A 56,504-nucleotide genomic window follows, 5' to 3' on the forward strand; every position below is an offset into this window, starting at 1 on the left:
CAAGGGGGTCCCTTTTGCGCGCCGATAGGGGGTCCCGATTGAACGCCGATTGACAGGTCTCCGGCGTCTTTGTCGCCAAGATCCGGATCAGGCGGCTTCATCGCCGCATCAATGGCCAACAGCACGGTCTTTATGGTCTTGGGCAGCTCGTCCGCGGTCTGACACTGCCGAATGAACAATGCGGTGTAGCCATAAGCGTCGCCCTTGCGGGCTTTGAGCACCGCGGTCGCAAGCGTGGTCGCGGCCGCGTCGTCGAGCGCCGGGTCATATGGGCCGCAATGCCCGGGATAGTCATCGCGCGCCATCGCGGCATCGAGGAAACGACGGTGCACGGCGGGCACAGTCTCCGACACGAGCAGGGTCTCGATCCCCTTTGTCGGCGATTGCCAGCGTGCGACATAGTCCGCCAGCTTAGCCTCCGCTGCCGCGTCAGGCACCTTGTTGGGTGTGTCGACGAACGCGAAAGCAGGCTTGTTCAGCGCTTTGAACACCGGGCCATATTTAGGGACCGAAGTCTCGCTATCGGCGTTGAATAAGCTGATACCGGCGAAGTCGAGATGCATGTAGGCGTCGGCGCCCATAGACTTTTCAAGCACGCCCGACGCCTCGGGAAACAATGCCGCCTCAGATGCGCCCTCGACGACGAGAACCCCGCGACCGAGGATCGCCTCGGCGAACTGGCGGCGTTCCGTCTTAAAGCTTTTGGTCTTGAAGTCGCCGAGATCGATCGGAGCCCCTTCGAGATTGCCTTCGGCGCCTCGGGACAGAATGACGATGTCCTGCGGCTCGAACTGCTCGATGATGTAGGGCGAATGCGATGTCACGATCGCTTGGCCCATTTCAGAGAGGACGAATTTCCCAACCCTCCGCTGGGTATGCGGCGGCAACGCGATCTCCGGCTCCTCCATCGCGAAGATGACCGATTGCTTCTCTTTCAGCTCGGCGATGACCGTAAGAAGCGCGAAGACGAGCAGATTGATCGAGCCTGTGCCGAGCCGCGGAAACGGCACGCCATGCCCGATTGGCTCGGCGGCGATGAACAGCCGAACAACCTCTCGCAGATTCTCCCGCGTGAGATCGGAGGCGAAGAACGCGGTCGCGTCGTCTCCCGCGGCTAAGGTGACGAATCGCGCCATTCGATCCCGAATATCGGCGCGAATCTTCTTGAGCTGCGGCACCTCGCCGATCGGCGGCGTCAACCCGTGCAGCCGATCAAGCGTATCCTGCCACATATCGGCAAGGCCGGTTCCGCCGAGGCGGAGGACCGTGTCGAGCAGCGATCCGCGTTGAAGACTGAGCGCGCGCGATCCGGTGCGAAGCGTGCGGAGGAAAACAAAGCCGCAGAGCCTCTTATGATCGCGGCCGAACAATCGCCGCCCGGCGCCCAGCGCCAGTTCCGCCGCCTCGTCGTCCTCGAGCGGCTCGACGGGATGGTCGAAGAACGTGTTGCCGATGAAATCGTCCTCGGCCTTGTCGTAGCGGCCGATGAAGACGACCGGCAGCGCCCAGCCCTTTTGCGAGCCGTCCCCATCCTGCGGGCCCGTTTCGCCCTGATCGGCAAAATCGCCTGTAGTGGTGTCCCAACGGCGCAAATGCCGATGGAACTTCAGCTCGGCCTCAGGCGCCAAGTCGGTGAGGACTGCCTCGATGCGAATCTCGATCGGGTTCTTCTCCGCATCGAGATACCGGCCACAATGGAAGTCGTGCTCGTCGACGACAGGTCGCCGGTATAGCCGCTCGGGCCCGAGCACGAGATCTAAGGCTTCGCATACTGTCGATTTGCCGATGTTGTTGCCACCGACAAGAAGCGTGTGCCCCGTAAGATGGATCGTGCCGTGGGCGACTCCTCGAAAGTTCGAGATCGTCAGTCGCCTAACTTTCATTTCCGCCATTCCCTGTTCGTTGCCGCATGGTGATTTAGCAGAACTCGACGTCTCCCGAGCAAGAAAAAGAACGGCACTGACGAGGCCCGATCGTCTAAACTGTTCGCCTAAGAAGGCACGACCAATTTGCGTCAGGGCGCTCTCCCTGCTTCGAGACCTGGGCGTGCGGCAGATTTTAAAGAGCCGATTTGGACCTTCGAAGGTCAGCTATGTTAGCGGCAGCCGTCGACGGGTTAAACTGGTTGGAATGGCTGGTATTATCCTAATCTGACGCAGCAGGTTGTGCGTCGGAACGTCTTAAGCTGGGTCGACATCCGTCGATGGTTTTGCGCTCGAATGACCGCTTCCAGTTATCGCAATTCGTGAGCTGCCGGCCCGGACCGAGCGCGAGAGCGGTCGCTTCGGGTCCATCGAAATATCAACCGTCCAACATACGCTTTTCATAAACGGTGCTGACGGTGCTGCCGTCCCAGACATAGGTGAGATGGCGTTCCTGACGGCAATTGGACAGGAGCCGGGGTCGAAATACAGCTGCACATTCGCCGCCTGCATCACGGACACTCGCATAGACGATACCGTTTGCGCCTTCGTCCCGAAGGCGGCGTGCCGTCTCCTGAGACACAGCATAACTATCGGGATGGTAGAGCGCGGGCAGAGCCTCACGGGCGCCGCGAATATCATGCAACGGCGCGTCAAGGTCGACGGCATAGACGCGCATGTCGAGTTCCTGCGCGGGTTCATCTGTCGCCGCGAGGAATTTGGCCCTGTGATGCCGCGTTTCCGCAATCGCGGTGGCGAGTGTGAGCCCGGCATAGAACACGCCGTAGCTCCCATCGGTGAACCTGTCGCCTTCAAGGTTCAGATGGGTAAAGGCCGCCATGATCGGGGACGTGCCCGGCCCGGATATGCGGTCTTCAGGCGGCACCAGTGCGAGGTCGCCCGCTTCCTCGCGAAGCCGGTCGTTGGTCATCGCTTCGATCTGGAAAACAGCCTCTAGATCGGCAGGATCGGCCACCGCTTCAAACAGCGCGATCGGGGGAAAACGGCTCGGGATGATCCGGTAGCACGGCTGCCACCGCACCTGAGTTACAGGAATGTTCACGGATCAGCCGCGCTGTCCATCGACATACTGCCGCACGACATAGAGGTCTGCGACATTGCCCGACATCATGCGATCGAGCGCCGAAGCGCCGCCAAATACCCGCGCCTTGTTGGGCTTGCGGACCCATTCGTCGGCAGTTTTGGGCAAAAGGATGTGAAGCCCTTTGTAGATCCCCATGACATAGGAAATCCGCTCGAGCGCATCCTTCGGGAGAGCGGCAATCGCGCCCCGCTTCCAGGATTGATAGGTCGAACGACTGTCCAGCCCGAGCAGACGCATCTGTTCCTGCTCCTTGAGGCCCCAGGCTTCAGCAATGCGGAAAAAGGTCCTGAGTGCCGGACCGGTCAGATCCTTGCGGTCGGTCGCCTTGGCTTCGCTGACGTTCATGGCTCGTCCTCTCACGGTGGTGATATGATTATAAATCTCCCGAAAGTCAATGATGCGTCAGAATCTGAACATGCCGTCGCTCTTGGAAGGTTTCGTCTGGCGTGCATCTCGGTCGATCCCATGGCTGACCGCGATGAGCAGGCTCGCGCCTTGGAGTGAAGGGAATGAGCCTGGTCCATGGGGCCACTGAAGCGCGTGCCGAAGTCGCTGGCCTCCGCTGGGAGCTTGCTGCCGACTCTGCTCCTGATCGTGCGTGAACCACCCCTTCCTTGGCGCCTGTCTGCGGGTCTCGTCAGCCTCATGCCGTCAACCCCGTGCGGGGTTCGCCCTCGCGCGCTGCGCTCGGTGACGCCAGCAGCCGGACCCTCTGGTGGGCGCCATCGGGGATGGTCCCCGACAATCGAAGGAGAATTTTCATGGCTACCATCGCTAACCTGACCGTGAAGGCCGACGACAGCTTCGAGGGCACGCTGGCGACGCTGACGGTCTCCGCGCCGATCGCGATCATCCCCAACAACCGCAAGGCGAAGGAATCCGAGCCCGATTATCGCATCGTCAGCCGCAAGAACGGCTTCGAGCTGGGCGCAGGCTGGAAGCGCTTCTCGCAGAACACCGGCGCCGAATATGTTTCGGTTTCGCTCTCCGCACCCGAGTTCGGCACGATCTACGGCAATATCGCCAACGCGCCGGGCGATGATCCCTCCAAGAAGGTCATCATCTGGAATCCGCCGGCCTGAACCGCCGCACCGGCTCCGCCCTCGGGCGGGGCCGGTGTTCTCCATCCCATGACGGGCGCGCATGCCCTGGCGCGCCCGTCACTCTCATAAATCGGTCGGTCCCTATGACGGCCGACCTGGTGGGCTTCCTGCGGGTTCGCCGCCATTCCCACCTCCATGCTCGATCCGCCCCTCAGTGCGGCGTCTCCCATGGTCCCCGCGCTTATCGGGTCCGGGTCCCCATCACATTACTCAGCGCTGGGCGCGGGTAAGCCGCCGAGACTGTCGATTTCCGCAATGCGCTGGAACTCGGTCAGATATTCTGGACGGTGCAGCGAGAGCCAACGCACTATGCGCGCATTGGCAAGGAGTTTGCCGAGATAGCCTCGCGCAAAGGTCAGGTGGAGGTTGTCGATCCCATAGCTTTCCTCGACCGATTTGACCTGCGTCTGCAAAGCGGCAAGTTCTCGCTCCATGCGAGTGATCTGCTGGCTGGTTGGTCCCGCCGCGTCGGCCTTGCCCGCCTTCTTGCTGACGGGAACAAGCTGCTCATCCGGTGTCGCCGCTAGTAGCGCACGAGCAAACATCACGGAGAAGTTGTTCTGACCGATCATCAGATCAGCAGCCTCAATCTGGCGGAACGCGGTCATGCGCCGCAGGAGATCGAATACCTTCATTGAGCAATTGGTGTCCTTCAGCGCATCAGCGGCCTCAGCGCAGATGCCGTCGAGGAGACGGAAGCGTGCGCGTATCGACTGCACTTCGAGACCGAGCGCATCAGCGATGACCGCTTCTGTGACACCGCGTTCAATCGCGCGCACAATCATCCGGTGCTCCTGCACGGGTGGCAGGCGATTGACGCGTTTGTTGTAGGTGTAGGTTTCATCGTCATTTGCGACGAGGCACTCGACTGTCGGAATCGCGAGCTGGCGCATAGCTTCAATCCGTAGATGGCCGTCGAGCAGGAAATACTTCCCCGGATGCTTTGGATCGGGAGCAACAGCAGGAGCCTCGACGATCCCAATCGCCTTGATCGAACTGACGATCTGAGTGAATTTCTTGCTCTCCCGCACGCCTTGCTGAAGTATCTTGAGCGGGACGAGCTGCTCGAGTGCGACAGTGACGGTTTCGCGTTCAAAACCAAGGCGAACGCGGTGCTCCGAACCTGGCTCCAAACCTGATGTCTCTGTTTCGGTCCAGTCAGTCATCGGTTTCGCCCGCAATTCTCATGGCCAGGGCGCGCGGCATCGTCTCCAGCCCCTCGGCACGGAGCAAGGTCAGAAACCCTTCGTCGCCAAGCAGATCCTTGATGGCCTCGACGATGAACAGCAGCCGGGTTTGCGTGAAATCGGACTTCTTAACGAGCAGACGCTGCTTCTCGGCCTCTCGCTGATAAACCTGCATGAGGTCGCTCGCGGTCAGTTTCCGATTGGCGGATCGTCTGCCCAGCTTGCCTGACGGCATCGACTTGTTCTGCCCGCGCATTCGCAGCTCGAGCAGCCTTCTCACAGAAGCCAGCTTTTTGCCGCGCAGCTTGCCCGTCTCATAAGCGTCGAGCAGCAGGTTCTGCGCTTCCTCGGACTCTGCCCGCGAGATTTCCATCGCCAGGCTGATCGGGATGAGGCCAGTTTCCACTGCGGCAACGAGCCGCTCCTCGCCGCGCTCCAGAAGTGAAACGATCATGCTGACCCACGAACTGCTGACCCCGATTTTCTGGCCGATTTCCGTCTCATTGTAGCCGCGCTCACGCAGCGCACCGATCTCGCGCATCACATCTATCGGGCGCGGGGTGCGGCGAGCGATGTTCTCGACCAGACTCATCACTAGGCAATCGCTCTCGCTCGCCTCGATGACGACCGCGGGGATTTCGGTCTGCCCTAGCATCAGGAATGCTTCGAGCCGGCCTTCCCCGCAGACGAGATCATAGCGAGGGCCACCCGGACCATGATGTCGACTGACCGTGATCGGTCGCTTCAATCCGATCGACTCAATGTTGTTCACGATCTCGCGGTGCTGACGCTTGTTTCGCGAGCGCGGGTTGAGAACCGTGATCTTGGCAACCGGGATCATCTCGATTTGCTGTGGGCGCACGACAGGCATTACGCAGCCTCCGGAATGGCGACGGGCGCCGAAATGTCGTAAAAGAAATCGAGCGTATCGAAGCGATAGGCATCGAGGTGCAGATCGTTGTCCTCGGCGAGACGCAGCCGTTCGCTGGTGACGTCGATCCTCGGGAACAGGTAGTAATCGAATGGCGCACGGTTGTGCATGTCCATCCGCACGACCACGGTGATGTCGGCAAGCTGGCTCGTGTCGAAACGTATCTTCCAGCGCAGCAAGCCGGTCGGCGTTGGCGTGCAGCGCACCAGAACGATTGCAAGGCTGAACTCGCCGTTCACCCGGATGCTGTCACTGGCAAGATCCTGAAACGCATCGCTCCCCTGCGCGTGGAGGCCAGCCAAGATTTCACGAACGATATCCGGATGGAGGCGGCGCAGGGCCTTGTTGATCGCGATATAGCGATAGTCCCGTTCAGGCGAGAAGCCGACCAGACTGTATGCGCGCAGCAGGCTGCCAAACCGGGAGCTATAGGCGCTGCTTGACGGCAATCCCTCGCATTCGTCGATAATAATGCCCGACAGCAGACCCTTGCTGGCGTAGAGGCCTCGCAGCGCTTGGAGCATTTCCTCGTCCGTCAGGCGGAACGAGCGTGCCGTGATGATCGAATGAGCTGCCTCGAACAGGTCGCGTTCAACGATTCCCTCGAATGCTCCCTCCGACCGGATCCACATGTCGGGAGCGTTGCGGACCCGCTTCTTCTTCAGTTTGAACGACCGCCGATTCCAGACATTGTCGCCGACGTATTTCTCGTTGATCAGCAGCTGATGGACGGTGCCGCGTGTCCAAGGGCGTTCGAGGTCGGATAGAACACCTCGAGCATTAAGGTCCTCGGCGATCTCGCGTTCGGAGCGTCCTTCATGAACGAAGCTCCGATAGACCTCGCGAACCACGTCAATCTCTTCGGGCGGGCCCGGTGTCAGGATGACCCGATCGGTCTGGAGGCTCTTTTGTTCGCCGCGGCAGAGGACCGCTTTGACGTTGCCGTGCTCATCGATCAGTGTCCGACGCAGGCCGAAGCCAGCGGGACCGCCTTGTCGATAACCCTTTTCGATGAGCCGCCCCTGGCCGGCGAAGACCTTTACCGAAAGCTCCCGGCTGTATTCGCCAGCCATGGCGCGCTTGAAGCCCTTGAACATGGTGCTCATGGGCGACCCGTCATTCTCGAACTGTTCGGCGCAATAGGCGATCTGAATTCCGGAGCGGCGGCAGATGTACTCGTAGTAGGCGCTCTCATCGGCGTCCTGGAAACGGCCCCAGCGGCTGACATCATAAACGAGGATCATCTGGAAATCGGCGACGCCGGATTCGACGTCGGCAATCAGGCGCTGCAGAGAAGCGCGACCGTCGATCGATAGACCGCTTTTGCCGTCGTCAGCATAGGTCCTGACAATCTCTATGCCGCGAGACGCGGCGTAGTGTCGGATCGCATCGGCCTGATTCTCGGTCGAGTATTTCTGGTGGTCCGTGGACATCCGAACATATTCCGCCGCGCGCACGGTTGGCCTCTGTTCTGCATCGCCCGGTGCCTCGTCTTTATCCCATCCCGGCAATGCTCGCCCCTTTCGAAACCCGAACTGCAGTGGCCAGGGCGGCCAACCGCTGCAGCGCGAACTACGGACCGCTCCGGCATTCCCGCACTCTCAACAGTATATGTGGGAAAGGACCGGAAGATGTTGCCGAAAAAGGGCAGGAAGTTGCCAGCTTGGGAGGGTGCGCTCGCCAGTCGCCAAGCCTTTGCCGAGACCATCGCCAATTTGCTGCGCAAGGAACATGGGGACACGCATCGTGCCGTGAAGCAATTGATGCGCCTGACCCATGCCAGTGAGCGGTCCGCAAAACATTGGATGGCCGGGCAACATGGCCCCGACACGCTATTCTTTCTGCGCTTGGTTGCGACGTCTCCCGTTATTCGAGCGTTCGTTCTCGGCATCATCGAAAGCCAGCAATCCAGACTCGCCGAGTCATCCGAATGGTTGCGCGGGGGAACATCGTGGGCATATGAACACGGCAATGAGCGGCCGTTGGGCAAGCATCGACCGAATTCTGACCCTATAAATGACCTTGGAAATGTCCCTGGAAATGACCCAATAAGTTTGGGCCTCAATGAGCGCCAACGCTGGGTGCTCGACCGAGTCGGCAAGGGTCATCCGGTCAAAGCCCGCGAGATCGCGGCACACTGGCAGGTGAGCATCAAGTCCGCGCGACGCGATCTTGCGGGTCTGTGCGGCTGCGGTCTTTTGCGCTTTGTCGGTGCCCGCAAGAATGGCCGCTATCAGCTCGCTCACAGCTGACCGCGCACAGTGCGGGCGATTATGGCGATCAGTCATTGCCGGTCGAACAGTTCGCTGTCCTTCCGCTGTGTTTGCAGTATGGTCCGGGCCATGAAGCGCAACATGGACCTCATCCGGGATCTGCTCTTGCAGATCGAAGACGGACGACGCTCGTTTGATCTTTTGACCCCGGAGATCGCTGAGGTTTTGGGCGAGAGCAGCGAAGGCAAGCTGCCGCGCGAGCAGGCAGAACTATTGGAGTATCACCTGGACCTGCTCGACAATGCTGGTCTCATTACCATAAAAGCGAAGCTATCAGGCGCGGCTTGGCAGATTGGCCAGATTACATGGGCCGGGCATGACTTCCTCGACACCATCCGTGATCCCTCCATCTGGCGTGAGACAAAGGCCGGCGCAAAGAAGGCTGGCGGCTTCAGTCTCGATCTCCTGAAGGCGCTCGCCAAGGGCTTGGTGAAGAAGAAGATCGAGCAGCACACAGGGGTTGAGCTCGATTTGTAGGGTCTGATATATAGTCGTCGCAAGAGCGCATTGGGTGAAGCTTGGCCTCAGGCTGGCGCCGTGCCGCAGGCCTTGATCTCAGCGCGCCACGGCGAGAATCGCTCCGATTCAGCTAGTGCCTGGGGCAGTGCCGTGAATGTCTCTCATTGACAAAAGCGTTCGTATGGATATATATGGTCACAATATGACCGGCACCTCTGCACAGCGATGTGTACGTGCCGGTTTTCTTTTGTGGGGATGGTCTAGGCCCAAAGCGGCCATCCCTCCCAGCCTGCAACCAACCCGAAATCGGCGGCCGTCACGGCCTTGTTTGCAGGTTCGGGGAACTCCGCCATCAAAGCCTTGAACCGCTCACCCCAGCTGGAATTCGGACTGATCCGCGCCAGCAGAAACCGCATGATGCAAAAGTACATGAAGGGGCGCGCATTGGCGAGCGACTGCCAGTTCTGGTCGAACTGTGGCACCGGCGACAGCTCCAACACGTTCACATTCCACATGCGACTATGGTGCGCTGCGACGTTGCGAAGATAGCTCAGACTTCGCAACCATTTCTCCAGTTCGCGTCCCGTCCCCAGACCGTAGCTGGCCGCAATGACATCCTGGTCCTTTACGTTCATGCCGGCAAAGAGCCGCGAAAGGGCGCCGAAATCCCAGATCTCGATCGCCACCCAGATCGGCAAGCGCCCGTGCTTGTTCATGTTGTGGGCAACGAAATGCTGCTTCCGGCTACGGTGAATCAGCTTGTCCTGGTGATCGAGCCAGAGCTGGTGTTCAGTCTTTCCCGCGTTGTAGCCCTTCGGAATTGCCCTGCGAGCAAAATTGCCGTGCAGTAGGGCGGGGTCGTACTGCGCGAAGCAGTCGAGCCTGCCCAGCAGGTGGGCTACGTCGACCCGGATGGCTCGTTCGATCCGTTCCAGCGCATCGAGCGCCAGAAGCCGCAGCTTGCGATCGAAGGCGTAGAGCGCAACAGCGTCCTCGAATGTTGAGCCAGGAAGGAAATGGTCTTCCCGGAACACCAGGCCGACGGGCTGTGCTTTTGGCGAGCGAAACGGATACCAATAGCCACTAAGGCAATAATAGCCGATCTTCTCGAGGTAACTGATCGCTCGGGTATCATCCCCCACCGTCAAGCCGCGATCCTTCAGAATCTGCAGCTGATCAGCGAAGCTTTTCCAGTCTGTCCCCGACACGCAATGCCCCCGATATGTCAACCATGAGTGTTGAGTGCCACACCCGAAGCAGATTTTATAGTAACCGGCGACATCGACACGGCGCCGGTCTTTGTATGGACTGGGCGCCGGGAGTCTCGATGCAGCTAGCCGGTGGCAGTCCCAACAAGGATCGGGACAAGGCGCTGGTTATGGATAGGACATCATTGCAAGACGTTTTGTCCCCAAGTCGAGTAGACGCGCAATTTCATCCGATGTCCTTTGAACAGCCAGCTTCAGCGCTTCGTCGATATGGATATAGTCTTGCGTCACGTTTTGCGAAGCGTGACCGAGCATAGCGCGGATTGTCAGTTCCGAAAAACCCAGTTCGCCTGCGATGCTTCCGAACGTATGCCGAAGGGTATGGGGCGTGACGCCCGAAATCCCGGCGAGCTTGCAAACACGGTCAAGACAGGAACTCACAGCAGTATATGGCCCGGCCCCGGTTTCTGATGCGAAGACATAAGGATTGCCGAGCATTTCTGGCTGGCTCAGGACGATCTTCAGGGCCGCAGGGCCAATGGCACGGACTTGCGCACCGCCTTTGGTGTCCGGGAAACTGATGAAGCCTCCCGCAGCGTTAACCCAGGACCTCTGCATGGCTTGGGCTTCTTCCCGGCGATAACCGGTTAGCAGAAGCGTCTTCAGAACGGCCAGCGCCACAGGATTTTCGTGGTTTCGCTCGGCAAACGCGATTGCCTTACCCAGCGTCTCAATCTCGGCGACGCTCAGCCGTCGGGTCCGCTTTGCGCTGGCCAGCTTTTTCGCACCTTGGGTTGGATGGGCCGCCAGCAACCCCTTGTGCTTGGCATGCCCTATGATCGCTTGAAGCGTGCCCAGGCATCGCGAGGCTACACCAGCTCCCCCGGTCGCCTGTCCGCCACGACCACCGGTCCGAGCTTTAGCGGTTTTCCCGTTCTTAACATCGGACTGCATTTGCTCGACATCGGCGACGCTCAGCTGCGCCACCACGCGCTTTCCGAGGAGTGGGATTATGTGCGTCTTGATACGGCTCTCGTCCATATCAAGGGACGATGCCTTTATCGGTCGGTTCAGTCGTCCCAAGATGTTCCCGGCCCGCGCTTCGGCCAGATACCATTCGCACATCTCCGCGACCGTCATGCCTTTGCGCGCACGACGTGTTTCATCAGCCGGATCTTCTCCCTTGATCACGGAGGCCAGGAACAGCTTGGCCTGATCGCGCGCCTGATCGACGGTAAGGACGCCGTATCGGCCAATATTGATGCGGCGCTGAATTCCCTCTGGGTTGCGATACTGGAGGATGAAGGTCTTTGTGCCCGACGGAAGGACACGTACGCCATAGCCGCGTACCTCGGTATCCCAGAGAACCGCTTGCCCCTTGGAGGGCGGAAGCAGGCTATCGACGCAGCGCTTGTTTAGCTTGACCGGAGTCATCCCCACTCCTCATTTGGTGACAAAATTCTCTGCCGAACCTTTTGTCACCAAATTGTCAGCAGATGCAAGTCCATTTCAGGCATCCTGATCGCATTAAGGAAAACTGGAATGCTAGATATATCGAGCTTCTATCGTGGTATAGCGATGTGGAGCGTACTGGAGAAAAGCCCGTCGGTCTTCTTGCCAAGGTTGGGGTCGAGGGTTCGAATCCCTTCGCCCGCTCCAGTTTTTTCGATATTTCGCAGCGACATCGCATCAGGCTTCGGCCTGATCGCTGCTGCGCGTGCGCGCAAAAAAAAAGAGGGGCGCGTGCGGCCCCTCTTTCCCCAGGCGCGAGGTCGGTCGCGCGGTGCGAAGCAGCGTCAGTAGCTGCCGGTGGTCGATCCCAGGCCCTGCATCGCGCTGCTGCCCGATGCGATCTGGCTGTGCGCCTGCTCGATCACGCGAAGCGTCTCGGGCGAGGCATTGCGGTCATTGAGCGCGGTCTCGAACTTTTCCATGAGATAGGTCTCGCCGCGCTGGACCTCCTCCAGCACCGCCTTGTCGTCACGCGCCACGATCATCGATTTCAGGTTCACGAACATGCGGTGCGCGCCGCCGAGCACGGTGCCGTCATCCTCGGGCGTGCCGCCCAATGTGCGCACCTGGTCGCGCAGCATCGCGACGACCTGGGTGCGCTCGGTCGCGCGCTCGGCGAAGTTCGACTTGAGCTGCGGGTCCTCGGCATCCTTGGCCGATTCGCGATAGCCCTCGACGCTGTCGAGCGTCGTCGCGATCAGCGAGTTGAGGAGCGAGATGTCATTGTCATAGCTGGCCATGATAAGCCTCCATTGGGGGAAATGCGCCTGCACCGGGGTCGGGCGAGGCGGTGCGCGCATTTCTGCTGCAGCGAGCGATGGGCGAAACCACATAGTTTAGCCCTGCGCCGAACTGCCCGCTGGCATCGGCAGGGCCTGTTCAGCCATGCGGCTCGGCATGGCCCGCATCGCGCAGATAGCGCGCGTCGATGCTGCGGATGATCGTTTCGGCCTGCTCACCCCCCTGCAGCCGCAGCAGCGCATCGATCTTGGCCTCCAGCCGGTCGTCATTCTCCTTGGAGCTGGGCGAGCTGACATAGAGGAAATAGGCGAGGCCCACGACCTGCCAGATCAGCTGGAGGAATTCGGACTGCCAGTTCTCGAACGTGTCGCGCGCCATCTCGTCGAGATAGCCGGGCAGGTCGGGCACCTGGCCGTGCTGCAACGCCTCGTTCGAAAACGCGCGCCAGCCGAAATACCAGTGCAGCGCCAGCGACACCGCAAAGAACAGCAGCGTCAGCCAGCCATAGGCATATTTGCGCCAGATGCTCCAGCGCGGCATGTCCCGCGTCACGGCGGACGCGGCATCGTGATGCTCACGGGTGATGTCGGCCTGCATGCCCGGCCGCTCAGGACTTGCGCTCGGGCAGTGTCTTGCGCCTGGTCGAGGCCATGTCCTCCAGCTCCTTTTCGGACATGGACTCTTCCATCTGCCTCGACGCGCCCTTGAGGCTCTTCTTGGGCGCATCCCCGCGCTTGGCCGCAAGCGCCGCCCCCGCCGCCTTCTGCTGTGCCTTGGATTTTGCGGGCATGGTTCGTTGCTCCTCAGTGGAGGAGGGAGGATGCGTCGGGATGGGGCGGGGGGCTTTAACTTATGAGGTGGGGTAGTGCCTGATGCTATAAGCCGTAGATGTGAGGCTAGAGCAGACTGGGGCAGAAGCGGCTGCGCTCAGTTTCACCGCAGTTCTCATGGATTTGCCGAGTCGCTGTGTAAAGGGTGACTCTGCCAGCCGAAAACCGCGAGATATGGTGCTCAACTTGAATACCGCTATTCGCACTTTTTCCATGGTTTACGCACAGATAATATTGCGAGTTATCCACCGCTATGCGCTTTTCGCTTGCGGGGTTACAATATTCTGATGCAGCCTGAGCGCGCGTCGAAAGGCGTGCATCGACGTGATGAGCACCCGATGCAAAGGTGACCGGCCCTCTCCTACAAGGTCCGGTCACCGCAACAGCCGTTGGTACGACGTGTCTTGCAGATAAACTATGCGTCGCACCAACGGCATTGGCAACAAAGGATTTGCCGATGACCGTTTATTACGTAACTCATATTCGTGTAGATGGACCTGACAACGATTGCCGCATCGATCGTCTGAAGGGCTATGACACAAATGGCCGGGAATGGGCGGACTCCCTCGATGGCATTATCAAGCTGGTCAAGGCCGAGTGGGACTTTCGCACAAACCACAATGGAGTGTCTGAACGCATTGGTGTTTGGGTGTCTTCCGCTGGACGGGAATACCTGAAGACTTATGCCAATGGCCGCTGGACTGACAATCTAGAGGCGTTGCCTCGGTTTTAACGCTTAGTAGAACCCGCATGGCGCATCGCGCCATGCGGGCCCCTTCGAATTCCAAGTGGCACAGGGCCGTAGCCTGATACCCTAATAAACCGCCATCCTACCCCTCACTCCCGCCGCAACACCCACCCCATGATCTCCGGCAAACGCGCGGCCCAGGCGTTTTCCTCGTGTTCGGCGCCTTCGTACACCCGGCTTTCCCAGTCCTTGCCCTTCTGCCAGCCCGAGGCGGCGATGCGGGCGTCGACGGCCTGCTGATAGGGCGCGTAGAAGGCGTCGAGCGTCGCGGTGCCGTGGTCGAGCCAGAGGCGGCGGCCATCGGGTGGGCCGAGCTTCTCGGCGAACCAGCGGTCCCATAGCCGGATCAGCTCGGGATCGCCGCCCTCCACCGCGCGCGGATCGATGGCGGGCCAGTGCGAGCTGATGCACGCGGCGCGGCCGAAAATGTCGGGGCGGTCGAGGAAGGCGTAGCAGCTCATCAGTCCGCCCATGCTCGATCCCATGATCGCGGTATCGTCGCGCCCGGTGCGGGTGCGGAAGCTTGCATCCACCCAGGTCTTGAGCGGCCCTGCGATCCAGGCGAGATAGGCTTGCGAAAGGATCGGACCACCGGCGGCCGCGTCCATCCGTGCGCGCAATCCGGGCGAGGCGGCGTCGTGAATGTCGCGCGGCAGATACTGGCGGAAGCGGTCCGCGCCGGGGGCCCAGATGCCGATGATGATATGCGGCTCGACCGCGCCGCTGGCCACTGCCTGCAGCATCGCCTTGTCCGCCGCCCAGATCTTGTCGAAATTGGACAAGCGCCGGTCGAACAGATTGTGCCCGTCGTGCATGTACAGCACCGGATAGCGCCGGGCCCCAGCGCCATAGCCCGGCGGCAGCCAGATGGTCAGCCGCTGGTCGGGCAGGCCGGCGGCGGCGACCCGCTCGTATTGCAGCAGCCGTCCCGCATCCTCGGCCCGGAGCGCAGGCGCGAGCGCCAGGGCCAGCAGCGCCAGCGCGAACCGGATCAGGCTCACCGGTCCAGCCGCTCGAGCCGGATGGCAAAGCCGCCGCCCGGTGCCATGCGGATATTCAGCGTGTCCCCGGCGGCGACGGCCTTCTGCTCGATCACGATCTGGTGCCGCGCCTCGGTGCGGTAATCGGCGTTGTCGCCATCGCGCCATACATAAGCGCGCCAGCGCGAGCCCCTGGGCAGGAAGGACAGGTCGATCGCGGCCTCGCGCGCGGTCTCGTCGGTGACGCCGCCGATATACCAGTCGGGCCCGTTGCGGTCCTTGCGCGCGATCACCGCGAGCTGGCCGACCTCGCCGAGCAATGTGCGGCTCTGCTCCCAGTCGGTCGGCACCTTCTCGATGAACGCCAGCTCGCGCGGGTGCGCTTCCAGATTCTCGATCAGGTCGGCGACCATCTGGATCGGCGAGTAGAGCACCACGTACAGCGCCAGCTCGCGCGCCAGCGTCGATTCGAGATCGCGCCCGCCGCGTCCCTTGAGCGAGAGGATGCCCGGCGTATAGTCCATCGGCCCTGCGAGCATGCGCGTGAACACCAGGGTGGGGGCGTGCTTGGGTCCGTTGCCGGGCGTGCCCCAGGCCTGATATTCACCCCCGCGCGCGCCCTCGCGGCTCACCCAGTTGGGATATGTGCGGCGGAGCCCCGTGTCCTTGATCGGCTCATGCGGGTTGACCGCGATGCGGCGCGCGGCGGCCTCCTGCACCACGCGCAGATGATGCTGCGCCATGCGCTGGCCGTCATGCCATTCCATCCGCTGCTCGCCGGGTTTGTCGCCCGGCGCGATGATGCCGCCCGCATCGGCGACATAGCCGGTCTTGACCGCATCGACGCCGTGCCGGGCATAAAGATCGAGCGCCGCGCCGAGCTGGCTTTCGTATTTCGCGATATTGCCGCCGGTCTCGTGATGGCCGATCAGCCGCACGGCATGCTGGCGCGCATAGGCGGCCAGGTCGGGCAGGTCGAAATCGGGGGTGCTCTCAATGAAATCGAAATCGCGGCCATTGCCGAACCAGTTGCCGTCCCAGCCCTTGTTCCAGCCTTCGACCAGCACGCCGCGAAAGCCATGGCGAGCGGCGAAATCGATATGGCGGCGGACATTGTCGTTGGTCGCGCCGTGCTTCGGCCCGCTCGCCCAGCTTTTCGTCTCGAGGTGCATTTCCCACCACACGCCGACATATTTGTGCGGGGTGAACCAGCTCGTATCGCCGAGCCGGTTGGGCTCGTTGAGGTTGAGCTCGAGATCATTGTCGTACAGCCCGCCCGCGCTGTCGGCGATGCGGATCGTGCGCCAGGGGGTGGTGAAGGCACCTGAACGCTCGACCCTCGCGCCGCGGCTCGAGGGCGAGAGCGTGGCGCGGAAACGCTGGCCGTCGACGCGCTTGAGCCACATTCCGGCATAATCGACCAGGGCGGCTTCGTGGAACGCCAGATGCGTGCCGCCCACCAGCTTCACCGTCATCGGCGTGTGCGCGGCGGAGACCTGATCGATGGCTGTTGCGTGATACAAATATTCGTAGCGGTTCCAGTCGCCCGCCGGGATCCACCAGGCCTGGCCGGGCGCGGCGATGACGAATTCGGTCAGCTCGTCGGCGATGCGCCAGGGCTTGCCATCGGCGCGCGCGGCGAACTCGTAGCGAAAGCCGATGCCATTGTCGAAGGCGCGGAAACGGATCGCGATCGGGCGGTCGGCGGGCGCGTCGTTCAGCGCATCGCTGGCGCCGGACGAGACGAGCCGGACCAGCAGCTCGTTATGCCGGTCGGTCACCGTTCTGCGCTCGCCCCAGGGCTGGTCCCAGCGTGTATCTGCGCTGGCGGTCTCGCTGGCGACGAAGCGGCTGTTGCGGCCGAAGCCGTCCTGATCGGTGAACTGGAACCCCAGGCGTGAGGGCGCGATCAGCGGCTTGCCGTCGCGGCTGACGGTGTAGTTCGCCCAGCCCTCGCCATCGATCGTCACGTCGATGCGCACCCGGCCATCGGGCGAGGCGATACTGGCCACCGGGGCGGATTGCGCAAGCGCGGGCGCGGCGAGCGCCGCGAGCCAGGTGAGAAGGGCTAACAGCAGCGATCGCATCGGGAATCTCCTGGGGAAGGGATCAGTCGGGGGTGTAGAGCAGCGCGCCATGGCCGGGCAGGCTGCCTGGCGTGGCGTCATTTACCGCCATCACCACCGCGCCCTTCTCAGGCAACGCGGCGGGCCAGGCGGCGGGCTCGGCGGACAGGTTGAACGCGGCGATGATGCGCTCACTTCCCTCGATCCGCTCGAAGGCCAGCACCTGCGCGTCGCAATGCAGGATCGCGATGCTGCCCACCGCCAGCGCCGGGTGCGTCTTGCGCAGAGCGAGCGCGGCGCGGGTGAGGTTGAGCAGCGAGGCCGGATCGGCGCTCTGCGCATCGACCGCGAGCGGGCCATGCTCGTCGCCGAAGGGCAGCCAGGGATCACCGCTGCCGAAACCCATGTCGTTGGCGTTCCTGCGCCACGGCATCGGCGTGCGCGCGCCGTCGCGGCTCAGCGTCAGCGGCCAGTTGGCGATCGCCTCGGGGTCCTGCAGCCGATCGAACGGGATTTCGACCTGCGGCAGGCCCAGCTCCTCGCCCTGGTAGAGGAAGATATTGCCGCGCAGTGCGACGAGCAGCAGGATCTTGAGCCGCGCGAAGGCTTCGCGATGCTCGGGCGCGGCCCAGCGCGAGAGCGCGCGCGGCGCGTCGTGGTTCTCGAACGCCCAGCTCGGCCAGCCGGTGCCGGGCGCATCGGGCCAGCCGGTGAGCGCCTGCGCGACGATCTGCGGCGTCAGGCGCTCGGCATAGAGGAAATCGAAACCATAGGCGCTGTCGAAGCGGGTGCCGCCAGCAGTGAACAGCTTCATCTCGCGCTCGGCATCGTCTCCGCCCACTTCGGCGACGGTGAACTTGTCGCCATAGGTGTCGATCAGCGCGCGCATCCGCTCGACAAAGCCGGGAATGTCGGCATGCGACTGGTTGTAGACCTTCAGCTGGAAATCGAACGGGCGGGTGCGCGGCTTGCCGGTATCGGGCGCGGGCGGATTGTCGCGCAATTGCGGATCGTGCATCGCGAAATTGACCGCATCCATGCGGAAGCCGTCGACGCCGCGATCGAGCCAGAAACGCAGCACATCGAGCAGCGCCGCCTGCACCGCCGGGTTGTGCACGTTGAGCTGCGGCTGCTCCTTCAAAAAATTGTGCATGTAATACTGTCCGCGCCGCGCATCCCAGGTCCAGGCCGGGCCGCCGAACACCGACTGCCAGTTGCTCGGCGGGCTGCCGTCCGCCTTGGCATCGGCCCAGACATACCAGTCGGCCTTGTCGGCGTGCGCGCTCGCTCGGCTGTCGACGAACCAGGGATGCTGGTCCGAGCTGTGCGAGAAGACCTGGTCGATCAGCACCTTGAGGCCGAGAGCGTGCGCGCGCGCGACCAGGGCGTCGAAATCCTTGAGCGTGCCGAAGATCGGATCGACCCCGCAATAATCGGCCACGTCATAGCCGAAATCCTTCATCGGCGATGGGAAGAAGGGCGAGAGCCAGATCGCATCGACGCCAAGCTCGGCAATATGGTCGAGCTTGGCGGTAATGCCTGCCAGGTCGCCGATGCCATCGCCATTCGCATCGGCAAAGCTGCGCGGATAGATCTGATAGATCACCGCGCCCTTCCACCAGGGGCGGCTGGCACCGGTATCACTGTCCATGGCGGGCCGGGCGTCGCAGATCGGCTTGGTCATTTTTCGGCTCTCAGTCGATCGGGGTGGCGCGGCAGACGGCGTAGCCGAACGCAGGCAGGCTGATCGCGACCGATCCCGGCGCGCTCGCGGTGGTCGGGCAGGTGCCGGCAAGGCCGATGAACGCGCGCGAGCGATAGCCGACCTCGACGTTCATGCTGACCGGCTGGTCCGAGGTGTTGACCGCGACGAGGATTTCCTCGCCATCGTCTTCGCCGCGCGTGAAGGCGAGCAGGCCGGGCTTCGGCCCATAATGGCGCAGCACGGTGCGCCCTTCGCGCAGCCGGGCGTGCGCCTTGCGGATCGCCGACAGCTCGGCGATCAGCGTATAGAGCGGGTGCGCGGGGTCGAAATTGTCGGTCGCCGTGGTCGCCGCAGAGCCGACCAGCCGGTTATCGTTATAGCTGGCGACCCGGCTGGCGAACATGTCCTCGCGCGCGTCCTGATCGTTGCCGTCGCCGGTAAAGCCCTGCTCGTCGCCATAATAGACGGTCGGCACGCCGCGCGCGGTCATCAGCAGCACATGCGCCAGCTTCATCCGCGCCAGCCGCTCTTTCTCGCTGGCGTCGGGATAGGCCTTGTCGAGCATGTGCCCCAGCCGGCCCATGTCGTGATTGCCGAGGAACGTGGGCAGTGTCAGTGCGGTCGCTTCGCCGCCTTCGTACAATACATCGCCTGCGATCAGCCCGGCGAACAGGTCGGTCCCCGCCTTGCCGGTGAGCATGTCGCGCACCGCGGCCTGGAAGGCGAAATCGAGCACGGCGGGCAGCTTGTCGCGCCGCGTGTGCTGCGCCAGGAAACCGGGGTCCATCGCGTCGTTGGCGACCTCGCCGAAGATGTGGAAGTTCGGGATGCCCTTGGCCCTGGCGCGTTCGAGCATCGCGGGGGCAAAGCGTGCCCAGAATTCGGGGTTCACGTGCCGCGCGGTATCGATGCGGAAGCCGTCGATGCTGAAACGGTCGATCCAGCTGGCATAAATGTCGATGAACCCGTCGACCACGCGCGGGCTTTCGGTCATCAGATCGTCTAGTCCGACGAAATCGCCATAGCGCGAATCCTCGCCATAGAAGCTGGTATTGCCGCGATTGTGGTAATGGATCGGATCGTTGAGCCAGGCGGGGACCTTGATCTGCTCCTCGCCTTTGGGCAGTTGCGGCGTATAGGCATAGGTCGGGTCGGTCAGCCGCGCGGAATTCTCCTGCGTGCGAACGCTATCGCCCTCGAACCCTGCATTGATCCGCGCGCCCTCGAGGCCGCCCTTGGTCCAATAGGGATAATCCGCCTTGGAGCGATAGGCGCAGACCGGTTTCCCGGCGCATTCCTTGAAATAGATGACATCGGCGGTGTGGTTGGTGATGATGTCCATATAGACCTTGATGCCGCGCGCGTGCGCCGCATCGACAAAGGCCCTGAACTCGTCATTGGTGCCGAAATGGCTGTCGACGCGCGTGAAATCGGTCACCCAATAGCCATGATAGCCCGCGCTTTCCTGGCCCGGTTCGCCCTGCACGGGCTTGTTCTGGAAGATCGGTGCGAACCAGATCGCGGTGACGCCAAGGCGCTGGATGTAATCGAGCTTCTGCGTGAGGCCCTTAAGATCGCCCCCATGGAAGAAGCCCTTGTGCGCGGGGTCGAACCCGGTCTTCAGCCGGTCGCCCTTCAGTCCGCCGCGATCGTTGGCGGGATCGCCATTGGCGAAGCGGTCGGGCAGCACGAAATAGATGATCTCGTCCTGCGGCGGACGGCTGCGCACGGTGGCGGCGCTGTAATCGGGGGCCTGCGCTGCGGCCGGGGCCGATGCGGCCAGGGCGACCAGTCCGGCCAGCGTCATCCAGTGTCGCACCATGCGGCAAACCTCGTAAAATAACGGGGAGCGGGTGGGGAAACCCGCCCCCCGACTGGTGACCGGATCAGAATTCGTAGGTTGCACCCAGGAAGAAGGTGCGGCCGAAATTCTGGATCGTACCCGTCTGGGCGACATTGCCCCAATAGGTCCGGGTCGGTTCATCGGTCAGGTTATTGACCTGCGCAAGCAGCTTGAGCCCGCGCAGCGCGCTGCCTTCCTGGAACTGGTAGGAAAGCTGCGCATCCATCACCGTTTCCTTGGCGCTGGTCAGGACCAGCTCGCTGATGCCGATCTGCGGGCTGACGAAGCTCGAGCGGTGGCGGGTGCTGAGGCGTGCCCCGAATCCGGCCTTTTCGTAGAACACGGTCGGGTTGAACACGTGCTCGGACAGGCCCGGCAGCGGCAGGTTGATCGACGCGCCGCTGGTCGCGCTGGGGAATTCCAGATCGCTCTTGCTGTACGCATAGTTCAGCTGAACCCCAAGACCATCGAACGGAGCGGGCAGTTCGACGAAGGTCTTGGAGAACTGGAATTCGAAGCCATAGACATAGCCGCCGTCGCCATTGATCGGCGAGGAGAAGCTGCCCACCGCGTTGCCGGGAATGTTGGTGCCCGGGATCGGCGGCGGGATGATGCCGTTTTCGACATAGTTGAACTGCGGAATCGTGCCGTTGATGATGTACGATTCGAGGTCCTTGTAATAGGCGCTGACCGCGAACACGCCCGAATTGCCGAAATAGTGCTCATAAGCGAGGTCGAACTGGTTGGCGCGATAGGGCGAAAGCTCGGGGTTGCCGCCGCCGCCGCTGGTGTTGCCGTCCGATCCGGTATTGACGCTGATCGAACCGCGCAGCTCGAAGAAGCGCGGGCGAGAGATCTGGCGGCTGTAGCTCATGCGCAGAATGTCGCGGTCCGACAGGTCCAGGATCAGGTTCACGGCCGGCAGGAAGTCGTTGAACGTGCGTCCGCGCGTTACCGGACGACGGTTCTCGCGTGCCGGCGGCGGGGTGGCGGGGTTGTCGACCAGGTTCGGGTCGGCAAAATTGACGGTCGAGCTCTGGTCGGTGCGAACATAGCGCGCGCCGATATTGCCGTGGAAGCGCAGGCCGCCGAGCTCGGTATCGAAATCGAGCTGGGCATAGCCCGCATAGGTCTCTTCATCGATCCGGAAGCTCTGGTCGATGGTGAAATCGAACGCGATCTGGTCGGTGGGCTGGCGCACGCCCAGCGTGTTGCCGAAGGCGAGATTGAACGCGCCATCGATATCGACCACCGCAAAGCCGGGCAGGCCCGCTGCCGCATAGCCGCCCGAGAAGCCGGCCTGCTTGACCAGATTTCCGGGCACTGCCAGCGGGCTGCCGGGAATGCCGAAGGTGTTGAACGAAGTCACCCGGCGGTCGCCGCGGCGGTCGGCATAGCGGAAGCCGAAGCGCAGTGCGTCGAGGAAATTGGCCTCGTCGAAGCGGATGACCAGGTCGGCTGCGGTCGCGAACAGCTCGTCGCTATCCGCCTGCGGCACCAGGAACTGGCCGTCGAGGAAGAAGCCGCCGCCCGCCGGATCGACATCGGTGAAGTTCGAGCTGATCGAGCGGATGGTCGGAAGACGCGTGCCGTTGAGCTGATAGTCGACCGAGATCAGCCCCGGGATCGAATCCGCGCGGCGAAGGCCGGTGGGCGTGTTCACATAGGGGCGCAGGTTGATGCCGGCGTTGTTGAAGAAGCTGGTGCCCTTCGAATAGCCGACATCGACGGCGAGCGTGACGCGGTCGCTGAAGTCATAGGCCAGGTTGCCGCCGATGGTGTACAGCTCGTCGCGGCGGCTTTCGTCCTGATTGACCAGCTCGGTGCCGAGACCAAAGCCGAAGCCGTTCGAGCCCACCTGGTTGACGATGCGCCCGCCAATCAGCGCATTGTTGGCGATCACCGGGTTGATGAACTGGTTATCGCCCGATTGCGGCGACACGACGCGCAGGCCGCGACGCTGCACGTCAGATTTGAAGCGCGAATAATAGCCGTCGATCAGCACGCGGAGGCGATCGCTCGGCTCCCACTGGATCACGCCGATTGCCGCATCGCGGGTCTCGCGTCCGCCGAACTGGATGCCCTCGAAGCCGAAATTGAGCGAGTCCGCAACGCCATCGCCATTGAGGTCGCGGGTGGGCGATCCGTTGGTGCCGGGGATCGGGAAGTCGAACTGCACGAAGCGCGTCGCGACGTTGGGCTGGTAGAGCCGTGCATAACCCAACGCGATGCCGAGCGTGTCGTCGAGCAGCTTGGCCTGGACCGATCCGGACACGCGATAGCCATAGGACGAGACGTCCGGGCTTTCGCTGGCGCGGTCATTGTACAGGCCGCGCAGGTTGACGGTCGCCTTGAAGGCGTCGGCATTGTCGAGCGGGCGCACGGTCTTGAGTTCGACCTTGCCCGCGATGCCGCCTTCGATATGGCTGGCGAGCGGCGTCTTGTAGACCGCGGCCTGGTTGATCAGTTCCGAGGGATACTGGTCGAATTCGATGACGCGGTTGCCGCTGGTGGCGACCTGTTCGCGGCCGTTGAGCGTCGCCGAGACGAGGTCCTGCGAAAGCCCGCGAATGTTGATCGCGCTCGCCTGGCCGCCGGTGCGCTGCGAGGTCACGCCGGGCAGGCGCGCCAGCGATTCCGCGATCGATACGTCGGGAAGACCGGCAATGTCATCGGCGGTGACGATGTCGACGATGAAGTTGCTCTCGCGCTTGGCGGCGATCGAGTTTTCGACACTGGCGCGGAAACCGGTGACGACGATGACGCCGCCTTCCTCGTCGATCTCGGCGGTGCCCTGCGGCTGGTCGGCATCGGCGCTCTGCGCGAGCCCGGGGCTGGCAGCACCGATCATCAGCGCGGTGGACAGGGCGGCAAGGCTGGTGCGGCCGGACGCAAGGCGCAGTCGACGGGCGCGAAAAATCGCTTTCATGATCACTCTCCCCAGGGGCCCCGCGCGGCAGTGGCGGGGATGATTTCTGGCGTCTGGAAAAAGTCCAGGGCCGCCGGTTTTCAGGTGAACCGGTCGGCAGTTTGAATAACCTTTGCACCACGATTGCAAAAGGCATACGCATACGTATTCAGGCTGAAAGGTCGCAAAGAGCCTTAAAAAATCGGGGTTTTGCAGGCCACTGGACGCTAAGGGGCAGGATGGGACGCAGGCCAACCTCATTCGACATCGCACAGCTGGCGGGCGTCTCGCAACCCACGGTTTCGCGCGCGCTCAGCGGCAATCCGGCGGTCAGTGAACAGACGCGTCGGCGCATCCAGGCGATCGCCGCGCAGCTCAATTATTCGGTCGACAAGAACGCCTCGTCGCTGCGCCGGCAACAGGCGAACACGCTCGCGTTGCTGTTCTTCGAGGACCCGACGCCCGACGATTCGATGATCAACCCGTTCTTCCTGGCGATGCTCGGATCGATCACGCGCACCGCCTCGCGCGCCGGGTTCGACCTTTTAATCTCGTTCCAGCAGCTCTCCAGCGACTGGCATGTTGATTATCAGGACAGCCACAAGGCCGATGGCATCATCCTCTTGGGCTATGGCGATTACGAGGACTATCGCGCGCGACTGACGCATCTGGTGCAGCAGGGCACGCATTTCGTGCGCTGGGGATCGCCGATGGCGAACGAGCCGGGCATCACCCTGGGGTCGGAGAACCGCAGCGGAGGCTATGCCGCGACCCGCCACCTGATCGCGCGCGGGCGACGGCGGATCGCGTTCATCGGTATCGCATCGAGCCATGCGCCCGAGTTCGAGGACCGCTGGCGCGGCTATCGCGATGCGCTGGCCGAGGCAGGGCTGGAGGCCGATCCGGCGCTGCAGCGCGATTCCGTCACCTCCGAAGAGGCGGGGCACGAGGCGGTGCAGGCGCTGCTCAGCTCTGGGACGGCATTTGATGCGATCTTCGCCGCGTCCGACCTGATCGCGATCGGCGCGATGCGCGCGCTCGCCGAGGCGGGCCTGTCCGTCCCCGGCGATGTCGCTCTGGTCGGGTTCGACGATATTCCCGCAGCGAGCTTCACCAACCCCCCGCTCACCACGGTCAGCCAGGATGTGAAGGCGGCGGGCGAGGCGCTGGTCGATACGCTGCTGCGCAAGATCCGCGGGCAGGCGGTCGAGCCCTATATGCTGCCAACCCAGCTGATCGTGCGCGGCTCCAGCGGCTGAACGCGCGCTGCCAAGTATACGTATGCGCTGCGGTTGTGCGCTGACGGGCGCTCTGCCACGGTTCGGGCCAGGAACCCCGCGAACAGCATAAGGCGGACATCCAGGGAGAGGCGCATGATCGCGGAAAAACCGCGCAAGAGCTTTTGGCAGCTGTTCAACCTGAGCTTCGGATTCTTCGGCATCCAGATCGGGTTCGCGCTGCAGAATGCGAACATGAGCCGCATCTTCCAGTCGCTGGGCGAAAGCCTCGACAACCTGCCCGCCTTGTGGATCGCTGCCCCGCTCACCGGCCTGCTCGTCCAGCCGATCGTCGGCCATTATTCGGACCGCACCTGGACCCGGCTCGGCCGCCGCCGCCCCTATTTTCTCGCCGGAGCCGTGCTCGCGGCGCTGTCGCTCGTGATCATGCCGCTGTCGCAATCGCTGCTGCTCGCCGCAATGATGCTGTGGATTCTCGATGCGTCGCTCAACATCTCGATGGAGCCGTTCCGCGCCTTTGTCGGCGACAATCTGCGCAAGGACCAGCATACCATGGGCTATGCGATCCAGACCGCGTTCATCGGTGCGGGCGCGGTGGCGGGATCGCTCTTCCCCTATCTGCTGACCGATCTCGGTATCGCCAACACCGCGCCTGCGGGCCAGGTGCCCGATACGGTGCGGATCAGCTTCTGGTTCGGCGCGGTCGCGCTGTTCGTCGCAGTGCTCTGGACGATCGTCACCACGCGCGAATACAGCCCTGAGGAAATGCGCGCCTTTGCGAAAGGCGCGCCCGATGCGCCCGATGCCCAGCCGATCCGTGCGCTCGCCACGCGGACGCTCACCAGCGCCATCGCCTGGATCGCCGCAGGGGCGGTCGTCATCGTTCTGGTGGGAAGCTTCGATCTCGAGAAGGAGCTGTACCTGCTCGGCGGGCTGCTCGCCGGCTATGGCCTGGCCAGCCTGATCGCGATCCGCATGGCGCGCGCAGGGCGCGACAACAGTCTGCTCGGCGCTATCGTCGGCGATTTTTCGGGCATGCCGCCGATGATGAAGCGGCTGTCGCTGGTGCAGTTCTTCAGCTGGTCGTCGCTGTTCATCATGTGGATATACACCACCCCGGTGGTCGCGCAGACCGTGTTCGGCGCGACCGATGCGGCGAGCCCGGCCTATAACGAGGCGGGCAACTGGGTAGGCGTGCTGTTCGCGATCTATAACGGCATCGCGGCAATCGCGGCGCTGACTCTGCTGCCCTGGCTCGCCGCGCGCATCGGCAAGGTGCGCACGCATGCCCTGTGCCTGCTCTGCGGGGCGGCCGGGTTCGCAAGCTTCCTGTTCATCCGTGATGCCAACCTTCTGATCGTCAGCGAGATCGGCATCGGCATTGCCTGGGCGTCGATCCTCGCCATGCCCTATGCCATCCTCGCCTCCAGCCTGCCGCAATCGAAGCTCGGCATCTTCATGGGGCTGTTCAACGTCTTCGTCGTGCTGCCACAGCTATTGGTGGCGACGGTGATGGGCAGCCTGCTCAAGGCGTTCTTCCCGACCGAGCCGGTCTGGACCATGGCCTTCGCGGCGGCCGTGCTAGCGCTCGCCGCGCTCGCGACGCTGCGCGTGCCCGAGCCGGACGCTCCATCCGTGTAACGATCGTCCCGCCCAAGCGAACCCGTTAGCGGGTGCACGCAATCGGGATGCGCGGGGATGGAGGCTGCCACAGTAAAGGGCAAGGCGAAGGGGGTGCAGCCGCGCCCGCTTCCGCCGGCGCTGCGCATAACCTTCCGCGTCTGGCTCAAGCTCTATGCCGCGCTGATCGCCTCGGCGCGCCCGCTGTTCGATCTGGCCGTGCGGCTGATCATCGCGCAAGGACTGCTCGCCTCGGGCCTGGTCAAGCTGATGGACTGGGAGCGCGCGCTCACCCTGGCGAGCCAGGAATATCCTGTGAGCTTCCTGTCGCCGCCTTATGCCGCCGCTCTGGGCCTCAGCATAGAACTCGGCGGTGCGGTGCTGCTCGCTTTGGGGCTGATGACGCGCGGCGCGGCGCTGGCGGTGGGCGCACTGATGCTGGTCGCGCAGCTCGGCTATCTGCCGACCGACACGCAACTGTTTACCATCGCGCTGATGGGCTGGTACGCGATGCGCGGCGCAGGGGCGCTGTCGCTCGACCGGCTGCTGGCGCGCGGGCTGAAAGGCAGCGCGGTTCCGCTCGCGCCTTTGCTGATCGCGGCGGGCGAGGCGCTGACCCGCCATGCCGCGCCCTGGTATCTCGCCGGTCTGCGGCTCTGGCTCGCGCTGGCGCTAGTGGTGCACGCGGGATGGCTCGCCTTGCCCGAGCCGCAGGTGCTGCTGCCGCTCGCCAGCTTCGCGGCGCTGCCGCCTGCCAGCGCCGCGCTCTACGCGCTGCTGATGCTCGCCGGGTTCGCCATGCCGCTGGTGTCGCTGCTCGCGATCCTGGGGCTGCAGGGGGCGATGCTGATGGGCTATGGCGCGGGCCTGCCACTGCTGGCGATGGCGACGCTCGGCCTTTTCATCGCCCATGGCAGTGGGCGCGCCTCGATCGATGCAGTCATCGCGGCCTGGCTGCAGGCGAACGTGCTGCGCGATGCAAAGCCCGGCATGGTGCCTGATGACTGGCCGCATGTCGTGATCGTCGGCGGCGGCTTTGGCGGGCTCGCCTGCGCGCTGGCTTTGCGCCGCCTGCCGGTGCGGATCACGCTGATCGACCGGCAGAATTATCACCTGTTCCAGCCCTTGCTTTACCAGATCGCGACCGCCGCGCTCTCGCCTGCCGATGTCGCCATCCCCATCCGCCAGCTGTTCCGCGCCGACGGCAATGTGCGCGTGCTGCTCGGCGAGGTCGACCGGGTCGACGCGGCCCAGCGCACCATCGGCTTTGGCGGCAACGCGCTCGCTTACGACTATCTCGTGCTCGCCACCGGCGCGACGCACAGCTATTTCGGTCGCGACGACTGGGCACCCTTCGCCCCCGGCCTCAAGCGCGTGGAAGACGCCATCGCGGTGCGCGCCGCGCTGCTCGGCGCGTTCGAAAAGGCCGAAAGCTGCGGCGATCCTGCGCGCGCGCGGCGGCTGCTCACTTTCGTCATCATCGGTGCGGGGCCGACCGGGGTCGAGCTGGCTGGCGCTATCGCCGAACTGGCGCGGCACGGGCTGGAGCATGAATATCGCAGCATAGATCCCGCCGATGCCCGGGTGATCCTGGTCCAGGCCGCCGACCGCATCCTGCCCGCCTTTCCGCCCGAATTGTCCGCTGAGGCTGCCCATTCGCTCGAACGGCTGGGCGTTGAGATCCGGCTCGACGCGCGCGTGACCGGCATCGAGGCCGAGCGCGTGCTGATCGGCGAGGAGGCGATCGAGAGCGAGACCGTGCTCTGGGCCGCCGGCGTCGCCGCCTCGCCCGCCGGACGCTGGCTGAATGCTGCCACCGATCCCTCGGGCCGGGTGACGGTCGATCCGTGCCTGCGCGTCGCGGGCCAGGGCAATGTGTTTGTGATCGGCGATGCCGCGGCGAGCCTCGGCTGGCAGGGCAAGCCCGTCCCCGGCCTCGCGCCCGCCGCCAAACAGGCGGGCCAGCATGTCGCCCGGCTGATCGGGCAGGAGCTGCGCGGCAAACCGGCGGACGCGCCCTTTATCTATCGCCATCAGGGCAGCCTCGCCACAATCGGCCGCAAAAGCGCGATCGCCGATTTCGGCTGGCTCCGCCTGCACGGCGCCCCGGCGTGGTGGCTATGGGGCGCGGTGCACATCGGCTTCCTGGCAGGCTTCCGCAACCGCGCCGCGGTGATCGTCAACTGGCTATGGAGCTACGCGACCCAGCGCGCGGGGATCAGGCTGATCACCATGGGAGAGCGGGGATAAGGTTAGCTCGTGTGGCAGGCGGGGCAGCAGTAATAGCAGCCATTGGATTGCGCATAGGTCTCCTTGGCCTTTTTCACAGCGCCATGGCAGTTATCGTGATATCCCAGATCGAGCCGATTGGAGACGTTTGGCATATAGGGGCAATCGTCTGAGGCATTATGCACCTCATGGTCGCCATTGGACTGGGCTTGCTTGTTGACGATATAGCTGGGCATGATCGAGGCTCCTTTCCTCGCATTAATCTAGCGAGGCGGCGAAGGAACCTGCAGGCGGGGTTGGTCCGAAATGCTCCGGATCACCGCAAAATGGGTCCGATTTGGTGCTAAGCTGCGCGCGGCTTCTTGAGCGGGATGACCAGCCGTGCGTTCTCGAACCAGTCGTCAGTGAGCTCCGGAGCCGTGTCAGCATCTGCAGCAATTTGCCGCGCGATGTCGTCGTCTGTCACCGCGTCGAGCCGCGCCATATTTTCCGGCGTCGCCCATTTCCTGGCAAAGGCCAAGGCCTCATCGCGGGAGACTTGCTCGGTATCTTTTGACTTCGCGGTCATTGGCTTTCCGGAAACTGACGATGCGACGGTTGGTGCCGCGCCATGTATAGACTACCACAAAGACGCGGTCGCCCAAAGCCGCGATAGGGCCTGTCGCAATGAAGCGTGGCTCGCCATAATCCTGCCGGCTGTCCTGCTCCTCGATGAAAGGGCCATCGAAAAGCAGGGCCGCGAGCTGGAAGGGCAGGCCACGCTCATGGATATTGATATTGTTCTTCACCGGATCGAACTCGATCACCGGTGTGATTACTCCGCCGCAATCCCCGCCTGCTTGAACATGTCCTCGCTGTCGTCGACCACGGCGACCTCGTTGGCGGCGCTCTTCTTCTGGCGTTTGTCGAAGGCGCTCCACACGTCGTTCCAGTTGCCGCGGGTTGCGCCCTTCGAATATTCCGTTGCGCGGGTTTCGAAGAAGTTGGCGTGCTCAACGCCGTTGAGCAGCGGGGCGAGCCAAGGGAGGGGGTGGTCCTCGATCATGTAGATCGCAGGCAGCCCAAGCTGGCTCAGGCGCCAGTCGGCGATATAGCGGATATAGCGCTTGATCTCCTTCGCCGTCATGCCGCTGACCGGGCCCTGTTCGAATGCCAGGTCGATGAACGCATCTTCCAGCCGCACGGTCTTCTGGCAGCAGTCGATAATGTCCTCTTTCACTGCCTTGGTCAGGCAGCCGCGCTCGGCGCAGAAGGCGTGGAACAGGCGGATGATGCCTTCGCAGTGCAGGCTCTCGTCGCGCACCGACCAGCTGACGATCTGGCCCATGCCCTTCATCTTGTTGAAGCGCGGGAAGTTCATCAGCATCGCGAAGCTGGCGAACAGCTGCAGCCCTTCGGTAAAGCCGCCGAACATGGCGAGCGTGCGCGCGATGTCCTGGTCGCTGTCGACGCCGAAGGTCGCGAGATAATCGTGCTTGGCCTTCATCTCCTCATATTCGAGGAACATGCCATATTCGCTTTCCGGCATGCCGATGGTGTCGAGCAGATGGCTGTAGGCGGCGATGTGCACGGTTTCCATGTTGCTGAACGCGGTCAGCATCATCTTGACCTCGGTCGGCTTGAACACGCGGCCATAATTTTCGTGATAGCAATTCTGCACCTCGACATCGGCCTGGGTGAAGAAGCGGAAGATCTGGGTCAGCAGGTTGCGCTCATGGTCGGACAGCTTCTGCGCCCAGTCGCGGCAATCCTCGCCGAGCGGCACCTCTTCGGGCATCCAGTGGATCTGCTGCTGGCGCTTCCAGAAATCATAGGCCCAGGGATATTCGAAGGGCTTGTACTGCGTGCGGGCTTCTAACAACGACATCGAGTTACTCCGAATTCCCCTCTCCCAGTGGGAGAGGGAGGGGCCCAGGCGCAGCCTGGGAGGGTGAGGGTGATGCGGTGGGGATCAGGCTGTCGCCCTCACCCTTCCGCGACTTCGTCGCTCCTTCCCTCTCCCTTGAGGGAGAGGGATATGGCGTTCACAACATATTCCGGGTCGGGCAGCACATCGCTGTTCCAGAACCGGATGACCCGGTAGCCCTGCGCTTCGATGAAGCGCGTCCGGGCCGCGTCATATTCTGCCCGCTGATCGTGCTGGCCGCCGTCCACTTCGATCACCAGCTTCTCCCGGAAGCTGAGGAAATCCGCGAAATACGGCCCGATCGGCACTTGTCTGCGAAACCGCGCAGCCGGGAAATTCTCGCGTAACGCCAGCCAAAAAGCGCGCTCTGCATCGGTGGCATCGTGGCGCAACTGGCGGGCGCGGGGGACAGTGCCGGAAGGCTGATTGCGATAGGTGCGCATGGCTGCCCGCCTTTCACCCTCACCCTTCCGCCGCTGCGCGGCTCCCTCCCTCTCCCGGTGGGAGAGGGAATTGCTCACTGGCAGGCCAGGCACTCGTCGTAATCCGTTGTTTCGCCGAGCTCGAACTTGGGTGCGTCGATGGTGTTGTCCGCCTCGACGCCGCCGGCAAAGCCTGCGCGCTGGACCGATTTGGAGCGCAGATAATAGAGCGACTTGATGCCCAGTTCCCACGCGCGGAAGTGCAGCATCAAGAGGTCCCATTTGTCCACGTCCGCCGGGATGAACAGGTTCAGCGACTGCGCCTGGTCAATGTACGGCGTGCGGTCGGCGGCCAGTTCGAGCAGCCAGCGCTGGTCGATCTCGAAGCTGGTCTTGAACGCGTCCTTTTCCTCCGCGCTCAGGAAGTCGAGATGCTGGACCGAGCCGCCCTTTTCGAGGATCGAGTTCCACACATTGGTCGAATCCTTCGACTTTTCGCGCAGCAGCTTTTCCAGATACGGGTTCTTGACCACGAAGCTGCCCGAGAGCGTCTTGTGGGTATAGATGTTCGCGGGGATCGGCTCGATGCACGCGCTGGTGCCGCCGCAGATGATCGAGATCGACGCGGTCGGCGCGATCGCCATCTTGCAGCTGAAGCGCTCCATCACGCCCTGGTCGGCGGCATCGGGGCAGGGGCCACGTTCCTTGGCGAGCAGCATCGAGGCCTCGGATGCCTTGGCCGCGATGTGCTTGAAGATCTTCATGTTCCACGACTTGGCGAGCGCCGATTCGAAGCCGAGGCCGCGTGCCTGGAGGAACGAGTGGAAGCCCATCACGCCCATGCCGACCGAACGCTCGCGCATCGCGCTGTAGCGGGCGCGCGCCATTTCGGGCGGGGCGCGGTCGATATAGTCCTGCAGCACATTGTCGAGGAAGCGCATCACGTCCTCGATGAAGCGCTTGTCGTCGTGCCACTGGTCCCAGGTCTCGATGTTGAGCGAGGACAGGCAGCACACGGCGGTGCGGTCGTTGCCCAGGTGATCGCGGCCCGTGGGCAGGGTGATCTCGCTGCACAGGTTCGAGGTCGAGACCTTGAGGCCGAGTTCGCGGTGATGCGCGGGCATCATGCGGTTCACGGTATCGTTGAACACGATATAGGGCTCGCCGGTGGCGAGGCGCGTTTCCACCAGCTTCTGGAACAGCGCGCGCGCATTCACCGTGCCGCGAACGCTGCCGTCCTTGGGGCTCTTCAGGTTGAAGTCCGCGCCGTCGCGCACCGCTTCCATGAACTCGTCGGTCAGCAGCACGCCATGGTGCAGGTTCAGCGCCTTGCGGTTGAAATCGCCCGAAGGCTTGCGGATTTCGAGGAACTCCTCGATCTCCGGATGCGAGACATCGAGATAACAGGCGGCCGAGCCACGGCGCAGCGAACCTTGCGAAATCGCGAGGGTCAGCGAATCCATCACGCGCACGAACGGAATGATGCCGCTGGTCTTGCCATTGAGGCCGACCGGCTCGCCGATGCCGCGCACATTGCCCCAATAGGTGCCGATGCCGCCGCCGCGCGAGGCGAGCCAGACATTCTCGTTCCAGGTGTTGACGATGCCCTCAAGGCTGTCATCGACGCTGTTGAGATAGCAGCTGATCGGCAGGCCCCGGCCCGTGCCGCCGTTCGACAGCACCGGTGTTGCGGGCATGAACCACAGCTTGGAGATATAATCATAGAGCCGCTGGGCGTGCTCCTGATCGTCGGCATAGGCATCCGCCACGCGCGCGAACAGGTCCTGATAAGATTCGCCGGGCAGCAGATAGCGGTCTTCCAGCGTCTCCTTGCCGAAATCGGTGAGCAGCACATCGCGGCTCTTGTCGGTCACGACATGGAACCGGCGCGCGGCGACGGCCTTGCTGTCCAGAGCCTCTGCGGGCTTGGCGGCGGCAGCAGCCTGGGTGGCGGCCATGGCGATCAGCGCCATTTCCGCAGAATTGGCCTCGCCCGACGCGATTTTTGCGCCCGAATCCGTCTTTGCGGCTGCGTCCAGTACATCTGCTTCACCCATATCGTCTGCGCTACCCTTGCCCGTATCTCTGAAATCCATGACGCCCCCGTAAGACCGTTGATGGGAAACTTTGTTCCGCAATTGTTCGACTCGGGGCGCAAGCGTCCCGTATAGCATCTTGTGGCCCGCGACGGGGGAAAACTTATCCCCAGTGATGCGTCGAAAAGGGGTAAAACGCCCTTGACGTGGAAGCCGATGTCTGCCCCCGCGCTTCGATTGAACCACTGGTATTGGTATGCCCCGTCCGCATGCCCCACTACCTATAGTGCCGTTTCCTGATTCCGGCGCAAGAGGGTAAATGGTTAATTAGGCCAACCGTTCGTCGCGCGTGGGATTCCACTCGTCGCTGATGCAACCGGACCGAGGCGGCGCGACGCGCGGAAAAAAGCCGGTCCGAAAAATCGCAAGAGGGCAAATGCGGCTTGCCCACAATTTCCTCTCCACAGGCTTGTGCACGGCAAATTTGGGGCTGTGCAAAAGACTGCGGAGCACATCTGGTGGCAAGGGGTGGATGCGTGGCGAGGCCTCCCGAGTTCCTCGCACGCGCTCCTGGCAAGGCCAGTGCTACGGCAGGGAGATCACCGTGTTTCACGCATCCGGGTGCAGATAATAAGCCGATCAGGGCATTCTGGCAAATGCGCTGAGAACATGACAGATTCCCTTGTGCCCCGGCTTGCGATAGCGTCGCGCCCACAATAGAGACGGTCGCAATTCATCCGCCAGCGCCTTGCAAGAGCGCGTCCAGCTTGGGGGAATGCCATGACCGTGACCATCAAAGCCGCCGACCTGATCGAGAGCGTCGCCGACGCGCTGCAGTTCATCAGCTATTACCACCCGATGGATTATATCCGCGCGCTCGGTAAGGCGTATGAGGCGGAGCAGTCGCCCGCGGCCAAGGACGCGATCGCGCAGATCCTCACCAACAGCCGCATGTGCGCCGAAGGGCATCGCCCGATCTGCCAGGATACCGGAATCGTCAACGTGTTCGTCAAATGGGGCATGGACTGCCGCCTCGACGATACGTCGCGCTCGCTGCAGGAGATTGTCGACGAGGGCGTGCGCCGCGCCTATCTGCACCCGGACAACAAGCTGCGCGCCTCGGTGCTCGCCGATCCTGCCTTCACCCGCCGCAACACCAAGGACAATACGCCCTGCGTGCTGCATGTCGAGATGGTGCCGGGCCATCACGTGCATGTCGACGTTGCGGCCAAGGGCGGCGGCAGCGAGAACAAGTCCAAGTTCAAGATGATGAACCCCAGCGACAATATCGTCGACTGGGTGCTCGAGATGATTCCGCAAATGGGTGCGGGCTGGTGTCCGCCGGGCATGCTCGGCATCGGCATCGGCGGAACGGCGGAACATGCGGTGCTGCTCGCCAAAAAGGCGCTCATGGAGCCGATCGACATGGGGCCGCTGAAGGAGCGCGGGGCGCAGAACGATCTGGAAGCGATGCGGATCGAGATTTTCGACAAGGTCAACGCGCTCGGCATCGGCGCGCAGGGGCTGGGGGGCTTGTCGACCATTCTCGACGTCAAGATCATGGACGCGCCCTGCCATGCCGCGGGCAAGCCGGTCGCGATGATCCCCAATTGCGCTGCGACGCGCCATGCGCATTTTTCGCTCGATGGTTCGGGCCCGGCCTATCTGGAAGCGCCCAAGCTCGACCAATGGCCCGATGTCAACTGGACGCCCGACAAGGCGGCGATCCGCGTCGATCTGGATTCGCTGACGCCGGAGGTCGTGCAGAGCTGGAAGCAGGGCGACCGGCTGCTACTCAATGGCAAGATGCTCACCGGGCGCGACGCGGCGCACAAGCGCATCCAGGACATGCTGGCCAAGGGTGAGCCGCTGCCGGTCGAATTCCGCGGCCGCGTGATCTATTATGTCGGCCCGGTCGATCCGGTGGGCGAAGAGATTGTCGGCCCCGCCGGCCCCACCACCGCGACCCGCATGGACAAGTTCACCCGCATGATGCTGGAACAGGGCCTGCTCGCGATGGTCGGCAAGGCCGAGCGTGGCCCGGCGGCGGTCGATGCGATCCGCGACCACAAGAGCGCCTATCTGATGGCAGTGGGCGGCGCGGCCTATCTCGTCGCGCGCGCGATCAAGGGCAGCACGGTGGTGGGCTTCCACGATCTGGGGATGGAAGCGATCTACGAGTTCGAGGTCAGCGATTTCCCGGTCACCGTCGCGGTGGACAGCGAAGGCAACAACGTCCACCAGCTCGCGCCGCTAGTGTGGCGCGAGAAGATCGCCAGGGAAGGGCTGTTGCAGGGGGCGTGAGCCCGGCGGATGTGCAGGCGTTGAACCGCCCAAATGTCCGCTCAGCCTGAGCCTGTCGAAGGCCCCGCGCCGAAGCCTGCGTCTTAACTCTCGTCATTCCCGCGAACGCGGGAATCCCGCTTTTGCGCTGAGCATTGGAAAAAGCGGGACCCCCGCGTGCGCGGGGGTGACGAATGAATTTTTCGGACGGTCTGTGTGGGGCCTTCGACAGGCTCAGGCTGAGCGGAGGTGTTTAGGCGACAAACACCTTGGCCTTAACCCACCGGCGCGCAGTTCAACCCCGGCGCCGCAGGCACCACCGGCACCACCATCGTCCGACCCGTGCCCGGATTGACGAACGGAAGATCGGCATCGGGATATTGCACCTTGCCCTTGAGCGCATCGATTTCGGCCTGGCGGCGCTTCAGGTAGAAATCGCGCGCGGCCATATAGGGGTCGCCGCTCTGGTTGCGCAGCGCATTCAGCTGCTCGTCGATCTGGATGCGCCCCTGCAGCGCGCTCAGCGTCGCGGCGGGCAGGGTGAAATAGGGGTCGTTGAACGGCGCACCGACCACGCTCGGGAGCAGCAGCCCGTCGATCGTGCCGCCCACCAGATCGCGCACCGTGGTTGGCCCGATCAGCGGCAGGAACAGATACGCGCCCGGCTCCACACCGTAATAGCCGAGCGTGTTGGCAAAGCCGTTGCGGCGATAGGGCAGCTTGAACGGATCGCGCTTGGCGATGTCGAACAGCCCGCCGATGCCGATGGTGCTGTTGATCGCGAACCGGCCCACGGTCTCCGCCGCCTTGCCCGGCTTCAACTGCAGCAGGAAGTTCAATGCCACGATCGGTTCAGTGAGGTTGCGCAGGAAATTGCGCAGGCCGTGCCGCACCGGCTTGGGCACCGCATCCTTATAGGCCATCGCCACCGGGCCGACGAGCGCTTCGTCGACGTCCTGCACCACCTCGAACGACTGGGCGTTCAGTTGCAGCATCGGATCGCCGGGCTGCGAATCGGGGCGCGCGGTGACGACGATGGCGCCATCCTGCACCGGGGCGGCAGCGGCGGCTGGTGTTTCGGCAGGAGCAGCAGCGAGCTGGTCGATGGCCGGGCAGGGCGGCAGCGCGGCCGCCGGTGTGACCGGTTTGACCGGTGCCTCGATCGGCGCTGCGATGGGTGCCGGTTCCGCACCTCCCGCCTGAAGCGATGCAAGTGCCAGCGCAAAGGGCAGCGCGGCCAGACTCATCGCGCGATGCTCGATGCGGAAATTTGTAGCAAAAGGGTCATCCCGGCGTCGTCATCCTTGCGCAGTATTGCCCCAGTTGCTCGGGCTATGGCCAGTGTCGGGACAAGTCAATGTCCCGCGTGCCGATATACGGCTGCCCGCGCCCTGCCGTTGCGCCCGCCCGACCAAAAAGCCTGTTTCCAGATGTTCCTGCTATGGTCTAAAGCACGGACATGCTGCTGTCGCTCGCCATTCGTGACCTGGTGCTGATCGAGGCGCTCGATCTGGACTTCCATGCGGGCCTTGGCGTGCTGACCGGGGAGACCGGGGCGGGCAAGTCGATCCTGCTCGATGCGCTCGGCCTTGCCATGGGCGCGCGCGCCGATAGCGGCCTGGTGCGCCAGGGGGCGGAGCGCGCGCTGGTGATCGCGGGTTTCGACGTGGGCGATCATGCTGGCGTGGCCGCGCTGCTTGCCGACAACGACATCGCGCAGGAACCCGGCGAGCCGCTGCTGATCCGGCGGCAGGTGCGCGCCGATGGCGGCAGCCGCGCGTTCGTGAACGACCAGCCGGTGTCCGCCGCGCTGCTGCGCGATCTGGGCGCGATGCTGGTCGAGATTCACGGCCAGCATGACGATCGCGGCCTCATCAACCCCAGGGGGCATCGCGACCTGCTCGACAGTTTCGGGCGCTGCGATGTCGCGGGCGTCGCGGCGGCGTGGCGCGAATGGCAGGCGGCGGAGCGGGCGTTCGTTGCGGCGAGCGAGGCGATCGAGACCGCGATGCGCGACCGCGAACTGCTCGAGCATAATCTGGAAGAGCTCGCCGCGTTCGGCCCGCAGCCGGGCGAGGAGGAGGAATTGGCAGGCGAGCGCGCCGCGATGCAGAAGGGCGAACGGCTCTCGGGCGATCTCGCCGAGCTGTTCGAGACCTTCGAAGGATCGAAGGGCGCGCTGGCGCAGCTGCGCGGCGCGGCGCGCAAGCTCGGCCGGATTGCCGAGGAGCACCCGCTGCTCGACGAGGCGATGGAGGCGCTCGACCGCGCGATGATCGAGGCCGACGATGCCGAAGCCAAGCTGCGCGCGGCATCCGAGGCGCTGACCTATGACGCGGTCCGGCTCGACGAGCTCGAACGACGGCTGTTCGATCTGCGCGCGCTCGCCCGCAAGCACAATGTCGCGGGCGACCTGCTGCCCGATCTGCTCAAGAAGATGCAGGCGGATTGGGCCGCGCTCGAATCGGGCGGGGCGAATGTCGCCGAATTGGACCGGGCTCGGCACAAGGCACGCGCGGCCTATGTCGCCGCGGCCGAGGCTTTGTCCGCTGCACGCGCAAAGGCAGGCGCGGCGCTCGATGCGGCGGTGATGGCGGAATTGAAACCCCTGAAGCTCGACGCCGCGCGCTTCCGCACCCTGGTCCAGCCGCTCGACGAGGCGCGCTGGGGGGCGAGCGGCATGGACCATGTCGAATTCCTCATCTCGACCAATCCAGGCAGCGATTTCGCGCCGCTGATGAAGATTGCGTCCGGAGGCGAGCTCTCGCGCTTCATCCTGGCATTGAAGGTCGCGCTGGCCGAACAGGGCGGGGCGGCGACGATGATCTTCGACGAGATCGATCGCGGCGTCGGCGGCGCGGTCGCCTCGGCGATCGGCGAGCGGCTGGCGCGGCTGGCCAGGGGTACGCAGCTGCTGGTCGTCACCCATTCGCCCCAGGTCGCCGCGCGCGGCAGCCAGCACCTGCTGATCGCCAAGACCAGCGACGGCACCGTCGCGCGCACCGGCGTGCGCACATTGGACGATGCTGGCCGCAAGGAGGAAATCGCGCGGATGCTGTCGGGCGCGGAAATCACCCCCGAAGCGCGCGCGCAGGCCGATCGGTTGCTGGAGGGGGTGTGATGCGCGGTGACGGGCAGTGTCGGCAATGGGCTTGATCGCCGACCCGCAAGAGATCACCCCCGGCTTCTGGCTGCTCGTCAGTCTGCTGTTGATCGCGCCGCTGGCGCTGATGCTGCTGGTGCCGCGCCGCTGGCTGTGGCGCGCAGGGCTGGGCTGGCTGCTGCTGCCCATCATCGCCATGGCCGCAGGTTTCGTTCTGCTGCTGGCCGTCGGCGCAGGCGACCCCTCGGCGACGCCGGGCAATGCGCTGCTTGCGGTCGGCTATATCGGCATCTTCACGATCATCCCCTGGGCGCTGGTTGCCTCGGTCGGGCTGGGACTTGGCCTGCTGGCGCGGCGGATTTTTCGAAGGGGCGACCCCCAAATAGCAGAAGCGGAACCGCGCACGGAGCCTGTTGAATCCCCGGGCCCGATGGCGGAGACAAACGTGGACGCCGCCAAGGCACCAAGCCATATGCCGCCTTATACCGGGATGACCACCGAGCAGTTGCATGACCATATCCGCGCCAAGGCGCGCGAACTTGGGCTTGGGGATCGGCTGCTGCCGCTGATCGGCTATCCCGACAATGGCGCGCCTTTTGCCTATGTCGATCATCGCGGTCTGCAACTGGGCTATTTCGAGCGCGGGCAGATGTTTGACAGCCGCATGACCCGTGATCTGGACGAGATGCTCTACTGGGTGTTCGACCATGTCACGTTCGATATGGCTTGCGAAACGGCACGCGAAGGGATGACGTATGCCAGCCAGATGGGCCCTCGCGTGCTCGAAGCGCAGGACGCGCTGTTGGCGCGGCTCCACCCGCAATGGCATGCACGATGGCGCACTGATCCCTATTGCCAGGCCAGCTATTACCGACGAGAGGCTCAGCCGTGACCGACCCCAAACCTACCGAGAGCCTCACCGAAGCCGAAGTCGCGATCGAACTGCAGCGGCTCGCCAAAAGAATCGCGCATCACAACCGGCTCTATCATGCCGAGGATTCGCCCGAGATTTCGGACGCGGACTATGACGCGCTGGTGCGGCGAAACAATGAGCTGGAAGCGGCATTTCCGCATCTGATCCGCGCCGACAGTCCCAACCGGCAGGTGGGGGCGGCTGTCGAATCCTCGCCGCTCGCCAAGGTGCGGCACGAGCAGCGGATGATGAGCCTGGATAACGGCTTTTCGGACGAGGACATTGCCGAGTTCGTGGGCCGGGTGCGGCGCTATCTCGCGCTGCCCGAAGGCGAGGTGCTGGCCTTTACCGCCGAGGACAAGATCGACGGGCTGTCGCTCTCGCTGCGTTACGAGAATGGTGAGCTCGTGCGCGCGGCGACACGCGGCGATGGCGAGGTGGGCGAGGATGTCACCGCCAATGTGCGGACAATTGCGGATATTCCCGAACGACTTGCTGGCGATGCGGTCCCCGACATCCTCGAAATCCGCGGCGAAGTTTACATGTCCAAGGCGGACTTTGCCGCGCTCAATGCCGCGCAGGAGGCACGGGGCGAGAAGCTGTTTGCCAATCCGCGCAACGCCGCCGCCGGATCGCTCAGGCAGAAGGACGCGAAGGTCACCGCTGCCCGCCCCTTGCGCTTTCTGGCGCATGGCTGGGGCGTGGCGAGCGCGGTGCCCGGCGCGACGCAGCATGAGGGGATGCAGGCGATTGCCGCGATGGGCGTGCCGGTCTCGCCACTGCTGGTGCGGGTCGAGACATTGGAAGACCTGCTCGCCCATTATCGCGAGATCGAGCGGCGGCGTGCCGACCTGCCCTATGATATCGATGGCGTCGTCTACAAGGTCGACCGGCTCGACTGGCAGGCGCGGCTGGGTTTCGTCGCCAAGGCCCCGCGCTGGGCGCTGGCGCACAAGTTCCCGGCGGAACGCGCCGAGACGACGCTGCAGGCGATCGACATCCAGGTCGGACGGACCGGCAAGCTGACCCCGGTGGGCAGGCTGGTGCCGGTCACCGTCGGCGGCGTGGTCGTCTCCAACGTCACGCTGCACAATCGCGACGAGATCGCGCGGTTGGGCGTGCGTCCCGGCGACCGGGTGAAGGTGCAGCGCGCGGGCGATGTCATCCCGCAGGTGGTCGAAAACCTGACCCGCGACGAACTGCGCGAGCCCTATCATTTCCCCGATCACTGCCCCGAATGCGGCAGCGAGGCGGTGGCCGAAGAGGGCGAGGTCGATGTCCGCTGCACCGGCGGGCTGATCTGCCCCGCGCAGCAGCGCGAGCGGTTGAAGCACTTCGTCAGCCGCGCCGCGCTCGACATCGACGGACTGGGCGAAAAGACGATTGCCGAGTTTCTCGACGCGGGCTTCATCAAGCTGCCCGGCGATATCTTCCGGCTAAAGGCGCAGCGCAGCGCGATTCTGGCGCGCGAGGGCTGGCAGGAAAAGTCGGTTGATAATCTGCTCGCCAGCATCGAGGCGCGGCGCGGCGCGGACCCTGGCCGCTTCCTGTTCGCGCTGGGCATCCGGCATGTCGGGGCGGTGACCGCGAAGGATCTGGTCAAGGCGTTCGGCAGCGCCGAGGCGGTGGGTGCGATCGGCCGCAGGCTGGCAGAGGGCAGCATCGAGGCGACCGCCGAGGTCACCGCGATCGATGGCATCGGACCCGCCGTCGCCGAGGCGCTGGGCGATTTCTTCCACGAACCGCACAATGCGCAAGTCTTCGACGATCTGATCGCCGAGGTCCGCCCCGCCGCGTTCGTCTCCACCGCGCGCGAGACCGAGTGGAGCGGCAAGACCATCGTCTTCACCGGCAAGCTGGAAACGATGAGCCGCGACGAGGCCAAGGCGCAGGCGGAACGGCTGGGGGCCAAGGCGGCGGGATCGGTCTCGGCCAAGACCGATCTGGTCGTCGCCGGACCGGGCGCGGGCTCGAAGCTGAAGAAGGCGGCGGAACTCGGCGTGCGCGTGGTCGACGAGGCCGAATGGGCGGCGATCATGGCTTCGGTGTGAAGTTCCAGGTCCTTCCAGCGTCGTCGCGCTAAAAAAGTTCGGCCGCTGTCGAATCCGCCCATCGCCGTTCGTCATGGGGCAGAACGCGCGTTTGGCCGTTCGGATGAGGAGACATGATGATGCAGTATATGCTGATGATCCACGAGGACGAGAGCGTCTATGAAGGCCCCGAGGGCGAGAAGCTGCTCGCCGAGACGCTGGCGGCGCACATGGCGCTGGGCGAGGCGCTGGTCGCCGCCGGAGTCAGCTATTCGGGCGAGCGCCTGAAGCCCGCTTCGACCGCGACGACGATCCGCTGGAACATGGGGGAGCACCAGATCCACGACGGGGCATTTTCGGAAAGCCATGAGGAGCTGGGCGGCTTCTACATCATCGATGTCGCCAATCTCGACGAGGCGCTGGCTTGGGCCAAGCGCATCCCGATCCCCAAGGGCGCGCTCGAAATCCGCCCCATCTGGCCGATGAGCGGCCCCGACGCATGAGCGCGGACGGGCTGGGCGCGGCGATCATCGCGGCCCGGCCCGCTGTCGTGGCGGCGCTCGCGGCGCGGTTCCGCGATCTGGACCTGGCCGAGGATGGCTTTGCCGATGCGGCCGAGCTTGCCATGCGCCATTTCGCCGATGCGCCGCCGCCCTGCAATCTCGGCGGCTGGCTGCATGTCGCGGGCAAGCGCCGGATCATCGACCGGCTGCGGCGCGAGGCGCGGCTGGCCGAGCTCATCGCGGAGCAGCCCGAGCAAGCGGAGGGCGAGGACATGGCTGTCGTCCAGCTTTTCGACGAGCAGATCCCGGACGAGCGGCTGCGGCTGATCTTCATCTGCTGCCACCCCGCGATCGCGCCCGAGGCACGCGCGGCGCTGACGCTGCGCGTGGTCTGCGGCGTGCCGACCGAGCGGATCGCGGCAGCGTTCCTGATGGCTGTGCCCGCCATGGCCCAGCGGCTCACGCGCGCCAAGGCCAAGATCCGCGAGGCGGGCGTGCCGTTCGAGACGCCGCCGCCGCATCTCTGGGCCGAGCGTCTGCAATCGGTGCTGGCGACGCTCGAGATTGGCTATGCGCTGGCCTTTCAGGATGCAGCAGGCAGCGAGCCGACCGCCGATCTGGGGCCGGAGGTGCTGCGGCTCACCGACATGCTCGCCGAACTGCTGCCCGATGACCCCGAGGTGCTGGGGTTGGCCGCTTTGGTGCAATTCGCCGAGGCGCGGCGCGCGGCGCGGGTGGATGGTGATGGCCGGATGATCCCGCTGAGCGAACAGGATTGCACTCTCTGGGACGACCGGTTGATCGGCTCGGCGGCGAGGCTGATGCGAAGCGCTGCGGCGATCGGGCGCAGCGGGCCGTACCAGCTGATGGCCGCGATCCACCTCACCCATGCGCGGCGCAAGGCCGAGGCTCGGACCGACTGGGCGGCGATCCTCAAGCTTTACGATCTGCTCAGCCTGCTGCGACCCGGACCGGTGACCGCGATCAACCGCGCCGTCGCGCTGTCGAAAGTCGAGGGGGCCGAGGCAGGGCTCATTGCACTCGAGATGCTGGGCGGCGACAAGCTCGCGGGTTATCGCCCCTGGCACGCGGCGCGCGCGCATCTGCTTGCGCGGAGGGGCGACCCCGAAGGCGCAGCAGCGGCCTATCGCAGGGCGCTCGCGCTCAATCCGGCGCGGGCGGAGCGATTGTTTCTGGAGGCGAAACTTCGGGAAACCAGCGCATGACATGATGTTCGGCCGGGGTCCACGCGCCGATCCGCACGCCGATGGCGCGAAGATGGTCGCCGGTCCAGGCGTTGCAGCTATGAATGAGCGAATATCGCCCGGTTGCTGCGTAGAACACATCGTCGCCGCCATAGCCGGGGATGGGTTTGAGCGGGCCGCGCTCGGGAAAGGCGATGTCCTGCATCAATCGGTCGGCAAGTCTGCGATAGGCGGCATGGCTGATCACCAGCCTGCGGGCATAGCGGCCCTCTTGCGGGCGGTTCATGTGATAGACGTGGATCAGCGTAGCGTCGCTGCCGATCGCTGCACGCGCCATCGTCATGGGGTCGAGTTGTCGCCAGTCCGGTGTGTTCAGATAGAAATCGCGCTCGCCCCAGCCGATCGCGACGTGATCGGTCGCGCCGGTGGCGTGATAGCGGCTGTCGCCAAGGTCGGTCGGCGGGAAGATGCGGTGCCAGTCGATCCCCTCGGCGCGGGCGGGCAGGATGAAGCCGGTGTGGAAGCCGTTGGTCTCGACATAGATGGTCACGCCGTTGTCGGGCGCGCGCCAGTCGGTGTTGGTGCCCCACAGGCCGCCGATCTCGCCCGCGGCAAAGACGAGGCCCAGGAGCAGGGCCAGCCAGGCGAACAGGGTGCGGGCGAGTTTCATTGCACCCCGTCATTCCCGCGAACGCGGGAATCCCGCTTGCGCTCAACCCTGGAGAAGAAGCGGGACCCCCGCTTGCGCGGGGGTGACGGAGTGGGGCAAAAGAAAGAGGATGCGAGCCCCGCCTTCCGGCTTTCGCCGGAGAACGGCCTTGGCTCCAGGGGGCTGTAAGTCAGGCTCCGCCGGACTTGCACAGCCGCAATACCGTCCAGTCGCCGAGGTCCAGTCGCCCTTCCAGTGCAAAGCCCTGTTCGCGATAGGCGTCCGCCACCGCTTCCGCCTGAGTGCAGAGCAGGCCGGACAGCACCGCATGGCCCCCGGGCGCGGTGACCGTCGCGACATCGGGAGCGAGATCGATCAGCGGTCCGGCAAGGATATTGGCGATCACCAGATCATAAGGCGCGCGGGCCTGAAGCTGCGTATCCTCCAGCCCCTCGGCAATCACCATGGCCAGTGCGCCGGGCTGGTCGCCGATCGCAAGGCCGTTGGTCGCTGCATTATGTTCGACCGCAGGCCCGCAGACCGGGTCGATATCGCTCGCGATCGCGCGCGCCTCGGGCCACAGGTGCATCGCGGCAAAAGCGAGCAACCCCGTGCCCGTGCCTATATCGATATGGTTGGTGACACGCAGCCCGGCGGCCTGCATCGAATCGAGCATCATCAGGCAGCCGCGCGTGGTGTTGTGGTGCCCGGTGCCGAAGGCGAGGCTCGCGGGAATCTCGAAACTGCGCACGCCCGGTTCGTCGGACGCAGGCATTTCGGGCGTATGGACATGAAAGCGCCCGGCGCGGATCGGCGCGAGCCCGGTCTGGCTCAGCGTCACCCAGTCCTCGTCGGGCAGCAATTCCGCGCTCAGTGCCACGCCCGCCGCGCTGGGGACGAGGCCGCGCAGCGTCTCGATCCACTCAGCCTGGGGTTCATCGGTGAAATAGGCATGCAGCGCCCAGCTGCCGGGCAGCTGCGGATCGGCATAGGCATCGACCTCGCTCGCCACCAGGCTTGGGCTGCCGAAGGTACTGTCGTCGAGCGTCATGTCCTCGGTCACGGCCTGCGCCTCGGCGAGCGTGCAGGGGATGGTGACTTTCCAGTTGTCCAATGCGGGGGTCCTCGTGCCTCGGGTTTGCTGGGGCCATAAAGCGATGCCGGGATGTTGGCCAGTGCTTGCCCCACTTATCCCATCCGTCACCCTGAACTTGTTTCAGGGTCCATTTCGCCGGATTGGGCCTTGGTGTGCGGGGCACGATGGATCCTGAAACAAGTTCAGGATGACGAACCTCTCGACCACCCCCTAGCGCACGTAGCTCGCTCCGTTCACGTCGAGCACGGCGCCGGTCATTGAGGGCGGCGCGTCGATGGCGCAGAAGCTGGCCATGGTGGCGACCTCGTCGGGCATGGCGACGCGGCCCAGCGGGATGTCGGCGAGCAGCTTGTCGCCGCCGCGGCTCGCCAGATAATCTTCCGCCATGCCGGTCATGGTGAAACCGGGGCAGATGGCAAAGGCATAGATGCCATGGCCCGCATAGGCGCGCGCGATCGATTTGGTCATCGCCACCATGCCGCCCTTGGACGCGGCATAATGCCAGTGCGCCGGGCTGTCGCCGCGATAGGCGGCGCGGCTGGCGATGTTGACGATGCGCCCCTCATTGGCGTGGTCGAGAAAATGCTGCACGGCAAAGCGGCACAGTTGCGCGCTCGCGGTGAGGTTGATCGTCATCGTCTCGTCCCAGGCGGCGAGCCATTCGGCATCGCCCCGTTCGATCGGATTGGCGACAAAGATGCCGGCATTGTTGATCAGCACGTCGATGCGGCCGTCGAGAAGATCGATCGCTTCCTGCCAGAGCAGGTCGGGCCCGCGAAAATCGCCGAAATCGGCCGCGACCACGTCCCATTCTGGCGCATCGGGGCTGTCATCGGGGAAAGGACGGCTCGCATGGCCGACCACCCGATGGCCGGCTTCGTGGAGCAGGTCGGCAATCGCGCGGCCGATGCCGCGGCTGGAGCCGGTGACGAGAATATTCTGTTCGACGCTGATCATGCGCGTCAGCATATCGCCGCGCTGCGGTGCGGTCCATCGCTGCAACGCGATTTGGCGGCGTCAGGCGCTCTTGGCCAAGCCGATCTCGACCGCGAAGCGATCCGATCGGTTGCGCAGTTCGACCAGCTGGTTCTGCAGATGGCTGAACCCGGCACCGACCTTGTCCATCTCGCTCGCCAGGCTTTCGGTGTCGATGCGGATCGTGCCGATGGTGTTCGACATCGAATCGGCCGCAAGCGCAGTCTCGTCGACCGCAGCGGTGATGATCGTCACGGTCTGCGCCTGGATTTCCATCGCCTCGCGGATGCGGTCGGCGCTCGACTGCACCTCGCTGACCGTGGCGCGCACCGAATCGTTCGAGGCGACCGTGTCGCGCGTGGCCTGCTGGATCGCGGTGATCTTGTGCGCAATATCGTCGGTCGCGCGCGCGGTCTGATTGGCGAGGCTTTTCACCTCCTGCGCGACCACGGCAAAGCCGCGTCCGGCATCGCCCGCGCGCGCCGCCTCGATCGTGGCGTTCAGTGCGAGCAGGTTCGTCTGTCCCGCAATGTCGCGGATCAGGCTGAGGATCGATTCGATCGATTCGGCATGGGTCGAGAGCGTCTGCGTGCTGGCCACGGCGTGACCCGCTTCGCGCGAGGCGCGTTCGGCGACATCGGCCGCGACCTCGACCTCGCTGCGGGCTTCCTCGATCGCACGGATCAGGCCGGCAGCCGTCTGCGCCGCCTCGCGCATGGCGATGGCGGATTGTTCGGCGGCGGCGGCGACCTCGGACGAGCGGCCCAGCATCTGGCGTGCGGCTTCGGATGCGTTGACGACCTGATTCTTCAGGCCGCTGCCCAGATGCGATGCCTGTTGCAACTCGCCATCAACCGTCTGCTTGAAGCTGGCGGTCTGCGCGATCCGCACCTTCTGGGCGTCCTGCTGGGTCATGGTGTTGATGGCAAACGCCATGATCTCGGCCTCGATCACCATGACCTGGGCCGTGGCGCGCGCCAACTGCTGATACCGATCCACGTCATTGGGAAGCTTCTCGCGCATCTTGCTCACGGCAAAGTCGTGCGTGTGCGCATTGGCAGCCAGCAGCTGCCACATCGGGACTCCCAGTTTCTGGGCGAACAGGGCGTGGCTGAAGGCCATTTCCACCCAGAGTTGACCATCGAGATTGGCCATTTTCTCGTGGGTGTAGCGTCGGCTGGCCTCGATATTCTGATGCTTCAGCTTCTCGATGTCATCGGTCTTGCTGGCGAGCTCGGCAATAGAACTGAAATGATCCCAGAAGCACTGGGCAATGGCGTCCTGGTCCTGCTTCAGCAGTTCCAGCGCCTGGCGCGCGAGGCGAGGCAGGTCGCCGGCAGCGTCAAAGGCCGCCAGCCTGCGACTGATCGAAAGCTCGTGAGCCACGGACTGGTAAAGTGCCTTGATACTGGCACTACCCTTCGTGTCCTTGCTGTGGTCTGCCATGCCGTCCTCTTGCCAAGCTGGATGATTGAGCAATCGGCATATGCGCACATGGTTAACGCCGGGTTATTGCTGCGCCCGCTCGAGCTGCATTGCTGCGCAGGCCGATGCCGGGCCTGCAATGGAGCGCGCACAATCAGCAATTGCATCATGTGGGCAATCGGCTAAACAGGCGCGGGACGCAAATTCGCTTATGAACACGAACGTTTAAACGGGGGAGACCATGGCAAAACCATCGGGCAGGCCGCTGTCGCCGCACCTTTCCATCTGGCGTTGGGGCCCGGCCATGCTGGTCTCGATCCTCCATCGCGCAACGGGCGACGGCATGGCCGTGATCGGCGGGATTCTGCTCATCGGCTGGCTGATGGCGCTTGCCAGCGGACCCGAGGCCTATGCCTGGTATGTCGGCTGGGCCACCAGCCCCATCGGCTATCTGCTGATGGTCGGCCTGTCCTGGGCCTTCTTCCAGCACATGCTCTCGGGCCTCCGCCATTTTGTGCTCGATATCGGCGCGGGCTATGAGGTTGACAACAACAACCGCTGGTCGGCGCTGCTGCCGGTGCTGTCGATCGTGCTGACGGCGTTTTTGTGGGCGATCATCTTTTTCGCCTGATCTTTTGAATTATCTGTGCGGCGTGGCGGGCTATGGGGCCTGCGCGCAAGGAGTCGACCATGGGAAGTGGCACCAGAATTGGCAAGGTTCGCGGGCTGGGGTCCGCCAAAACGGGAACGCATCACTGGGTGATGGCGCGGGTCACCGCGGTCAGCAATCTCATCCTGATGCTGTGGTTCATCGCCTCGCTGGTCAGCCTGCCTGCGCTCGATCATGCGACGGTCACCGCCTGGCTCTCTGCGCCGCTGCCCGCGACCGCGATGATCCTGCTGATCGTCACCGTTTTCTATCACCTGCGCCTGGGCCTGCAGGTCATCGTCGAGGACTATGTGCATGACCATGGCACCAAGTTCGGCGTGATCCTGCTGCTCAACTTCTACGCCGTTGCCGGGGCCGCCCTCGGCATTTTCGCCGTTGCGCGCATTGCATTTGCCGGAGCTGCCAGCTGATGACCGAAGCCTATAAGATCATCGACCATGTGTACGACACGGTTGTCGTCGGCGCGGGCGGATCGGGCCTGCGCGCCACCATGGGCAGCGCCGAAGCGGGGCTGAAGACCGCGTGCATCACCAAGGTGTTCCCGACCCGCAGCCATACCGTGGCGGCGCAGGGCGGCATTGCAGCAAGCCTGGGCAACAATTCGCCCGACCACTGGTCGTGGCACATGTACGATACCGTCAAGGGATCGGACTGGCTCGGCGACCAGGATGCGATCGAATATATGGTGCGCGAGGCACCCGCTGCCGTCTACGAGCTCGAGCATGCCGGTGTGCCGTTCAGCCGCAACGACAATGGTACCATCTATCAGCGTCCGTTCGGCGGGCACATGCAGAACATGGGCGAAGGCCCGCCGGTGCAGCGCACCTGCGCCGCCGCCGACCGCACCGGTCATGCCATGCTGCACGCGCTGTACCAGCAGTCGCTGAAGTACGATTCGGATTTCTTCATCGAATATTTCGCCATCGACCTGATCATGGAAGACGGCGTATGCCGGGGCGTGATCGCGCTGTGCATGGAGGATGGCTCCATCCACCGCTTCCGCAGCCATGCCGTGGTGCTGGCGACGGGCGGATCGGGCCGCTGCTATTTCTCGGCGACCTCGGCGCACACCTGCACGGGTGACGGCGGCGCGATGGTGCTGCGCGCAGGGCTTCCGCTGCAGGACATGGAATTCGTGCAGTTCCACCCGACCGGCATCTATGGCGCGGGCGTGCTGATCACCGAAGGCGCGCGCGGCGAGGGCGGTTACCTGACCAATTCCGAAGGCGAGCGCTTCATGGAGCGCTATGCGCCGTCCGCCAAGGACCTGGCGAGCCGCGACGTCGTCAGCCGCTCGATGGCCGCCGAAATCCGCGAAGGCCGCGGCGTCGGCAAGGAAAACGACCATATCTACCTGCATCTCGACCATATCGACGAGAAGGTGCTGGCCGAACGCCTACCGGGCATTACCGAGACGGGCAAGATCTTCGCGGGCGTCGATCTGACGCGCCAGCCGCTGCCGGTGGTGCCGACCGTGCACTACAATATGGGCGGCATTCCCTGCAATTATCACGGCCAGGTCGTCACCATCAAGGACGGCAACCCGGACACCGTGGTCCCCGGCCTTTACGCCGTGGGCGAGGCTGCCTGCGTCTCGGTGCATGGCGCCAACCGTCTGGGCTCGAACTCGCTGATCGACCTCGTGGTGTTCGGCCGCGCGACCGGACATCACCTGCGCGACACGATCAAGCCCGGCAGCCCGCACAAGGCGCTGCCCAAGGATGCGGCGGACCTGGCGCTGTCGCGTCTCGACCATTTCCGCAACGCCAAGGGCGGATCCCCCACTGCGCAGATTCGCATGGAGATGCAGAAGACGATGCAGAAGCATGCGGCCGTGTTCCGCGATACCCAGCTGCTGTCCGAAGGCACGGCGCTGATGCAGACCGTCAACAAGCGGATGGAGGACGTCCACGTCACCGACCGCTCGCTGATCTGGAACACCGACCTGATCGAGACGCTGGAGCTCGACAACCTGCTCAGCCAGGCCGTGTGCACCATCGAAAGCGCTGCCAACCGCAAGGAAAGCCGCGGCGCGCACATGCACGAGGATTATCCCGAGCGCGACGATGCGAACTTCATGAAGCACACCGTCAGCTGGTTCGAAGGCTGGGGCGGCAAGGGCGGCAAGGTGACGCTCGATTACCGCCCGGTCCACGAATACACGCTCAGCGACGAGGTCGAGTATATCAAGCCCAAGAAGCGGGTGTATTGATCGGCTGGATGGCCATCTGGCGATGACATTGTTCGGGGCAGGCACCGTAAGCGGTTCCTGCCCCGAAGCATTTCTGGGTCGTGTCAAAGGTGCCGGTCGATATCCATCCGCTCGTGCAGGATGCGGATGATCTGCACCGTGTCTTCGATGACCAGATAGAATATCAGGTGGTGCCCGCAGAGGAGCCTGCGGAATTCCTTCCCCTCACTGCGATAGACGGGATTGCGCAGCGGAAAATCGGCCAGCGACGAAATACTCGCGCGCATCGCAGCGAGATAGTGCCGAGCCTGCGCTGCGCCCCATTGCTGTTTGGTATAGCCGGCGATGGTGTCCAGATCCCGGCCAGCAGCGGGGAGCAGGAGGACCTTATGCGGCATCGCCGAAATGGCGTTCCACGAACCCGTCCCAGTCGAACGGCTCGGCAGGTCCGCTTGCCAGACCCTCGCGAAGCGCAGCGTTCAGTGCTTCGCGCCGTTCATCCTCGGCCATAAACCGCCGCATTGCCTCGCGCACAACCTCGCTGGTAGAGCCGTACTCACCCGATTCCACCTTGCGGCGGGCAAATTCCTGAAATGGCGCGCCGAGCGCGATGGAGGTGTTCTTCGACATCCGACTAAGATACCAGAATTTGGTAACCTATCAAATCACCCTTCAGCCAAAAAAAACCGGCCGGAAGCGCGGGGCTTCCAGCCGGTCTTTGTCACGTCACGGGATGAACCCGCAACGCCAGCAGCAAACTGCTAGTCTCAGTTTTCGCCGGTGATGAAGTCGGGCAGGCCGGCGTCGCCGCCGGTCTCGCCGCCTTCCGAGCGCTCGGGACGACCACGGCCGCGGCCGCCTCCGCCCGAACGTTCGCCGCCACGGTCACCACCGCGACCACGTCCGCCATCGCCGTCACGACGGGGGCGACGGTCGCCGCGATCGCCACGCTCGCGCGGTTCGCGGGCAGGGCGGGTGTCTTCCAGCTCTTCACCGGTTTCCTGATCGACAACGCGCATCGACAGGCGCACCTTGCCGCGCGGATCGATCTCGAGCACCTTGACCTTCACTTCCTGGCCTTCGGACAGGACATCGGCCACCTTCTCAACCCGCTCGTTGCGGATTTCCGAAACGTGGACCAGACCGTCCTTGCCGCCCATGAAGTTCACGAACGCGCCGAAATCGACCAGGTTGACGACCTTGCCGTTGTAGATCTTGCCGACTTCGGCTTCCTCGACGATGCCCAGAATCCACTTCTTGGCAGCCTCGATCTGGCTGAGGTCGGACGAGCTGATCTTGATCAGGCCTTCGTCGTCGATGTCCACCTTCGCGCCGGTTTCGGCGACGATCTCGCGGATCACCTTGCCGCCGGTGCCGATGACTTCGCGGATCTTCGACTTGTCGATCTGGATCGTCTCGATGCGCGGCGCATGCGCCGACAGTTCGGTGCGGACTTCGCCCAGCGCCTTGGCCATTTCACCCAGGATGTGCGCGCGGCCTTCCTTGGCCTGCGCCAGCGCCTGCGCCATGATCTCGCGGGTGATACCGGCGATCTTGATGTCCATCTGCATCGTGGTGATGCCTTCGGACGTGCCGGCGACCTTGAAGTCCATGTCGCCCAGATGATCTTCGTCACCCAGGATGTCGGAGAGAACCGCGAACTCGCTGCCTTCCAGGATCAGGCCCATGGCGATGCCCGACACCGGACGCTTGAGCGGAACGCCCGCGTCCATCATCGAGAGCGAGCCGCCGCACACCGTGGCCATCGACGACGAGCCGTTGGACTCGGTAATGTCGGAGAGCACACGGATGGTATAGGGGAACTCGTCCTTGCTGGGCAGCACGGGGTGCAGCGCACGCCATGCCAGCTTGCCATGGCCGACTTCGCGGCGACCCGGCGCGCCGAAGCGGCCCACCTCACCGACCGAATAGGGCGGGAAGTTATAGTGCAGCATGAAGCTTTCGTACGACAGGCCGGTCAGGCCGTCGATCATCTGCTCGCTGTCCTTGGTGCCCAAGGTGGTGGTGCAGATCGACTGGGTTTCACCGCGCGTGAACAGCGCCGAACCGTGCGTGCGCGGCAGGAAGCCGACCATCGCCTCGATCGGACGGATCTGCGTGGTGGTGCGGCCGTCGATGCGGCTGCCGTCCTTGAGGATGGCACCGCGCACGATTTCCGCTTCCAGCTTCTTCATCAGCTTCTGCGCAGCCATCTGGTCCTGCGGCGTCGCATCGGCAAAGGCTTCCTTCGCCTTGGCGCGCGCTTCGTTGAGCGCGTTCGAGCGGGCCGACTTGTCGGTCAGCTTGTAGGCCGCGGCAATGTCCGCACCGATCAGGTCCTTGAGCTTCTGCTTGGCGGCGCTCAGGTCAGCCTGCGGAGCCATTTCCCACGGATCCTTGGCAGCCTGTTCGGCGAGCTTGATGATCGCGTCGGTGACTTCGCGACAAGCATTGTGCGCGAATTCGACGGCACCCAGCATCACTTCCTCGGAAAGCTCCTTGGCTTCCGATTCGACCATCATCACCGCGTCATGCGTGGCGGCGACGACCAGATCGAGCTCGCCTTCCTTGACCTCGTCCATCGACGGGTTGAGCTGATATTCGCCGTCCTTGTAGCCGATGCGCGCCGCGCCGATCGGGCCCATGAAGGGCACGCCCGACAGGGTGAGCGCAGCCGAGGCAGCAACCATCGCGACGATATCGGGCTCGGATTCGCCGTCGAACGACAGCACCTGCGCGATCACGTTGATTTCGTTGTAGAAACCTTCGGGGAACAGCGGGCGGACGGGACGGTCGATCAGGCGGCTGGTCAGCGTTTCCTTTTCGGTCGCGCCGCGTTCACGCTTGAAAAAGCCGCCGGGGATGCGGCCTGCTGCGGAGAATTTTTCCTGGTAGTGGACGGTCAGCGGGAAGAAGTCCTGGCCTTCCTTCACCGACTTGGCGGCGGTCACGGCGCACAGCACCACGGTCTCGCCATAGGTGGCCAGCACAGCGCCGTCTGCCTGACGGGCAATACGGCCCGTTTCGAGCTTGAGGGTCTTTCCGCCCCACTCGATTTCTACAGTCTTTACGTCAAACATGGATTTTCCTTGTCGAACCCGGTGCGCCCTATTGCGGACCGGGGCCTCTTCAATTGCCAGGCTGACCGGCCTGGCGCGGTTCGGGGCCATATCTTGCCCCGGCTGGCCCATATCCGCCTCATTGCGAAAGGGCCGTTGGATACCGCGCACTTTAATTTCATGGCGCGGATAAACGAACGGCCCCGCTGGGGGGCCGTTCGAGAATGCTTACTTGCGGAGACCCAGCTTGCCGATCAGGTCGGTATAGCGGGCTTCGTCCTTCTTCTTGAGATAGTCCAGCAGCGAGCGACGCTTGTTGACCATCATCAGAAGACCGCGACGCGAGTGGTTGTCCTTGTGGTGCGACTTGAAGTGCTCGGTCAGGTTGTTGATGCGCTCGGTCAGGATGGCAACCTGTACCTCGGGCGAGCCGGTGTCGTTGGCTTCGCGCGCATATTCCTTGATCACTTCTTCCTTGCGTTCTGCGGTAATCGTCATGTCTTCATTCCTCGAACATCATCCAAAGTTGAAACCGCGCACCACGCGGACCTCCTGGTCCGAAAGCGATACCAGAGCGAGCGGAGCATCATCGCTCCCCCGCGCCCAATAACGCCCATCGTGTGCGGCAATCCCGGTCACGACCTGCCCCATGCGGAGCCGCCTTGCCTGATCGGGAGTGAGGTCAAGAGCCGGGATGTCGGCCAGCCCTGCCTCGAATGGCAAGATTACGTCTTCTGGGGCCGCGCCTTGGCGGATTTCATCCAGTTTGTCCAGCGAAATCGCCTGGTCGAGCCCGAACGGTCCGGCCTGGGTCCGGCGCAGCATCGTCACATGGCCGACAGAGCCCAGCGCCTGCGCGATGTCGCGGGCGAGGCTGCGGATATAGGTGCCCTTGGAGACATGGGCGGAGAGGGTGATGCTTTCAAGCGGCTGTCGACCGGCCCCCATTTCGTCACCCTGAACTTGTTTCAGGGTCCATCCATCGTCTTGGGGCTTCGGCTGCTGGGGCGCGATGGATCCTGAAACAAGTTCAGGATGACGGACAAGCAACGCATGCACCGTCACGGCCCGACTCGCCAGTTCCACCGTCTCGCCCGCGCGCGCTAGGTCGTATGCCCGCTGGCCATCGATCTTGAGTGCCGAGAAAGCCGGGGGCACCTGTTCGATCGGGCCGGTAAAGTGCGGCAGCACCGCCTCGATCTCGGCCAGCGTTGGCCGTACGTCGCTCGTCGCTACCGGCTTGCCCTCGACATCCAGCGTGTCGGTTTCTACCCCGAACCGGATCGTGAAATCATAGTTCTTGTCGCCGTTGAGCATCTGGCCGGTCAGCTTGGTCGCCTCGCCGAGCGCGATCGGCAGCACGCCGGTGGCGAGCGGGTCGAGCGTACCGCCATGGCCGACCTTGACCTTGCCGAACCCGCCCTGGCGGAACGCGCGCTTGACCGCGGTCACCGCGTCGGTCGAGCCCATGGCATAGGGTTTGTCGAGAATGATCCATCCGTGCATCCGCTGCTCGTTAGCAGCGTTGCGCCCCATGGCCAAATGCGAAGGGCAGGGATGTCAGGCCTGGCTGCGTTCCCAATCCTCGCATAGCAGGCCGAACACGCAGGTGTCGCGGACAAAGCCGGTCCAGGTGATGCGGTTGCGGCGCAGCGTCCCTTCATGCATCGCACCCAGCTTGCGCACTGCGGCCTGGCTGCGCAGGTTGCGTGCGTCGACGCGGAATTCGATGCGGGTGAAACCCTGCGCAAAGGCATGGTCGATCATCAGCCGCTTCATCCGCGTGTTGACGCCCGCAGCACCCCGCGCCGACGGCTCGATATAGGTTCCGCCGATCTCCACGACGTGGTTGCGTTCGTCCGGCGCGATATAGCTCGACATGCCGATCACCTGATCGTGCCATAGCACGGCAAAGCGCACCCAGCTGGTGGTGGCGTGGAACTCCTCCATCGCCTTATCGAAATGCTCGCCCAGCATCGAGATGGGGTAGATATCCCAGATCTCGGTATCGCGCGCGCACGCGGCGCGCAGCGGTTCGACATGATGGTCTGCCAGGGGCTCGAGCCGAAGGTCGCCATCGCTCAGCATAGTGCGAAGGCCGCTCATGCCAGCCGCGCCATGAAATGCTTGCGGCACAGCGCGATATAGCGGTCATTGCCGCCAATCTCGGTCTGCGCGCCCTGTTTCACCGCATGACCCGCCGCATCGACCCGCAGGTTCATCGTCGCCTTGGCGCCGCATTCGCACACGGCCTTCAGCTCGACCAGATGGTCGGCGATCGCCAGCAATTGCGCGCTGCCTGGGAAGAGTTCGGCCTGGAAATCGGTGCGCAGCCCATAGCAGAGCACCGGAATCCGCAGCTCGTCGCAAATGCGCGCGCACTGGAAGACCTGCGTCTTGGTGAGGAATTGCGCCTCGTCGACCAGCACGCAATCAAGCGGGGCCGAGGCGAGGTCCAGCGCCACCGCTGCAAAGATGTCGGTCTCCGGCTCGAACAGATGCGCGGGCGCCTTGAGGCCGATGCGCGAGGTGATCTGGCCCGCGCCATAGCGATCGTCGAACGCCGCGGTCCACAGCATCGCGCGCATCCCGCGCTCGGCATAGTTGAACGCCGCCTGGAGCAGCGTGGAGGATTTGCCCGCGTTCATCGAGGCGTAGTAGAAATAGAGCTTGGCCATCAGGGGAGGCTTCCAAGAGTTTCAACCGGAACCGGGCTTTCGCCTCCAGCCTTGCGAGCAATGGCTTTGTCAAAGGTCGCGAAAACCGGGGCTGCGCCGGTTGCGGCAACGATGTGCATCATGTCGGCCCAATCCGCGCCTTGAAGAAATCGGTCTATCGCCCATAAGACCGAGTTGCCCTGTTCCACCTGCACATGTTCGACTTCAACGACTTTGTGCAGCATACTGGCGACGATGGGCCTCGGGATTTTCAGAGCCTTTTCCAGGACCCAGCCGAGTTCGGTGAGCACTGTCAGCGAGACGTAAGCCGGTTCACGAAGAATTTGGATCGCAAGCGAGGATTGCGCAGGATCATCACCAAGCAGCCATCGCGCCAGAATGTTTGTATCGACGGCCCGCACGCGATTATCGGCCAGCAACGGCGTCCATGTCCGGATCGTCGACATCCGGTGACCAGCTCAATCTTTCGATCGGTATCGGGGGCCCCTCATGCCGGTACAGCTGCCGAAGTTCGTGTGTGGCTTCCTCAATGGAGAGCCGCTTGGTGCGCGCCACGGGGCGGAGCATGACACCGTCGCCCATCGGGATCACCTCGAGGTCCCGACCCTGTGCCCAGCCCAGGCGATCGCGAACATCCTTGGGGATGACGATCTGTCCCTTGGCGGAAAGGCGTGTGACGTCGTTCATTGCGCCAACATACGTCTTACCCGGTAAGACGTCAATCGTCGCTGCGGTCCGCCTCGTCTTCTCCG

Annotated in this window: 53 protein-coding genes (1 of these 53 running past the window's edge); 16 read left to right on the forward strand and 37 right to left on the reverse strand. The window is 63.8% G+C overall.

Annotated elements, in window-relative coordinates; all coding sequences use genetic code 11:
- The 3 genes from AX725_RS16590 to AX725_RS16600 all read right to left on the reverse strand — a co-directional run.
- A partial coding sequence (locus AX725_RS16590; RefSeq protein ID WP_196490617.1) for an ATP-dependent nuclease occupies positions 1-1,892 on the reverse strand: 1,892 nt, incomplete at its 3' end.
- A 409-nt stretch (positions 1,893-2,301) separates the two neighbouring features.
- Positions 2,302-2,985 (reverse strand): RES family NAD+ phosphorylase, encoded by a 684-nt coding sequence (locus tag AX725_RS16595; RefSeq protein ID WP_060976984.1) that lies wholly within the window; start codon positions 2,983-2,985, stop codon positions 2,302-2,304.
- A gap of 3 nt (positions 2,986-2,988) precedes the next feature.
- Complete coding sequence (locus tag AX725_RS16600; protein ID WP_060976983.1) at positions 2,989-3,372, reverse strand: antitoxin Xre-like helix-turn-helix domain-containing protein; 384 nt, start codon at positions 3,370-3,372, stop codon at positions 2,989-2,991.
- Between the two features lie 416 nt (positions 3,373-3,788).
- On the opposite strand from AX725_RS16600, the gene AX725_RS16605 reads away from it, so the two are divergent.
- Complete coding sequence (locus tag AX725_RS16605) at positions 3,789-4,109, forward strand: DUF736 domain-containing protein (RefSeq protein ID WP_017183376.1); 321 nt, start codon at positions 3,789-3,791, stop codon at positions 4,107-4,109.
- Between the two features lie 227 nt (positions 4,110-4,336).
- Here the strand turns inward: AX725_RS16605 and AX725_RS16610 are convergent, their stop codons facing one another.
- From AX725_RS16610 to AX725_RS16620, 3 genes are read right to left on the reverse strand one after another with little or no spacing between them, the layout of a single operon-like run.
- Positions 4,337-5,296, reverse strand: a complete 960-nt coding sequence (locus AX725_RS16610; protein WP_060976982.1) for a plasmid partitioning protein RepB C-terminal domain-containing protein — start codon at positions 5,294-5,296, stop codon at positions 4,337-4,339.
- Entirely contained in the window at positions 5,289-6,188 is a 900-nt protein-coding gene (locus AX725_RS16615; RefSeq protein WP_017183374.1) for a plasmid partitioning protein RepB C-terminal domain-containing protein, read from the reverse strand. The genes AX725_RS16610 and AX725_RS16615 overlap by 8 nt, the downstream gene beginning before the upstream one ends.
- Complete coding sequence (locus AX725_RS16620; RefSeq protein WP_066114232.1) at positions 6,188-7,681, reverse strand: recombinase family protein; 1,494 nt, start codon at positions 7,679-7,681, stop codon at positions 6,188-6,190. Before AX725_RS16620 ends, AX725_RS16615 begins: the two co-directional genes overlap by 1 nt.
- A gap of 198 nt (positions 7,682-7,879) precedes the next feature.
- Here AX725_RS16620 and AX725_RS16625 point away from each other — a divergent pair, with 198 nt between their 5' ends.
- The gene (locus tag AX725_RS16625; RefSeq protein WP_066114235.1) at positions 7,880-8,500 is read left to right on the forward strand and encodes a hypothetical protein; all 621 of its coding nucleotides are present in this window, start codon (positions 7,880-7,882) and stop codon (positions 8,498-8,500) included.
- A gap of 90 nt (positions 8,501-8,590) precedes the next feature.
- On the forward strand, positions 8,591-8,998 hold the full coding sequence (locus tag AX725_RS16630) for a DUF2513 domain-containing protein (protein WP_066114239.1): 408 nt from the start codon (positions 8,591-8,593) through the stop codon (positions 8,996-8,998).
- Positions 8,999-9,240: 242 nt separating this feature from the next.
- Here AX725_RS16630 and AX725_RS16635 read toward each other — a convergent pair whose 3' ends face one another.
- The 5 genes from AX725_RS16635 to AX725_RS16655 all read right to left on the reverse strand — a co-directional run bounded on the left by AX725_RS16635 (position 9,241) and on the right by AX725_RS16655 (position 13,231).
- Positions 9,241-10,188, reverse strand: coding sequence for an Abi family protein (locus AX725_RS16635; protein ID WP_066114215.1), 948 nt, complete (start codon positions 10,186-10,188; stop codon positions 9,241-9,243).
- Between the two features lie 168 nt (positions 10,189-10,356).
- Positions 10,357-11,622 (reverse strand): tyrosine-type recombinase/integrase, encoded by a 1,266-nt coding sequence (locus AX725_RS16640; protein WP_060978119.1) that lies wholly within the window; start codon positions 11,620-11,622, stop codon positions 10,357-10,359.
- A 362-nt stretch (positions 11,623-11,984) separates the two neighbouring features.
- Positions 11,985-12,440 (reverse strand): ferritin-like domain-containing protein, encoded by a 456-nt coding sequence (locus tag AX725_RS16645; protein WP_060978120.1) that lies wholly within the window; start codon positions 12,438-12,440, stop codon positions 11,985-11,987.
- A 139-nt stretch (positions 12,441-12,579) separates the two neighbouring features.
- Positions 12,580-13,038 (reverse strand): DUF6766 family protein, encoded by a 459-nt coding sequence (locus tag AX725_RS16650; protein ID WP_208597905.1) that lies wholly within the window; start codon positions 13,036-13,038, stop codon positions 12,580-12,582.
- Positions 13,039-13,048: 10 nt separating this feature from the next.
- Complete coding sequence (locus AX725_RS16655; RefSeq protein ID WP_060978121.1) at positions 13,049-13,231, reverse strand: DUF3008 family protein; 183 nt, start codon at positions 13,229-13,231, stop codon at positions 13,049-13,051.
- Between the two features lie 497 nt (positions 13,232-13,728).
- Here AX725_RS16655 and AX725_RS20655 point away from each other — a divergent pair, with 497 nt between their 5' ends.
- A complete protein-coding gene (locus AX725_RS20655; RefSeq protein ID WP_081097002.1) occupies positions 13,729-14,004 on the forward strand; it encodes a DUF3892 domain-containing protein in 276 nt (91 codons plus the stop codon).
- A gap of 104 nt (positions 14,005-14,108) precedes the next feature.
- Here the strand turns inward: AX725_RS20655 and AX725_RS16660 are convergent, their stop codons facing one another.
- The 5 genes from AX725_RS16660 to AX725_RS16680 all read right to left on the reverse strand — a co-directional run bounded on the left by AX725_RS16660 (position 14,109) and on the right by AX725_RS16680 (position 23,542).
- Positions 14,109-15,020, reverse strand: a complete 912-nt coding sequence (locus AX725_RS16660) for an alpha/beta hydrolase (RefSeq protein WP_208597906.1) — start codon at positions 15,018-15,020, stop codon at positions 14,109-14,111.
- Positions 15,017-17,086 carry a glycoside hydrolase family 97 protein gene (locus AX725_RS16665; protein ID WP_060978122.1) on the reverse strand — a complete coding sequence of 690 codons (2,070 nt, stop codon included), beginning with the start codon at positions 17,084-17,086 and terminating at the stop codon, positions 15,017-15,019. The genes AX725_RS16660 and AX725_RS16665 overlap by 4 nt, the downstream gene beginning before the upstream one ends.
- Before the next feature lie 22 nt (positions 17,087-17,108).
- Entirely contained in the window at positions 17,109-18,749 is a 1,641-nt protein-coding gene (locus AX725_RS16670; protein WP_060978123.1) for an alpha-glucosidase, read from the reverse strand.
- A gap of 10 nt (positions 18,750-18,759) precedes the next feature.
- Positions 18,760-20,592 (reverse strand): alpha-amylase family glycosyl hydrolase, encoded by a 1,833-nt coding sequence (locus tag AX725_RS16675; protein ID WP_060978124.1) that lies wholly within the window; start codon positions 20,590-20,592, stop codon positions 18,760-18,762.
- A 64-nt stretch (positions 20,593-20,656) separates the two neighbouring features.
- Positions 20,657-23,542, reverse strand: coding sequence for a TonB-dependent receptor (locus AX725_RS16680; protein WP_066114218.1), 2,886 nt, complete (start codon positions 23,540-23,542; stop codon positions 20,657-20,659).
- A gap of 218 nt (positions 23,543-23,760) precedes the next feature.
- On the opposite strand from AX725_RS16680, the gene AX725_RS16685 reads away from it, so the two are divergent.
- The 3 genes from AX725_RS16685 to AX725_RS20660 all read left to right on the forward strand — a co-directional run bounded on the left by AX725_RS16685 (position 23,761) and on the right by AX725_RS20660 (position 28,629).
- Positions 23,761-24,780, forward strand: a complete 1,020-nt coding sequence (locus AX725_RS16685; RefSeq protein WP_060978126.1) for a LacI family DNA-binding transcriptional regulator — start codon at positions 23,761-23,763, stop codon at positions 24,778-24,780.
- A 114-nt stretch (positions 24,781-24,894) separates the two neighbouring features.
- Positions 24,895-26,400 (forward strand): MFS transporter, encoded by a 1,506-nt coding sequence (locus tag AX725_RS16690; protein WP_060978127.1) that lies wholly within the window; start codon positions 24,895-24,897, stop codon positions 26,398-26,400.
- A gap of 57 nt (positions 26,401-26,457) precedes the next feature.
- Entirely contained in the window at positions 26,458-28,629 is a 2,172-nt protein-coding gene (locus AX725_RS20660) for an FAD-dependent oxidoreductase (RefSeq protein WP_082730662.1), read from the forward strand.
- Positions 28,630-28,631: 2 nt separating this feature from the next.
- Here AX725_RS20660 and AX725_RS16700 read toward each other — a convergent pair whose 3' ends face one another.
- The 6 genes from AX725_RS16700 to AX725_RS16720 all read right to left on the reverse strand — a co-directional run bounded on the left by AX725_RS16700 (position 28,632) and on the right by AX725_RS16720 (position 33,032).
- Positions 28,632-28,844 (reverse strand): hypothetical protein, encoded by a 213-nt coding sequence (locus AX725_RS16700; protein WP_060978128.1) that lies wholly within the window; start codon positions 28,842-28,844, stop codon positions 28,632-28,634.
- A gap of 107 nt (positions 28,845-28,951) precedes the next feature.
- A complete protein-coding gene (locus AX725_RS21330; protein ID WP_197422381.1) occupies positions 28,952-29,176 on the reverse strand; it encodes a hypothetical protein in 225 nt (74 codons plus the stop codon).
- On the reverse strand, positions 29,133-29,414 hold the full coding sequence (locus AX725_RS16705; RefSeq protein ID WP_081097004.1) for a BrnT family toxin: 282 nt from the start codon (positions 29,412-29,414) through the stop codon (positions 29,133-29,135). The genes AX725_RS21330 and AX725_RS16705 overlap by 44 nt, the downstream gene beginning before the upstream one ends.
- 8 nt (positions 29,415-29,422) lie before the next feature.
- Complete coding sequence (locus AX725_RS16710) at positions 29,423-30,475, reverse strand: ribonucleotide-diphosphate reductase subunit beta (RefSeq protein WP_060978129.1); 1,053 nt, start codon at positions 30,473-30,475, stop codon at positions 29,423-29,425.
- A 98-nt stretch (positions 30,476-30,573) separates the two neighbouring features.
- Positions 30,574-30,957, reverse strand: a complete 384-nt coding sequence (locus AX725_RS16715) for an endonuclease domain-containing protein (RefSeq protein ID WP_060978154.1) — start codon at positions 30,955-30,957, stop codon at positions 30,574-30,576.
- Positions 30,958-31,031: 74 nt separating this feature from the next.
- Complete coding sequence (locus tag AX725_RS16720; protein WP_060978130.1) at positions 31,032-33,032, reverse strand: ribonucleoside-diphosphate reductase subunit alpha; 2,001 nt, start codon at positions 33,030-33,032, stop codon at positions 31,032-31,034.
- Positions 33,033-33,752: 720 nt separating this feature from the next.
- Between AX725_RS16720 and AX725_RS16725 the strand changes: the two genes are divergently transcribed.
- On the forward strand, positions 33,753-35,276 hold the full coding sequence (locus tag AX725_RS16725) for a fumarate hydratase (RefSeq protein ID WP_060978131.1): 1,524 nt from the start codon (positions 33,753-33,755) through the stop codon (positions 35,274-35,276).
- 254 nt (positions 35,277-35,530) lie between these two features.
- Here the strand turns inward: AX725_RS16725 and AX725_RS16730 are convergent, their stop codons facing one another.
- Positions 35,531-36,502, reverse strand: a complete 972-nt coding sequence (locus tag AX725_RS16730; protein ID WP_060978132.1) for an MlaA family lipoprotein — start codon at positions 36,500-36,502, stop codon at positions 35,531-35,533.
- Positions 36,503-36,714: 212 nt separating this feature from the next.
- Here AX725_RS16730 and recN point away from each other — a divergent pair, with 212 nt between their 5' ends.
- The 5 genes from recN (at position 36,715) to AX725_RS16755 (ending at position 43,030) form a co-directional block, all read left to right on the forward strand.
- Positions 36,715-38,376 carry a DNA repair protein RecN gene (gene recN / locus AX725_RS16735; RefSeq protein ID WP_066114221.1) on the forward strand — a complete coding sequence of 554 codons (1,662 nt, stop codon included), beginning with the start codon at positions 36,715-36,717 and terminating at the stop codon, positions 38,374-38,376.
- A gap of 25 nt (positions 38,377-38,401) precedes the next feature.
- Positions 38,402-39,250 carry an Imm63 family immunity protein gene (locus AX725_RS16740; protein WP_060978134.1) on the forward strand — a complete coding sequence of 283 codons (849 nt, stop codon included), beginning with the start codon at positions 38,402-38,404 and terminating at the stop codon, positions 39,248-39,250.
- Positions 39,247-41,322: an NAD-dependent DNA ligase LigA gene (gene ligA, locus AX725_RS16745; protein WP_060978135.1), complete on the forward strand. Its 2,076-nt coding sequence runs from the start codon at positions 39,247-39,249 to the stop codon at positions 41,320-41,322. The genes AX725_RS16740 and ligA overlap by 4 nt, the downstream gene beginning before the upstream one ends.
- A gap of 113 nt (positions 41,323-41,435) precedes the next feature.
- Positions 41,436-41,804, forward strand: a complete 369-nt coding sequence (locus AX725_RS16750) for a YciI family protein (RefSeq protein ID WP_230962297.1) — start codon at positions 41,436-41,438, stop codon at positions 41,802-41,804.
- Complete coding sequence (locus AX725_RS16755) at positions 41,801-43,030, forward strand: RNA polymerase sigma factor (RefSeq protein ID WP_060978136.1); 1,230 nt, start codon at positions 41,801-41,803, stop codon at positions 43,028-43,030. The genes AX725_RS16750 and AX725_RS16755 overlap by 4 nt, the downstream gene beginning before the upstream one ends.
- Here the strand turns inward: AX725_RS16755 and AX725_RS16760 are convergent.
- From AX725_RS16760 to AX725_RS16775, 4 genes are all read right to left on the reverse strand, one after another.
- A complete protein-coding gene (locus AX725_RS16760) occupies positions 42,969-43,679 on the reverse strand; it encodes a TIGR02117 family protein (protein WP_082730661.1) in 711 nt (236 codons plus the stop codon). The genes AX725_RS16755 and AX725_RS16760 overlap by 62 nt on opposite strands.
- Positions 43,680-43,848: 169 nt before the next feature.
- Positions 43,849-44,772, reverse strand: coding sequence for a 50S ribosomal protein L11 methyltransferase (locus AX725_RS16765; RefSeq protein ID WP_060978137.1), 924 nt, complete (start codon positions 44,770-44,772; stop codon positions 43,849-43,851).
- Positions 44,773-44,964: 192 nt separating this feature from the next.
- Positions 44,965-45,723 carry an SDR family NAD(P)-dependent oxidoreductase gene (locus tag AX725_RS16770; protein ID WP_208597908.1) on the reverse strand — a complete coding sequence of 253 codons (759 nt, stop codon included), beginning with the start codon at positions 45,721-45,723 and terminating at the stop codon, positions 44,965-44,967.
- A gap of 48 nt (positions 45,724-45,771) precedes the next feature.
- Positions 45,772-47,175, reverse strand: coding sequence for a methyl-accepting chemotaxis protein (locus tag AX725_RS16775; RefSeq protein ID WP_060978138.1), 1,404 nt, complete (start codon positions 47,173-47,175; stop codon positions 45,772-45,774).
- Between the two features lie 220 nt (positions 47,176-47,395).
- Here AX725_RS16775 and sdhC point away from each other — a divergent pair, with 220 nt between their 5' ends.
- Genes sdhC through sdhA form a run of 3 tightly spaced genes read left to right on the forward strand, consistent with a single transcriptional unit; the run spans position 47,396 to position 50,036 of the window.
- The gene (gene sdhC / locus AX725_RS16780) at positions 47,396-47,785 is read left to right on the forward strand and encodes a succinate dehydrogenase, cytochrome b556 subunit (protein ID WP_060978139.1); all 390 of its coding nucleotides are present in this window, start codon (positions 47,396-47,398) and stop codon (positions 47,783-47,785) included.
- Between the two features lie 59 nt (positions 47,786-47,844).
- Entirely contained in the window at positions 47,845-48,234 is a 390-nt protein-coding gene (sdhD, locus tag AX725_RS16785) for a succinate dehydrogenase, hydrophobic membrane anchor protein (protein WP_060978157.1), read from the forward strand.
- Positions 48,234-50,036 (forward strand): succinate dehydrogenase flavoprotein subunit, encoded by a 1,803-nt coding sequence (sdhA, locus tag AX725_RS16790; protein WP_060978140.1) that lies wholly within the window; start codon positions 48,234-48,236, stop codon positions 50,034-50,036. Before sdhD ends, sdhA begins: the two co-directional genes overlap by 1 nt.
- An 83-nt stretch (positions 50,037-50,119) precedes the next feature.
- Here sdhA and AX725_RS16795 read toward each other — a convergent pair whose 3' ends face one another.
- From AX725_RS16795 to rbfA, 10 genes are all read right to left on the reverse strand, one after another.
- Entirely contained in the window at positions 50,120-50,413 is a 294-nt protein-coding gene (locus AX725_RS16795; RefSeq protein ID WP_060978141.1) for a type II toxin-antitoxin system RelE/ParE family toxin, read from the reverse strand.
- Positions 50,403-50,645 (reverse strand): type II toxin-antitoxin system ParD family antitoxin, encoded by a 243-nt coding sequence (locus tag AX725_RS16800; RefSeq protein WP_060978142.1) that lies wholly within the window; start codon positions 50,643-50,645, stop codon positions 50,403-50,405. Before AX725_RS16800 ends, AX725_RS16795 begins: the two co-directional genes overlap by 11 nt.
- A 137-nt stretch (positions 50,646-50,782) precedes the next feature.
- Complete coding sequence (gene pnp / locus AX725_RS16805; protein ID WP_060978143.1) at positions 50,783-53,095, reverse strand: polyribonucleotide nucleotidyltransferase; 2,313 nt, start codon at positions 53,093-53,095, stop codon at positions 50,783-50,785.
- A gap of 207 nt (positions 53,096-53,302) precedes the next feature.
- Positions 53,303-53,572: a 30S ribosomal protein S15 gene (gene rpsO, locus AX725_RS16810; protein ID WP_023838184.1), complete on the reverse strand. Its 270-nt coding sequence runs from the start codon at positions 53,570-53,572 to the stop codon at positions 53,303-53,305.
- A gap of 18 nt (positions 53,573-53,590) precedes the next feature.
- The gene (gene truB, locus AX725_RS16815) at positions 53,591-54,580 is read right to left on the reverse strand and encodes a tRNA pseudouridine(55) synthase TruB (RefSeq protein WP_060978144.1); all 990 of its coding nucleotides are present in this window, start codon (positions 54,578-54,580) and stop codon (positions 53,591-53,593) included.
- A gap of 54 nt (positions 54,581-54,634) precedes the next feature.
- The gene (locus AX725_RS16820; RefSeq protein ID WP_060978145.1) at positions 54,635-55,180 is read right to left on the reverse strand and encodes a GNAT family N-acetyltransferase; all 546 of its coding nucleotides are present in this window, start codon (positions 55,178-55,180) and stop codon (positions 54,635-54,637) included.
- Entirely contained in the window at positions 55,177-55,752 is a 576-nt protein-coding gene (locus AX725_RS16825; protein ID WP_060978146.1) for a thymidine kinase, read from the reverse strand. The genes AX725_RS16820 and AX725_RS16825 overlap by 4 nt, the downstream gene beginning before the upstream one ends.
- On the reverse strand, positions 55,752-56,198 hold the full coding sequence (locus AX725_RS16830; RefSeq protein WP_081096985.1) for a type II toxin-antitoxin system VapC family toxin: 447 nt from the start codon (positions 56,196-56,198) through the stop codon (positions 55,752-55,754). The genes AX725_RS16825 and AX725_RS16830 overlap by 1 nt, the downstream gene beginning before the upstream one ends.
- Complete coding sequence (locus AX725_RS16835) at positions 56,158-56,439, reverse strand: AbrB/MazE/SpoVT family DNA-binding domain-containing protein (protein ID WP_060978148.1); 282 nt, start codon at positions 56,437-56,439, stop codon at positions 56,158-56,160. The genes AX725_RS16830 and AX725_RS16835 overlap by 41 nt, the downstream gene beginning before the upstream one ends.
- 31 nt (positions 56,440-56,470) lie before the next feature.
- Positions 56,471-56,504: the 3' portion of a 30S ribosome-binding factor RbfA gene (rbfA, locus tag AX725_RS16840; protein ID WP_060978158.1), read on the reverse strand. 389 nt of this gene lie beyond the right edge of the window; the window shows 34 of its 423 coding nt (coding positions 390-423); its start codon lies beyond the right edge, outside the window — the gene reads right to left on this strand; it ends in the stop codon at positions 56,471-56,473.

Origin of the sequence: Blastomonas sp. CCH9-A1 (assembly GCF_001557175.1) — a bacterium.
Taxonomy (GTDB): domain Bacteria; phylum Pseudomonadota; class Alphaproteobacteria; order Sphingomonadales; family Sphingomonadaceae; genus Blastomonas; species Blastomonas delafieldii_A.

Coding starts and splice junctions, on each gene's coding strand:
- rpsO (WP_023838184.1), bottom strand. CDS start 53,572: ATGACGATTACCGCAGAACGCAAGGAAGAAGTGATCAAGGAATATGCG.
- AX725_RS16670 (WP_060978123.1), bottom strand. CDS start 18,749: ATGACCAAGCCGATCTGCGACGCCCGGCCCGCCATGGACAGTGATACC.
- AX725_RS16825 (WP_060978146.1), bottom strand. CDS start 55,752: ATGGCCAAGCTCTATTTCTACTACGCCTCGATGAACGCGGGCAAATCC.
- sdhD (WP_060978157.1), top strand. CDS start 47,845: ATGGGAAGTGGCACCAGAATTGGCAAGGTTCGCGGGCTGGGGTCCGCC.
- AX725_RS16600 (WP_060976983.1), bottom strand. CDS start 3,372: ATGAACGTCAGCGAAGCCAAGGCGACCGACCGCAAGGATCTGACCGGT.
- AX725_RS16615 (WP_017183374.1), bottom strand. CDS start 6,188: ATGCCTGTCGTGCGCCCACAGCAAATCGAGATGATCCCGGTTGCCAAG.
- truB (WP_060978144.1), bottom strand. CDS start 54,580: ATGCACGGATGGATCATTCTCGACAAACCCTATGCCATGGGCTCGACC.
- AX725_RS16740 (WP_060978134.1), top strand. CDS start 38,402: ATGGGCTTGATCGCCGACCCGCAAGAGATCACCCCCGGCTTCTGGCTG.
- AX725_RS20660 (WP_082730662.1), top strand. CDS start 26,458: ATGGAGGCTGCCACAGTAAAGGGCAAGGCGAAGGGGGTGCAGCCGCGC.
- AX725_RS16610 (WP_060976982.1), bottom strand. CDS start 5,296: ATGACTGACTGGACCGAAACAGAGACATCAGGTTTGGAGCCAGGTTCG.
- AX725_RS16760 (WP_082730661.1), bottom strand. CDS start 43,679: ATGAAACTCGCCCGCACCCTGTTCGCCTGGCTGGCCCTGCTCCTGGGC.
- sdhA (WP_060978140.1), top strand. CDS start 48,234: ATGACCGAAGCCTATAAGATCATCGACCATGTGTACGACACGGTTGTC.
- AX725_RS16800 (WP_060978142.1), bottom strand. CDS start 50,645: ATGTCGAAGAACACCTCCATCGCGCTCGGCGCGCCATTTCAGGAATTT.
- AX725_RS16645 (WP_060978120.1), bottom strand. CDS start 12,440: ATGGCCAGCTATGACAATGACATCTCGCTCCTCAACTCGCTGATCGCG.
- AX725_RS16625 (WP_066114235.1), top strand. CDS start 7,880: ATGTTGCCGAAAAAGGGCAGGAAGTTGCCAGCTTGGGAGGGTGCGCTC.
- recN (WP_066114221.1), top strand. CDS start 36,715: ATGCTGCTGTCGCTCGCCATTCGTGACCTGGTGCTGATCGAGGCGCTC.
- AX725_RS16820 (WP_060978145.1), bottom strand. CDS start 55,180: ATGAGCGGCCTTCGCACTATGCTGAGCGATGGCGACCTTCGGCTCGAG.
- AX725_RS16730 (WP_060978132.1), bottom strand. CDS start 36,502: ATGAGTCTGGCCGCGCTGCCCTTTGCGCTGGCACTTGCATCGCTTCAG.
- AX725_RS16690 (WP_060978127.1), top strand. CDS start 24,895: ATGATCGCGGAAAAACCGCGCAAGAGCTTTTGGCAGCTGTTCAACCTG.
- AX725_RS16675 (WP_060978124.1), bottom strand. CDS start 20,592: ATGGTGCGACACTGGATGACGCTGGCCGGACTGGTCGCCCTGGCCGCA.
- AX725_RS16750 (WP_230962297.1), top strand. CDS start 41,436: ATGATGATGCAGTATATGCTGATGATCCACGAGGACGAGAGCGTCTAT.
- pnp (WP_060978143.1), bottom strand. CDS start 53,095: ATGTTTGACGTAAAGACTGTAGAAATCGAGTGGGGCGGAAAGACCCTC.
- AX725_RS16715 (WP_060978154.1), bottom strand. CDS start 30,957: ATGCGCACCTATCGCAATCAGCCTTCCGGCACTGTCCCCCGCGCCCGC.
- AX725_RS16650 (WP_208597905.1), bottom strand. CDS start 13,038: ATGCAGGCCGACATCACCCGTGAGCATCACGATGCCGCGTCCGCCGTG.
- AX725_RS16680 (WP_066114218.1), bottom strand. CDS start 23,542: ATGAAAGCGATTTTTCGCGCCCGTCGACTGCGCCTTGCGTCCGGCCGC.
- AX725_RS16830 (WP_081096985.1), bottom strand. CDS start 56,198: ATGTCGACGATCCGGACATGGACGCCGTTGCTGGCCGATAATCGCGTG.
- AX725_RS16720 (WP_060978130.1), bottom strand. CDS start 33,032: ATGGATTTCAGAGATACGGGCAAGGGTAGCGCAGACGATATGGGTGAA.
- AX725_RS16700 (WP_060978128.1), bottom strand. CDS start 28,844: ATGCCCAGCTATATCGTCAACAAGCAAGCCCAGTCCAATGGCGACCAT.
- AX725_RS16725 (WP_060978131.1), top strand. CDS start 33,753: ATGACCGTGACCATCAAAGCCGCCGACCTGATCGAGAGCGTCGCCGAC.
- AX725_RS16620 (WP_066114232.1), bottom strand. CDS start 7,681: ATGTCCACGGACCACCAGAAATACTCGACCGAGAATCAGGCCGATGCG.
- AX725_RS16710 (WP_060978129.1), bottom strand. CDS start 30,475: ATGTCGTTGTTAGAAGCCCGCACGCAGTACAAGCCCTTCGAATATCCC.
- AX725_RS16640 (WP_060978119.1), bottom strand. CDS start 11,622: ATGACTCCGGTCAAGCTAAACAAGCGCTGCGTCGATAGCCTGCTTCCG.
- AX725_RS16655 (WP_060978121.1), bottom strand. CDS start 13,231: ATGCCCGCAAAATCCAAGGCACAGCAGAAGGCGGCGGGGGCGGCGCTT.
- AX725_RS16605 (WP_017183376.1), top strand. CDS start 3,789: ATGGCTACCATCGCTAACCTGACCGTGAAGGCCGACGACAGCTTCGAG.
- AX725_RS16775 (WP_060978138.1), bottom strand. CDS start 47,175: ATGGCAGACCACAGCAAGGACACGAAGGGTAGTGCCAGTATCAAGGCA.
- AX725_RS20655 (WP_081097002.1), top strand. CDS start 13,729: ATGACCGTTTATTACGTAACTCATATTCGTGTAGATGGACCTGACAAC.
- AX725_RS16835 (WP_060978148.1), bottom strand. CDS start 56,439: ATGAACGACGTCACACGCCTTTCCGCCAAGGGACAGATCGTCATCCCC.
- AX725_RS16630 (WP_066114239.1), top strand. CDS start 8,591: ATGAAGCGCAACATGGACCTCATCCGGGATCTGCTCTTGCAGATCGAA.
- sdhC (WP_060978139.1), top strand. CDS start 47,396: ATGGCAAAACCATCGGGCAGGCCGCTGTCGCCGCACCTTTCCATCTGG.
- AX725_RS16770 (WP_208597908.1), bottom strand. CDS start 45,723: ATGCTGACGCGCATGATCAGCGTCGAACAGAATATTCTCGTCACCGGC.
- AX725_RS16685 (WP_060978126.1), top strand. CDS start 23,761: ATGGGACGCAGGCCAACCTCATTCGACATCGCACAGCTGGCGGGCGTC.
- AX725_RS16665 (WP_060978122.1), bottom strand. CDS start 17,086: ATGCGATCGCTGCTGTTAGCCCTTCTCACCTGGCTCGCGGCGCTCGCC.
- AX725_RS16755 (WP_060978136.1), top strand. CDS start 41,801: ATGAGCGCGGACGGGCTGGGCGCGGCGATCATCGCGGCCCGGCCCGCT.
- AX725_RS16795 (WP_060978141.1), bottom strand. CDS start 50,413: ATGCCGCATAAGGTCCTCCTGCTCCCCGCTGCTGGCCGGGATCTGGAC.
- AX725_RS21330 (WP_197422381.1), bottom strand. CDS start 29,176: ATGACCGCGAAGTCAAAAGATACCGAGCAAGTCTCCCGCGATGAGGCC.